Origin of the sequence: Desulfacinum hydrothermale DSM 13146 (assembly GCF_900176285.1) — a bacterium.
Lineage (GTDB): Bacteria > Desulfobacterota > Syntrophobacteria > Syntrophobacterales > DSM-9756 > Desulfacinum > Desulfacinum hydrothermale.
On sequence record NZ_FWXF01000001.1, the window covers coordinates 1 to 57,671 of the forward strand.

Annotated in this window: 48 protein-coding genes and 1 pseudogene (1 of these 49 running past the window's edge); 29 read left to right on the forward strand and 20 right to left on the reverse strand. The window is 62.6% G+C overall.

From position 1 onward, the window contains the following. Positions 1–366: 366 nt before the first annotated feature. From B9A12_RS17915 to B9A12_RS00040, 7 genes are all read right to left on the reverse strand, one after another. Positions 367–594: a helix-turn-helix domain-containing protein gene (locus B9A12_RS17915; protein WP_425430175.1), complete on the reverse strand. Its 228-nt coding sequence runs from the start codon at positions 592–594 to the stop codon at positions 367–369. A 34-nt stretch (positions 595–628) separates the two neighbouring features. Beyond that, positions 629–2,341: a urocanate hydratase gene (gene hutU / locus B9A12_RS00015; RefSeq protein WP_084055501.1), complete on the reverse strand. Its 1,713-nt coding sequence runs from the start codon at positions 2,339–2,341 to the stop codon at positions 629–631. An 87-nt stretch (positions 2,342–2,428) separates the two neighbouring features. Beyond that, a complete protein-coding gene (locus B9A12_RS00020; protein WP_084055502.1) occupies positions 2,429–3,580 on the reverse strand; it encodes an ABC transporter substrate-binding protein in 1,152 nt (383 codons plus the stop codon). A 98-nt stretch (positions 3,581–3,678) separates the two neighbouring features. Next, positions 3,679–4,416 (reverse strand): ABC transporter ATP-binding protein, encoded by a 738-nt coding sequence (locus B9A12_RS00025; RefSeq protein ID WP_139796407.1) that lies wholly within the window; start codon positions 4,414–4,416, stop codon positions 3,679–3,681. Next, complete coding sequence (locus B9A12_RS17180; protein ID WP_084055504.1) at positions 4,406–5,173, reverse strand: ABC transporter ATP-binding protein; 768 nt, start codon at positions 5,171–5,173, stop codon at positions 4,406–4,408. Before B9A12_RS17180 ends, B9A12_RS00025 begins: the two co-directional genes overlap by 11 nt. Then, positions 5,170–6,060 carry a branched-chain amino acid ABC transporter permease gene (locus B9A12_RS00035; protein ID WP_084055505.1) on the reverse strand — a complete coding sequence of 297 codons (891 nt, stop codon included), beginning with the start codon at positions 6,058–6,060 and terminating at the stop codon, positions 5,170–5,172. The genes B9A12_RS17180 and B9A12_RS00035 overlap by 4 nt, the downstream gene beginning before the upstream one ends. A 7-nt stretch (positions 6,061–6,067) precedes the next feature. Continuing rightward, complete coding sequence (locus B9A12_RS00040) at positions 6,068–6,931, reverse strand: branched-chain amino acid ABC transporter permease (RefSeq protein WP_084055506.1); 864 nt, start codon at positions 6,929–6,931, stop codon at positions 6,068–6,070. 159 nt (positions 6,932–7,090) lie between these two features. On the opposite strand from B9A12_RS00040, the gene mqnB reads away from it, so the two are divergent. From mqnB to B9A12_RS16820, 4 genes are all read left to right on the forward strand, one after another. Further along, a complete protein-coding gene (mqnB, locus tag B9A12_RS00045; RefSeq protein WP_084055507.1) occupies positions 7,091–7,897 on the forward strand; it encodes a futalosine hydrolase in 807 nt (268 codons plus the stop codon). Positions 7,898–8,154: 257 nt separating this feature from the next. Further along, positions 8,155–9,012, forward strand: a complete 858-nt coding sequence (locus tag B9A12_RS00050; RefSeq protein WP_084055508.1) for a 1,4-dihydroxy-6-naphtoate synthase — start codon at positions 8,155–8,157, stop codon at positions 9,010–9,012. A gap of 18 nt (positions 9,013–9,030) precedes the next feature. Next, positions 9,031–10,152 carry a hypothetical protein gene (locus B9A12_RS00055; protein ID WP_139796408.1) on the forward strand — a complete coding sequence of 374 codons (1,122 nt, stop codon included), beginning with the start codon at positions 9,031–9,033 and terminating at the stop codon, positions 10,150–10,152. Between the two features lie 352 nt (positions 10,153–10,504). Beyond that, complete coding sequence (locus B9A12_RS16820) at positions 10,505–10,648, forward strand: hypothetical protein (protein ID WP_170920226.1); 144 nt, start codon at positions 10,505–10,507, stop codon at positions 10,646–10,648. Here the strand turns inward: B9A12_RS16820 and B9A12_RS17835 are convergent. After that, positions 10,632–10,859: a type II toxin-antitoxin system HicA family toxin gene (locus B9A12_RS17835; RefSeq protein WP_084055511.1), complete on the reverse strand. Its 228-nt coding sequence runs from the start codon at positions 10,857–10,859 to the stop codon at positions 10,632–10,634. The genes B9A12_RS16820 and B9A12_RS17835 overlap by 17 nt on opposite strands. Then, entirely contained in the window at positions 10,852–11,064 is a 213-nt protein-coding gene (locus B9A12_RS00070) for a type II toxin-antitoxin system HicB family antitoxin (protein ID WP_170920227.1), read from the reverse strand. Before B9A12_RS00070 ends, B9A12_RS17835 begins: the two co-directional genes overlap by 8 nt. Before the next feature lie 884 nt (positions 11,065–11,948). On the opposite strand from B9A12_RS00070, the gene B9A12_RS00080 reads away from it, so the two are divergent. The 5 genes from B9A12_RS00080 to B9A12_RS00100 all read left to right on the forward strand — a co-directional run bounded on the left by B9A12_RS00080 (position 11,949) and on the right by B9A12_RS00100 (position 19,974). Beyond that, the gene (locus B9A12_RS00080; protein ID WP_084055513.1) at positions 11,949–13,652 is read left to right on the forward strand and encodes a hypothetical protein; all 1,704 of its coding nucleotides are present in this window, start codon (positions 11,949–11,951) and stop codon (positions 13,650–13,652) included. A gap of 871 nt (positions 13,653–14,523) precedes the next feature. Next, positions 14,524–16,104, forward strand: a complete 1,581-nt coding sequence (locus B9A12_RS00085; protein ID WP_084055514.1) for an ABC transporter substrate-binding protein — start codon at positions 14,524–14,526, stop codon at positions 16,102–16,104. Between the two features lie 359 nt (positions 16,105–16,463). Continuing rightward, positions 16,464–17,420 carry an ABC transporter permease gene (locus B9A12_RS00090; RefSeq protein ID WP_084055950.1) on the forward strand — a complete coding sequence of 319 codons (957 nt, stop codon included), beginning with the start codon at positions 16,464–16,466 and terminating at the stop codon, positions 17,418–17,420. Between the two features lie 19 nt (positions 17,421–17,439). Continuing rightward, on the forward strand, positions 17,440–18,264 hold the full coding sequence (locus tag B9A12_RS00095) for an ABC transporter permease (protein ID WP_084055515.1): 825 nt from the start codon (positions 17,440–17,442) through the stop codon (positions 18,262–18,264). A 21-nt stretch (positions 18,265–18,285) separates the two neighbouring features. Then, complete coding sequence (locus B9A12_RS00100; protein WP_084055516.1) at positions 18,286–19,974, forward strand: ABC transporter ATP-binding protein; 1,689 nt, start codon at positions 18,286–18,288, stop codon at positions 19,972–19,974. Between the two features lie 517 nt (positions 19,975–20,491). Here the strand turns inward: B9A12_RS00100 and purB are convergent. From purB to B9A12_RS00115, 3 genes are all read right to left on the reverse strand, one after another. After that, positions 20,492–21,787 carry an adenylosuccinate lyase gene (purB, locus tag B9A12_RS00105; protein WP_084055517.1) on the reverse strand — a complete coding sequence of 432 codons (1,296 nt, stop codon included), beginning with the start codon at positions 21,785–21,787 and terminating at the stop codon, positions 20,492–20,494. Between the two features lie 64 nt (positions 21,788–21,851). Further along, entirely contained in the window at positions 21,852–22,508 is a 657-nt protein-coding gene (locus B9A12_RS00110) for a potassium channel family protein (protein WP_084055518.1), read from the reverse strand. A gap of 11 nt (positions 22,509–22,519) precedes the next feature. Further along, complete coding sequence (locus B9A12_RS00115; protein WP_084055519.1) at positions 22,520–23,881, reverse strand: TrkH family potassium uptake protein; 1,362 nt, start codon at positions 23,879–23,881, stop codon at positions 22,520–22,522. Between the two features lie 190 nt (positions 23,882–24,071). Here B9A12_RS00115 and sfsA point away from each other — a divergent pair, with 190 nt between their 5' ends. The 7 genes and pseudogenes from sfsA to B9A12_RS00150 all read left to right on the forward strand — a co-directional run bounded on the left by sfsA (position 24,072) and on the right by B9A12_RS00150 (position 30,613). Next, positions 24,072–24,797, forward strand: a complete 726-nt coding sequence (gene sfsA, locus B9A12_RS00120; protein ID WP_084055520.1) for a DNA/RNA nuclease SfsA — start codon at positions 24,072–24,074, stop codon at positions 24,795–24,797. Between the two features lie 57 nt (positions 24,798–24,854). Next, positions 24,855–26,135: a phosphopyruvate hydratase gene (gene eno, locus B9A12_RS00125; protein ID WP_084055521.1), complete on the forward strand. Its 1,281-nt coding sequence runs from the start codon at positions 24,855–24,857 to the stop codon at positions 26,133–26,135. After that, entirely contained in the window at positions 26,107–26,820 is a 714-nt protein-coding gene (gene coaE / locus B9A12_RS00130) for a dephospho-CoA kinase (protein WP_084055522.1), read from the forward strand. The genes eno and coaE overlap by 29 nt, the downstream gene beginning before the upstream one ends. Continuing rightward, positions 26,798–28,529, forward strand: a pseudogene (sdhA, locus tag B9A12_RS00135) (succinate dehydrogenase flavoprotein subunit). The gene coaE and the pseudogene sdhA overlap by 23 nt, the downstream one beginning before the upstream one ends. Position 28,530: 1 nt before the next feature. Continuing rightward, positions 28,531–29,238: a succinate dehydrogenase/fumarate reductase iron-sulfur subunit gene (locus tag B9A12_RS00140; RefSeq protein ID WP_084055523.1), complete on the forward strand. Its 708-nt coding sequence runs from the start codon at positions 28,531–28,533 to the stop codon at positions 29,236–29,238. A 15-nt stretch (positions 29,239–29,253) separates the two neighbouring features. Next, positions 29,254–29,532, forward strand: coding sequence for a hypothetical protein (locus tag B9A12_RS00145; protein ID WP_084055524.1), 279 nt, complete (start codon positions 29,254–29,256; stop codon positions 29,530–29,532). A gap of 136 nt (positions 29,533–29,668) precedes the next feature. Next, complete coding sequence (locus B9A12_RS00150; RefSeq protein WP_084055525.1) at positions 29,669–30,613, forward strand: acyltransferase; 945 nt, start codon at positions 29,669–29,671, stop codon at positions 30,611–30,613. Positions 30,614–30,623: 10 nt separating this feature from the next. Here B9A12_RS00150 and B9A12_RS00155 read toward each other — a convergent pair whose 3' ends face one another. The 3 genes from B9A12_RS00155 to B9A12_RS00165 all read right to left on the reverse strand — a co-directional run bounded on the left by B9A12_RS00155 (position 30,624) and on the right by B9A12_RS00165 (position 35,428). Further along, on the reverse strand, positions 30,624–32,480 hold the full coding sequence (locus B9A12_RS00155) for an aldehyde ferredoxin oxidoreductase family protein (RefSeq protein ID WP_212636771.1): 1,857 nt from the start codon (positions 32,478–32,480) through the stop codon (positions 30,624–30,626). 42 nt (positions 32,481–32,522) lie between these two features. Beyond that, positions 32,523–33,299, reverse strand: a complete 777-nt coding sequence (locus tag B9A12_RS00160; RefSeq protein ID WP_170920228.1) for an ABC transporter substrate-binding protein — start codon at positions 33,297–33,299, stop codon at positions 32,523–32,525. Between the two features lie 350 nt (positions 33,300–33,649). Beyond that, a complete protein-coding gene (locus B9A12_RS00165) occupies positions 33,650–35,428 on the reverse strand; it encodes a cation:proton antiporter (RefSeq protein WP_084055528.1) in 1,779 nt (592 codons plus the stop codon). A gap of 138 nt (positions 35,429–35,566) precedes the next feature. Between B9A12_RS00165 and B9A12_RS00170 the strand changes: the two genes are divergently transcribed. From B9A12_RS00170 to B9A12_RS00190, 5 genes are all read left to right on the forward strand, one after another. Then, complete coding sequence (locus B9A12_RS00170) at positions 35,567–36,673, forward strand: hypothetical protein (protein ID WP_084055529.1); 1,107 nt, start codon at positions 35,567–35,569, stop codon at positions 36,671–36,673. 94 nt (positions 36,674–36,767) lie between these two features. Further along, positions 36,768–37,187 carry a GNAT family N-acetyltransferase gene (locus B9A12_RS00175; RefSeq protein WP_084055530.1) on the forward strand — a complete coding sequence of 140 codons (420 nt, stop codon included), beginning with the start codon at positions 36,768–36,770 and terminating at the stop codon, positions 37,185–37,187. 162 nt (positions 37,188–37,349) lie between these two features. Then, complete coding sequence (locus B9A12_RS00180; RefSeq protein WP_084055531.1) at positions 37,350–37,766, forward strand: gluconate 2-dehydrogenase subunit 3 family protein; 417 nt, start codon at positions 37,350–37,352, stop codon at positions 37,764–37,766. Then, complete coding sequence (locus B9A12_RS00185; RefSeq protein ID WP_084055532.1) at positions 37,747–39,249, forward strand: GMC family oxidoreductase N-terminal domain-containing protein; 1,503 nt, start codon at positions 37,747–37,749, stop codon at positions 39,247–39,249. The genes B9A12_RS00180 and B9A12_RS00185 overlap by 20 nt, the downstream gene beginning before the upstream one ends. After that, positions 39,246–40,973 carry a thiamine pyrophosphate-binding protein gene (locus tag B9A12_RS00190; protein ID WP_084055533.1) on the forward strand — a complete coding sequence of 576 codons (1,728 nt, stop codon included), beginning with the start codon at positions 39,246–39,248 and terminating at the stop codon, positions 40,971–40,973. Before B9A12_RS00185 ends, B9A12_RS00190 begins: the two co-directional genes overlap by 4 nt. A gap of 239 nt (positions 40,974–41,212) precedes the next feature. Here B9A12_RS00190 and B9A12_RS00195 read toward each other — a convergent pair whose 3' ends face one another. Both B9A12_RS00195 and B9A12_RS00200 read right to left on the reverse strand, forming a co-directional pair. Beyond that, entirely contained in the window at positions 41,213–41,917 is a 705-nt protein-coding gene (locus tag B9A12_RS00195) for a flavodoxin family protein (RefSeq protein WP_084055534.1), read from the reverse strand. A gap of 40 nt (positions 41,918–41,957) precedes the next feature. Then, on the reverse strand, positions 41,958–42,395 hold the full coding sequence (locus tag B9A12_RS00200; RefSeq protein WP_170920229.1) for a response regulator: 438 nt from the start codon (positions 42,393–42,395) through the stop codon (positions 41,958–41,960). Between the two features lie 358 nt (positions 42,396–42,753). Here B9A12_RS00200 and B9A12_RS00205 point away from each other — a divergent pair, with 358 nt between their 5' ends. After that, positions 42,754–43,155, forward strand: coding sequence for a hypothetical protein (locus B9A12_RS00205; RefSeq protein ID WP_084055536.1), 402 nt, complete (start codon positions 42,754–42,756; stop codon positions 43,153–43,155). A 435-nt stretch (positions 43,156–43,590) separates the two neighbouring features. On the opposite strand, the gene B9A12_RS00210 is transcribed toward B9A12_RS00205, so the two are convergent. Then, on the reverse strand, positions 43,591–44,964 hold the full coding sequence (locus tag B9A12_RS00210; RefSeq protein ID WP_084055537.1) for an HDOD domain-containing protein: 1,374 nt from the start codon (positions 44,962–44,964) through the stop codon (positions 43,591–43,593). Between the two features lie 226 nt (positions 44,965–45,190). Here B9A12_RS00210 and B9A12_RS17720 point away from each other — a divergent pair, with 226 nt between their 5' ends. From B9A12_RS17720 to B9A12_RS00225, 3 genes are read left to right on the forward strand one after another with little or no spacing between them, the layout of a single operon-like run. Continuing rightward, on the forward strand, positions 45,191–46,081 hold the full coding sequence (locus tag B9A12_RS17720) for a DnaJ domain-containing protein (protein ID WP_084055538.1): 891 nt from the start codon (positions 45,191–45,193) through the stop codon (positions 46,079–46,081). A gap of 40 nt (positions 46,082–46,121) precedes the next feature. After that, positions 46,122–46,451 carry a phasin family protein gene (locus B9A12_RS00220; protein ID WP_084055539.1) on the forward strand — a complete coding sequence of 110 codons (330 nt, stop codon included), beginning with the start codon at positions 46,122–46,124 and terminating at the stop codon, positions 46,449–46,451. Between the two features lie 16 nt (positions 46,452–46,467). Further along, a complete protein-coding gene (locus tag B9A12_RS00225) occupies positions 46,468–48,123 on the forward strand; it encodes an ABC1 kinase family protein (protein ID WP_084055540.1) in 1,656 nt (551 codons plus the stop codon). A gap of 231 nt (positions 48,124–48,354) precedes the next feature. Here the strand turns inward: B9A12_RS00225 and B9A12_RS17840 are convergent, their stop codons facing one another. Continuing rightward, positions 48,355–48,672 (reverse strand): IscA/HesB family protein, encoded by a 318-nt coding sequence (locus tag B9A12_RS17840; RefSeq protein ID WP_084055541.1) that lies wholly within the window; start codon positions 48,670–48,672, stop codon positions 48,355–48,357. Positions 48,673–48,917: 245 nt separating this feature from the next. On the opposite strand from B9A12_RS17840, the gene B9A12_RS00235 reads away from it, so the two are divergent. Next, the gene (locus B9A12_RS00235; protein ID WP_212636772.1) at positions 48,918–50,147 is read left to right on the forward strand and encodes an MFS transporter; all 1,230 of its coding nucleotides are present in this window, start codon (positions 48,918–48,920) and stop codon (positions 50,145–50,147) included. A 13-nt stretch (positions 50,148–50,160) separates the two neighbouring features. Here B9A12_RS00235 and selA read toward each other — a convergent pair whose 3' ends face one another. After that, a complete protein-coding gene (selA, locus tag B9A12_RS00240) occupies positions 50,161–51,594 on the reverse strand; it encodes an L-seryl-tRNA(Sec) selenium transferase (RefSeq protein ID WP_084055542.1) in 1,434 nt (477 codons plus the stop codon). A gap of 149 nt (positions 51,595–51,743) precedes the next feature. Between selA and mfd the strand changes: the two genes are divergently transcribed. From mfd to B9A12_RS00255, 3 genes are all read left to right on the forward strand, one after another. Continuing rightward, on the forward strand, positions 51,744–55,334 hold the full coding sequence (gene mfd / locus B9A12_RS00245; RefSeq protein WP_084055543.1) for a transcription-repair coupling factor: 3,591 nt from the start codon (positions 51,744–51,746) through the stop codon (positions 55,332–55,334). A 63-nt stretch (positions 55,335–55,397) separates the two neighbouring features. Next, on the forward strand, positions 55,398–56,384 hold the full coding sequence (locus tag B9A12_RS00250; protein ID WP_084055544.1) for a peptidylprolyl isomerase: 987 nt from the start codon (positions 55,398–55,400) through the stop codon (positions 56,382–56,384). A 187-nt stretch (positions 56,385–56,571) separates the two neighbouring features. Continuing rightward, positions 56,572–57,671, forward strand: the 5' portion of a protein-coding gene (locus tag B9A12_RS00255) for a helix-turn-helix domain-containing protein (RefSeq protein WP_139796411.1). It continues 13 nt past the right edge of the window; the window shows 1,100 of its 1,113 coding nt (coding positions 1–1,100); the start codon lies at positions 56,572–56,574; its stop codon lies beyond the right edge, outside the window.

The window sequence follows — 57,671 nt, forward strand, 5'->3', positions numbered from 1 at the left end:
CGTACTGGAACGAGAACTTAAGCGTGCCAAACGCCTCGTGGGCGACTTGATGATGGACAAGGAGCTGCTTGAGATGCGAGTAGCCCGGCAGGAGGGTAAGCTCCCTTTTGCACGGCAGAGGTCGAGGCGATGAGCCGGGCCTGCTCGATCTCTGTGCGGCGTCTTTATGGTAAGGCCCGGGTGTGTCGGATGTGGGGGATTCCACGTTCGACGCACTATGCGCGCCTGGAAGCTGTCCAACGCCCTACGGGCCCCTTCCGTTACCCCCATGCCTACCCGTGTTTGCCGATTCTGAACTGATGTCATCCGATCCTTTCTCCTACCCGCCCTACACAAATTAAACAAGGGGTAGGTGACTCACCTTCATTAGCACAGAGGGTCAGTGCGTAAATGCCCGGGGTGTGGCTTCGCCCCAGAAGCCTTGGGAATGGGGTGGACGGATTGGGACGTGTACTCCCGGCACAGGTAACCACATACATACATAGCTACTTGGCGAGCTTCCGAGATCTTCTTGTGGCTCGCTCTAAAACGGAGCTCTTCCATTCTCGCGCCAAAGTTGGCACAGACGGCTTCCGCAATGTGGGGAATGTCCAGCCCATCTCCGGAATGGGAGGCCCGCTTGGGCGAGCTATGGGAACATGTTGATCATGGGCAGTTTCACGCCGCGCTCCTGGGCCACCTGGATCGCCTTTTCGTAACTGGCGTCCGCATGGCGGATGACCCCCGTGGCCGGGTCGTTTCGCAGCACCGTGGTCACCCGCACCTCGCCATCGTCCGTGCCGTCGGCCACCGTCACCTGGCCGGCATGGAGGGCGTAGCCGATCCCCACGCCGCCTCCGTGATGGAAGCTCACCCAGCTGGCGCCGGAGGTGGTGTTCACCATGGCGTTCAAAAGGGGCCAGTCGGCGATGGCATCAGAGCCGTCCTTCATGGCTTCCGTTTCCCGGTTGGGTGAAGCCACCGAACCGCAGTCCAGATGATCGCGGCCGATGACGATGGGGGCCTTCACGGCGCCCTTCCGCACCAGGTCGTTGAAGATCTTTCCCGCCTTGTCCCGCTCTCCGTAGCCGAGCCAGCAGATGCGGGCGGGAAGGCCCATGTGAGCCACCCGTTCCTCGGCCATCTGAAGCCAGCGCACCATGCGGGTCTTGTGGGGAAAGGCCTCCATGAGGGCGTGATCGGTCACAATGATGTCCTGGGGATCTCCGGACAGGGCCGCCCAGCGGAAGGGACCTTCGCCTTCGCAGAAGAGGGGGCGGATGTAGGCGGGGACGAACCCGGGAAAGTCGAAGGCGTTCTTTACACCCTGTTTCAGGGCCTGGCCCCGCAGGTTGTTGCCGTAGTCGAAGGCCACGGCGCCCCGGGCCTGCATGTCCAGGATCGCCCGGCAGTGCGTGGCCATGGATTCCATGGACATCTGGATGTAGCGCTTGGGATCCGAGGTGCGCAGGGCCAGGGCTTCTTCATAGGGGAGGCCCGCCGGCACGTAGCCGTTCAGTTCGTCGTGGGCGCTCGTCTGATCGGTCACCACGTCCGGAATGAAATTCATGGCCACCATCTTGGGAAGCACTTGGGCACAATTGCCCAGAAGGCCGACGGACAGGGGCTTCTTGGCTTCGGCCGCTTCCCGGGCCATGGCCACGGCCTGGTCCAGGTCCTCCACCATGACGTCCAAATAGCGTGTGTCCAGGCGCCGTTGGATCCGATGCCGGTCCACCTCCACACAGATGACCACGCCTTCGTTCATGGTCACCGCCAGCGGCTGGGCGCCGCCCATGCCCCCCAGGCCGCCGGTCACGGTGATCTTTCCGGCCAGGGATCCCCCGAAGTGCTTTTCGGCCAGGGCGGCGAAGGTTTCGTAGGTTCCCTGCAGGATGCCCTGGGTGCCGATGTAGATCCACGACCCGGCGGTCATCTGCCCGAACATGATGAGCCCCTTGGCCTCCAGTTCATGGAAGTAGTCCCACGTGGCCCAGGCGGGAACCAGATTGGCGTTGGCGATGAGAACCCGCGGGGAAGTGGGATAGGTCTTGACGATGCCCACCGGTTTGCCCGACTGAACCAGCAGGGTCTCATCGTTTTCCAGCTCCAGGAGCGAGCGGACGAGGGCGTCGAAACATGGCCAATTGCGGGCGGCCTTGCCCGTCCCGCCATAGACGATGAGCTCGTCCGGCTTTTCGCCCGTCTCCGGGTCCAGGTTGTTGCACAGCATCCGAAGGGCCGCTTCCTGGTGCCAGCCCTTGCAATGGAGTTGGGTGCCGCGGGGTGCCTTGACCGGCCGCGGCTTGCCGCAGCCGATCTGGAGCTCTTTGAGGAGCTTTTCTTTCGCCGTGGTGCTCATGAAGTGTGTCCTCCTTTTGGGAAAGATTCACATGCCCAGCCGTCCGTCACCCGTCCTCCGGTCCTATGGCGGATGACGATCGGCGGGTTAGGGCGTAATGATGGTGGGGTCCTTCACCACTCCGTAGTAGTGGAAGGCGCCGTCCTGGACGATCTGCACTTGCACGTCTTTGACCACTTCGCCCGCCGGGGTGAAGCCCTGGACCACGCCCGTAAGGCCGTTGTAGTTCTGGGTGGCCGCCAGGGCGTCTCGAACGGCGGCGCCGTCCGTGCTTCCGGCCCGGCGGATGGCGTCACACAGGAGCATGAAGGCGTCATAGGCGGAGGCGCCCACCATGTCCGGTTCGATCTGGTAACGTTCCCGGTAGAGCTTCAGGAACTCCTGAACCTCCGGACGGGGATCGTCCCGGTTCAGGTTGGTCACGATGAGGAATCCCTCGGCGGCCTTGCCCGCGATCTCCAAAAACTTGGGCGAGTCCGCTCCTTCTTCGCCGAAGAGGGTGGCCGAGATGCCCATCTCACGGGCCTGGCTTACGATGGGACCGGTCTGAAAGTAGTAGCCGCTGGCAAAGATGAGATCCGGATCCTTTTCCTTGATGGCGGCCAGGTAGGGCTTGAAGTCCTTTTCCTTGAAGGGATAGGCCTGTTCATAGACCAGCTCCACGCCCGGTGCCTTCTTGGAAAGATATTCCTTGAAACCGGCGGCCAGGGTGCGGCCGAAGTCGTTGTCGCTGGTGATCAGGGCGATCTTCTTGGCCTTCAGTTGGTGCACGGCCACATGGGCCGCCGCCCGGCCTTCCACCATGCCCAGGAAGCCGTTTCGAAAACAGTAATCCCCCGCCTTGGTGATGTCCGGATGGACGGCATAGGCGGCGATGAAAGGAATCTCTTCTTCCTGAAAGAGGGGTGCCACCGCGCGGCTGGGGGTGCTGTAGGATCCGCCCACGACGCCCACCACCCGGTCGCGTTGGATGAGCTTCTGGGCCAGCCCCACGGCCTCCTTGCCGTCGGCCCGGTCGTCATAGGCCACCAGCTCCACCTGTTTTCCCAGGATGCCGCCCTCCTTGTTGACCTTCTCCACGGCCAGCTTCACCGAATTGAGAACGCTGGCGCCGTCGGCCGCGGCGAATCCGGTGAGCGGGGCCAGCAGGCCGATCTTGACCGTATCGGCCGCCTGAGCGGCGCCCAATGGGAAAAGCACCAAAGACAAGGCCAGGGTCCAAAGCGCGAATCTCTTCATGACAGCCACCTCCTTTGCGGAATGTGGGAAAGCTATGATGCGGACTCCAGGGGCGGTCCGCCCTGCCAAAGCGACCGTTCGGGGCCCTGCTGCCCCGTTCATTGTCGCTTTGCTTCCTCTTCCCGGGCAAGTCCCAGATAGGCCTTCCGGATGTCGGGGTTGTTCAGCAGATCCTTGGCCGGACCTTCCATCACCACCGATCCGGTTTCCAGCACATAGGCGCGGTGGGAGATTTCCAGAGACGCCCGGGCGTTTTGCTCCACCAGCAAGATGGTGAGGCCCAGGTCCCGGTTCAGGGATTGCAACAGGTCGAAGACCTGGTCCACCAGTTTGGGCATGAGCCCCATGGAGATTTCGTCCACCAGAAGGAGCCTGGGATCGGAGATGAGGGCCCGAGCGATGGCCAGCTGCTGTTGTTCGCCGCCGGAAAGGGTCTGGGCCGGCTGGTCACGGCGTTCTTCCAGGATGGGAAAAAGCTCGTAAAGCCATCGGAGGCGCCCGTCCAGGTCGATCTTTTTCCGCAGGCCGTAGGCCCCTGTCAGGAGGTTTTCAAACACGGACAGCCGGGGGAAGACCCGGGCCCGCTCGGGAACCAGGCGAATGCCTCCATGGGCCCGCTTGTGGGCGGGAACCGCTGTGATCTCCTGGCCGTGGAAGCGGATGGATCCCCTGCGAGCGGGCACCAGGCCCATGAGGCCGTTCAGGATGGAGGTCTTGCCGGCTCCGTTGGCCCCGATGATGGACACCAGTTCCCCCTCTTCCACCACAAAGTCCACCCCGTGCACGGCCCGCACATCCCCGTAGGAGATTTCCAGTCGGTTCACCTCAAGCAACACGGGAGCTCCCTCCCCGTCCCAGATAGGCTTCGATGACCCGTGGATCGCGGGCGATCTCCGCCGGAAGGCCTTCGGCGATCTTGCGGCCGTGATCCAAAACCACGATGCGGTCCGAAAGCTCCATGGCCACGCGCATGTTGTGTTCGATGAGCAGGACGGAAATGCCGTCCCGACGGATGGAGGCCACCAGATCCATGAGCGGGGCAATCTCTTCTTCGCGCAGGCCGGAAAAGGATTCATCCAGCAGAATGAGCCGGTAGCCGACCGCCAGCGCCCGGGCGATCTCCAGGCGCCGCAAGTGGCCCAGCGGCAAAAGCCCCGCCTTGCGATCCGCTTCCTTGCCCAGGCCCACCCTTTCCAGCAGCTCCATGGCCTTTTCCCTCACGGCCGTTCCCGTCCAGCTGCCGAAGGATCGGGTCAAGCTCTGGTAGCGATGGACTCCGCTGGCCACCATCACGTTGTCCAGAACACTCAGATCGGAAAAAGGCTTCACGATCTGAAAGGTTCTACCCAGCCCCAGGGAGGCCATTCGGTGGGGGGGCAGGCCGTCGGATCGGATGCCCGCAAAGTGAATCTCCCCCGCCGTGGGGGCGTACACGCCGGAGATGAGATGAAAACAGACCGTCTTACCGGCCCCGTTGGGCCCCAGCAGGCCGAGGATTTCCCGCTCGTGCAGGTCGAAGCTCACCCCGTCCACAGCCCGCAGTCCGCCGAAATGCTTGACCAAATCACGGACGCGTAAGAGCACCCCACTCATCGCGGCGCCTCCTTTCCGGGGACCAGCCTGGACAGAATGCGTCTGACCAGGCTCGCTTCACCCAACAGACCGCCGGGCTGAAAGCGGATCATGACCAGCAGAAGCAGCGTGTAGAGAAGAAAACGGATCTCCAAAAGCGGCCGGAACAGCTCCGGCAGGCTCACCAGGATCAGCGCCCCCAGCACCGGCCCCCACAACGTGCCCATCCCGCCCAAAACGATCATGGAAAGCAGCATGACCGAGACGGGAAAGCTGAAGTCGCCGGCGCTGATAAAGCGCATGAAGTGGGCATAGAGGGCGCCGCCCAGGCCGGCCATGGCCGTTCCCAGAACAAAGGCCAGCAGCTTGAACCGCACGGGAGAGATCCCCATGCTGGCCGCCGCGGTTTCATCTTCGCGGAGTGCGAAACAGGCCAGGCCCGCCCAGCTTCGAGTGAACCACCGGCAGACGAGCAGGACCAAAAGCAGGAAGACCAGGCACAGGATCAGGTAGGGCAGGCCCTTCATCTTCACATGAAAAAAGGTCACCCGAGGAATGCCGCCGATACCCAGGGCGCCGCCGAAGAAGGGGATGTAGAGGAAGACGGCTTCCACGATGAAGTTGATACCGATGGTGGTGATGGCCAGGAAATCGTCGCGCACCCGCAGGCTGGGAATGCCCAGCAAGAGGCCCACCAGGCCCGTTGTGGCGATCACCAGAGGCAAGGCGGTCCAAAAGGTGAGCCCCGCCTTGGTGGTCAGCAGTGCCGAGGCATAGGCGCCGATGCCGAAGAAGGCGGCGTGGCCCAGGGAAATTTGGCCCGCGTAGCCCACCACCACGTTGAGGCCGCAGGCGACGATGGATTGGATGGCCACCAGGGTGGCGACCGTGATGACGTACGCGTTCATGGCACCCTCACCGCGAACCGAACAGACCTTCGGAGCGCCACATGAGCACCGCGATCATGGCCAGGAAGGCCAGGGCGTCCCGGGGAAGCGGAATGTGGGCGTAGCCGATCAGGAGCGTTTCCGCAATGCCGAGGAGCAGTGAGGCCGCCACGGCGCCTGGCACGGAACCCAGACCTCCCACCACGATGATGGCCAGGGTCTTGTAAGCCGGGACGGACCCCATGGTGGAATAGACCTGGTTGTAGTAGATACCCACCAGGACGCCGGCCACAGCGGCGATGGCGGAACCGACGGCGAAGGTGAAACTGATCACCGCATGGCTGTTGATGCCCATGGCATCTGCAATGGCCAGGTCCTGGGAGACGGCCCGCATGGCCAGGCCGGTCTCCGTGCGCGTGGTGAGAAACCACAGAAAGGCCAGGATGGCCGCCGTGATGCACAGGATTCCCGTCACCGAGGAAGGCACGTCCACGCCCAGTACGTGCAGGGCCGGGAAGCGGAGTTGAGCCGGGAAGGTGAGAATGTAGGGGCCGGCCACCAGGCGGCACACTTCCTCCAAGGCCAGTAAGATGGCGATGCTGGCGATGAGCGGCACATAGGGTGGGTACTTCAGCAGAGGAAAATAGATCAGCCGTTCGATGGCCACTCCCAGGACGGCGCACCCCGCTATGGCACCTGCGCAGCCCACCAGCAGGCTTCCGGACATTTTGAAAAAGAGCAGCCCCAGGTAGGCGCCCACGGTGTAGACGGCGGCGTGCGCCACATGGAGAATGCGCAGGATGCCGTAAACCAGGGCCAAACCCAGGGTGACCAGGGCGTAGATGGATCCGATGGCCACGCCGTTTAGCAGCTGCTCCAAAAACAGATGCATGGGCGGTTTGTCCTCATTAATTATTTTTCACAAGAGTGCGTGCACCATACAGAAGGGGGCTTTCAGACGTCAAGGTTTGTGAGCAAACGTTCAAGGTGGACGAATTGACACTTATTGAACCGTCTTGATAGGTTGCGCCAACCAAGGGGGGCAACATCCATGGAAGCGAACAAGCACCGCACAGGTTCCGTGCTCGTGCTGGGGGCGGTGGCATCGGAAATCCTGCCCCTGGTCCGTCGTCTGGTCCACCCCCACCGGGAAACCACACCTTTCGGAACGGTGTGGAAAGGAACCCTGGAGGGAGTCCGGGTGGCGGCGGCGGTCACCGGGATCGGCAAGGTGAATGCCGCGGGGGCCGCCGTATGGCTCCTGGAACGGTGTCGTCCCCGGATGGTTTGCGTGGTGGGAAGTGCCGGGGCGTACCCAGGGGCTCCACTGCGAATCGGGGACGTGCTGGTGGCCTCCGAGGTGCAGGCCGGGGATGAGGGGGTATGGACCTCGGAGGGAATCCGGTCCATGCGCGCCATCGGACTTGCCCTGGCCCACCAGGAAGGCCTCCCCGTCTTCGGCCGTTTTTCCTTGCACCAAAGCCCCTGGTACCGTTGGGTTCGGGCGGTCACGCCCGAAGGGGACCTGGACACGTTTCGCCTTCGATACGGGCCACTCGTCACCGTGGGAATGGTAAGCGGTGACGAAAGAATCGCCTTGCAGCGTTTTTCCCGCTATGATGCCTGGGCGGAAGACATGGAAGGGAGCGGGGTGGTGCAGGTCTGCCTCCACTACGGGGTGCCGGTTTTGCAATGCCGGGGGATCAGTAACTGGGCCGGAACGCGGGACAAGGCTCGGTGGCGTCTGGAAGAAGCCCTGGCCCATTGCCATGAAGTCATCCAAAAGTGGTTCCAGGCCGGCTTGCCTTTGGAAAGCCCAGAAAACTCCATCGCGGTGGCCGGTGACGATCAGGCATGACGACCGGGATGGAGGCCGGGCACCGGCGCCCGAGCGCCAAGTTGAGGCGGCTGCGGCGTTGCCTCCGGCGGGGAATCGTCTTGCACGGGTCGGGGCGACGGCACGGTGCTGTTTCTCAGGGCTGGACGCCCCGTTGCCCTTTACGAGCGGTGTCCGGGGTGGTCTCTTGTTGAGCGGCCTTTTGGGGACCGCCACCCGCGAACGAATCATGGATTGAAACACACAAACCCACTTCTCAGGTGAAACGGACGGTAGCAATGGACCGACCCCTTTCTCTCGGCTATTCCCCCTGTCCCAACGACACCTTCATCTTCAGCGGCATCGCCTTGGGCCGGGTTCCGGGTTCACAACGGGTTTCCGAGCCCTTTCTGGCCGACGTGGAAGTGCTCAATCAGAAGGCACGACAGGGCGAGCTGGACGTCACCAAGATCTCCTTCAACGCCCTGGTCCACTGCCTGGACCACTACTGGTTGCTCCGTTCCGGAGGTGCCCTGGGGCGTGGCTGCGGCCCGCTCCTGGTGACCGGGAAACCCTGCACCCTGGAAGATCTTCGCCGGGCCACGGTGGCCATTCCCGGGCGCCTGACCACGGCCAACCTCTTGCTGGAGCTCCTGGGCGCCTGCCAGGGGCCGCGGGTGGAGATGTCCTTCGAACAGGTCATGCCGGCCGTGGCGTCGGGGGCGGTGGAAGCGGGCGTGGTGATTCACGAAGGGCGCTTCACCTACGAAGGCTTGGGCCTGCACCTGGCGTTGGACCTGGGGGCCTGGTGGGAAGAGACCACGGGCTTGCCCTTGCCGCTGGGGTGCATCGTCATCCGTCGCGATCTGGGCCGTGAGGCGGCTCGCCGGATGGACGAGGCCATCGTCAGCAGCCTGGACTGGGCTCGACGGCATGAAGACGAAGCGTGGCCCTACATCCGCCGGCATGCCCAGGAGATGGATCCCCAGGTGATCCATCGGCACATTGAAACCTTCGTGAACGATTTCAGCCGGAATGTGGGGCCGGAAGGAGAACAGGCCATCCGGAGGCTGCTGGAGCAAGCGGCCCGCGCGGCCGACGTGAAGATTCCGGACCGGCCCCTCTTTTGGGATTCCCAAGAACCCCGATCGCAATGAGGTTGTGTGGAGAAGATCATGACTCAGACAAAGACGAGATACTTTCTCTTTCCCCACAGTGTCTTATCGGAGCCGGCGGCCCGCTGTTGGGCCACCGTGGGTGCGGCGTTGGATTGCCTGCGCATGGTGGAGCCCGCCACCTTGCCCCCGTGGGCCGAACCTCTGTGCAACCAGCATGGGTTGGAAAAGGACGAGGGGTTTTGGGAGCGCGTGGGGGTGGTTCTGCAGGGATACCGCAGGGTGGGAACGGACTTCGGCCAAGACGGACTCATGGCCGCCCTCAGCCGCGAATGGTCGCTGGGCGAAAGCCCCGAAAGCCGCAGTCATATTCAGGCCCTGCTCAAGGGCATGGCGGCGCCGCCCGCCGATCCTGCGGAGTGGCTCCTTACGGAAGCCTGTGTCTTCCTCGAGTTGGGGCGGGAATTGGACCAGCGGGAACTGGAGCTGGTCGGAAGCCTCCAGAACGTGAGTCGCCTGGAGGGCCAGCTCTTGGAAACGCTGGGAGCGGACGAGGAAGAGGAGGACGAACTCCAACGGGCTCTGGAAACGGCCAATCCGCCCTTGAGCCCCGAATGGGGGCACTTCACTTATCTGTTGCGGCTTCGGATCGGCTTCTGGTTTCGCCTCTTCAGCCGACTGGCCCTCCAAGACGATCGGGTGGTGTTGACCGCGCTCAACCGGGACGTGGTGGACGAAGTGCTGGATCCCTTCCAGACGGAACGGGAGCGGCGAGGTGAAGCGTGGCGGCGCGACGAAAGGGTTCTCCTGGATCTGCCTCGCCTGGATCTATTGGGTCCGGAGCCTTTCCAGGATTTCCGTCTGGCGTTTCAGGAAACGGGGGCCGGGGAGCATCTGGCTCGGGCTCTGGATGCCTACGTGCAAGACGAAACGGAGGAAAACCGGAAAGCTCTGGATATGGCGGCGGATGCTCTGGAAGAGGCCGTGGGCGCGGTCCTGGAACGGGTCGGGCCCGTGGCGGGCCCAGGCGGGTACCGTCTGGTGCTGACCCGGCCCCTGGACGTGAGGCTTTCCGATGTTTGGCGCCGCTTCGACCGTCAGGGGGGGGAGGAACTGGGTGGTGACGATCGGCTCCAGGCTCCGGCCGTCTTCCTTCATGTGGAGCCGCATGGGGCTTCCTGAGGGGCCGGTCTCCTCCCTGGGCGAAGGGACCTCTGGGTCGCTTTTCGGCATCCTCGCGAGATGGAAATCCACGGTTTCCTGCCGGCTGCGGACGGCCGCTCCGGCAAAAGAGGCGATCCAGGAGTTTGTGTGAGGAAGGCTCTTTGGCTCAGGATGCCGGGAAAGACCAGATCTTTCGGATCTGCGGGGCTTCCGCCCTGGGAAGGGGGGCACCCCATGAAGTGGCAGGCAGTTTCTTCATGGCCCCTGGGACGTCCAGGGGCTTTTCCGAAGCCCTGAGGGGCTCTGCTGGTATCAGCCCGGGAGCGTCCGGGAAGGTGCATGCCGAAAAAGGCAGACGGGGGAAGAATCGATGACCGGTGAAACGGCACTGGAGCTTTTTCTGGGAACGCTGGTATGCGAGGTCAAGGCCTCCGTCGAGGCCATGGGCTTCGCCCAGGCCACCAATGCCGTTTTATCGCTCGTTGGGAAGTGGTTCGCTAAAGGTTCTCCATGAACTCGTCAGGCGTGACCCCGGCTTGCCGTAGAATGCCCCTCAACGTGCCTACAGCCAGCTCACGATGCAGAGGAACCACGCATCCGACAACGGCCTCTGGCGTGTGCTTTTTGAGCACCATGTGGCTGCCGCGTTGTCGCACTCTCTCAAAGCCCAGGCGTTCCAGTGCACGGACAACTTCTTCTCCCGATGCCCTGCGCAACTTAGGCATAGACTGCTGCCTCAAAGGTGGTCATCAATGGCCTGGAAGCGTCAGGTATGGGAAACTCTTCCAAATAGAGTTCTGTCGCTTCTTTCAGATTGGCGACGGCTTCTTCGATGGTGTATCCCTGGCTAACCGTTCCAACTTCAGGACATTCTGCCACGTATAAATCTCCTTCCTTATGGAGAACTGCTGTAAAAGTTCGTATTTCCATTTCAAACACCTCCCTGTATTGCTCTTGAAGATGTTGTCTGGGTGAGGTCATAACAGGTTGATAATAAAATGTTTTCTCACGATTTTTGTGTAGCAGCTGTGGTACGGTTGGTCAAGGTCGTTCTTACCTCGTTTTTCGGACCCGGTTGGCGTACGAATGGCGCAAATGGTTCACCAGGATGGCTTCTTTGAGTGGAGGGGCCGGATGGACATGCGGGCAAACTGCCCCTGTGACGGCTTGCCGCGGCTGTGTCCACTGCCGAAGCTTCGTGGTAAACGATGGAGGGTTCTTCCCATCGGTACTAGCCACCGTCCAACTCCTCGATGACAACCGGCCTTGAAATCCTGGTGGTGATTGTGCAATGTCTTCCACCATGGAGCATGGGGGGCTCTCTTGGATGGTGAATCGACAGAATGGGAGGTACGGGAAGCTGCGTGTCTCCGAGGGAAGAGCCCACTGCTTCCAGCACCGATACCTGATGGGTCGAACAAATGCTTGAGTTTCGGATGTGGCGGGGCCTGGCAGATGGGTTGGAAGGGATGGAAGAGGAATAAGTGTAAGTAAGGTGAGTGTCCAGCAAGGATGGGGAGGCAAGCACCAGGCTTACGGAAAGATGAACACTGTGCCTTCGTCAGCATGGTCCGGCCGTCGCAAAGCATCTTGGTGAGCAGACGGTTCACCAGGAAGGTGGGTGCGTCCTTGATCGGAAGGCTGGTCTTTTTGAGTCTTTTCGCCAGGTCGAAGGCGGCGGCAAATGTTGGGTCATTGGGCTGGGGTATCTTGAAAACCTCTTGGAACGTGAGCCGCTTGGAGGACCAATTCTTGAAAACGCCGGGAGCGTCCGGGAAGGTGCATGCCGAAAAAGGCAGACGGGGGAAGAATCGATGACCGGTGAAACGGCACTGGAGCTTTTTCTGGGAACGCTGGCAAGCGAGGTCAAGGCCTCCGTCGAGGCCATGACCCGCGACCGGATCGTGGAACGGATCTGGCGGAAGGACCACACGGTCTGGAAACCGGAACCCGAAGAAATCACCAATCGCCTGGGGTGGCTCCACGTGGCCGAGGCCATGATACCGCGCCTTCCCGAAGTGGACTCCTTTGTGGAGGAGGTGCGTTCCGCGGGCCTGACTCAGGCGGTCTTGCTGGGCATGGGCGGTTCCAGCCTGGCCCCGGAAGTCCTTGCTCGAATCTTTCCCCGGCGGCCTGGGTTTTTGGACCTCACGGTGCTGGATACCACGCATCCGGATGCCATCGCCCGGGTCCGCGATCGGCTGGACTTGAAAAGGTCCCTTTTCATCGTCGCCACCAAATCGGGCGGTACGGTGGAAACGATCTCGCTCTTCAAATACTTTTACAACCTGATGCTGGACGTCCGCCCGCCCCACCAGGTGGGAGGCCATTTCTGTGCCATCACGGATCCGGGAAGCGGGCTGGAAGAGCGGGCCCGGTCCTTGGCCTTTCGGAAGATCTTTCTCAACGACCCGGAGATCGGCGGCCGCTATTCGGCCCTGTCCTATTTCGGTCTGGTGCCCGCCGCCCTCATGGGGACGGACATTCGAACAATCCTGGAGCGGGGCCGCCGGGCCGCCCAAGCCTGCGGGGTCGCCTCTCCCGGGGGCGCCGAACCCAACCCCGGATTGCTCCTGGGTTCCGTGCTGGGCACGGCGGCCCGGGCCGGGCGCGACAAGATGACCTTGATGGTAGATCCACTGCTCGCCAACTTGGCCGATTGGGTGGAACAGTTGGTGGCTGAAAGTACGGGAAAGGAGGGGCGGGGGATCCTGCCCGTGGCGGGTGAGCCCCTGGGCCCGCCGGATGTGTACGGAGATGACCGGGTTTTTGTCTGGGTGGGAGCCGGAAAGGGTGGCTCTTGGCAAGGGCTCGAGGCGCTCCGTGAAGCGGGGTTTCCGTGCGTTGGCATCACCGTCGGCGACCCCCACGACGTGGGGGCTCTTTTCTTCGTGTGGGAATTTGCCACCGCCGTGGCCGCTCACCTTCTGGGTGTGAATCCCTTCGATCAGCCCAACGTGGAATCGGCCAAAATACAGGCCAAAAAGATGCTGGGGGCTTATCGGGAATCGGGAACGCTTCCTCGGCTTCCCGCGACCGCCGAACAGGAAGGCCTTCAGGTGCTGGGCCACAGCCCCGCCGCCACGCCCGCCGACGCGCTGAGGCGGTTTGTGGATCACGTATCCCAGGGAGGGTACGTGGCCATTCAGGCCTACGTGCCCCCAGACCAAGAAACGGATAGAAGCCTGGGGCGCCTTCAAAAGACGTTGCGCAATCGCACGCGAAAGGCCGTCACCGTGGGCTACGGCCCTCGGTTTCTCCACTCCACGGGCCAGCTCCACAAAGGAGATGCCGGCAAGGGAAGTTTTATCCAGATAAGCAGTGACATTTCCCGGGACGTTCCCATTCCCGATGCTCCCGGTGAGCCCGCCTCCAGCGTCACCTTCGGGGCGCTCATTGCCGCCCAGGCCCACGGCGACCGGGAAGCTCTTCTGCAAGCGGGCCGCCCCGTGCTCCGCCTCCATGTGACGCGCAAGGTGGCGGAAGCCCTGGACCGGTTGTGCGAACATCTCGATTAGGCGGGCGTACCCGTCCGCCATGCCCGCCTCGAAGCGCGTCCGAGAGCGGTTCTCCGGCTCAAGACGCCGCGAAATTTCCATCCCCTTCGTCGGAGGCTGTCTGCCAATGGCCTCTTGGCCTTTTGGGCCTTTCGCACAAATGCAATTCAACTGTGCTATGCGATGTTTTTTTGAGCCTTGTGGGGGCGGGTTCGGAACCCGCCCCTGGCTCCCGCAAAGTTGGGCCGGCCGCACGGGCGCGCAGGGAGGAATTTAGGCGTTCTCGGACTGACTCCCAGCCGCGGGGCCAAAGCTCCGCGGTCAGGGGCCATGGTCATCCCTTGAAGTGGCAGGCCAGACCCGATGGCCCCGGAAACGACCGGGAGCTCTCCCGCGGCCCCGGCGCGCTGGGCCGCGACAAAGGGGCGTGCTCTCAGCGTCTTTGGACTCCGGGCTGGGGACGGCTCATGGGCGGCAGTCTGTGGGGCCTGCGGGGAAGGCGGAAGTGAGGTTGGGGAGGGCTTGATGACCTTGTTGGCCGCTGGGCCTTTTCGGCGGCCGTGACGGAAAGTTTCGCTCTTCAGAAACCTGCGGAACACCAATGGCTTTGATTCAAGTGGTGCCTGTTGAGATGTTTCCTTTCTTGACTGTTTCACCAGAAAATGATACCCCAATCAAGATTTCTCGTACGGGAGTTTGAATTCGGTATCCATAACTCCGTACGGGATCCCGCCTCCAATGGAACAAAAGCCCAGCGAAAGGCCCGGCAGGCTGTTCAAGTTTGGAAGGTGCTCATTGCCTCCCAGGTCGGCGCGAAAGGGGATCCGGCCGGGGACTGTGGGGGCTGGGACCCGGATGAGCGACCACAAGCACATACAACAGGGAGGGTAGCATGGAAAGGCTGAGAAAACTGGAGAGGCTGTTGGCCCAGGGCAAGGTGAGCCGTCGGGATTTCATCAAGCAGGTGTCGGCATTGGGTTTGACAACCGCCGTGTCTCCCCTGTTGTTCCAGGGGGTGGCCCGTGCGGAAACGCCCAAAAAGGGCGGCCGTCTGCGTGTGGGGATTTCGGGCGGTTCCACAACGGACTCTCTGGATCCGGCCACCATCACGGATATGATGATGCAGGTCTTCAACACGTCCCTGCGCAACAACCTGGTGGAAATCGATGCGGACAATCGGGCCATCCCCGAGCTGGCTGAAAGCTGGGAGGCCTCTCCGGATGCCAAGAAATGGGTGTTCAAGCTCCGCAAAGGGGTGGAATTTCACAACGGCAAAACCATGGACGCCCAGGATGTGATCTACTCCATCAACCATCACCGCGGGGAAGGAACCAAATCGGCGGCCAAGGCCCTGCTGGAGCCCATCCAGGAAATCAAGGCCGACGGCAAGGATACCGTCGTCTTCATCCTCAAAAGCGGAAATGCGGACTTTCCCTATGTTTTGAGCGATTACCACCTGAGCATCGGCCCGGCGGGAACCGATTTTCTGGATGGTGTGGGCACAGGCGGCTACATCTTGAAGGATTACGAGCCGGGCGTGCGGGGATTTGCGGTGCGAAATCCCAACTTCTTCAAGGAAAACCGGGCCCACTTCGATGAGGTGGAAGTCATTTGCATCAACGATGTCAATGCCCGGACCAATGCGCTCAAAACGGGCCAGGTGGATGTGATCAACCGGTGCGAGCTCAAGACGGTGCATCTGCTCAAGCGCATGCCGGGCATCCAGGTCATGGAGCAGCACGGGTTCAAGCATTACACCTTTGCCATGTTGTGTGACGTGGCACCTTACAACGACAACAACGTGCGTATGGCCCTGAAGCACGCCATCGACCGGGAGCAGATGGTCAAGACCATCCTGCGCGGCTACGGCGAAGTGGGCAACGATCACCCCATCGCCAAGGCCAATCGGTACCACGCCTCCGAATTGCCCCAGCGCCGATACGATCCGGACAAGGCCAAGTTCTACCTGAAGAAGGCGGGCCTGAGTTCGGCGGTGTTCAAACTGCACGTGTCCGATGCGGCGTTCCAGGGGAGCGCGGATGCCGGGGTCCTCTACCGGGAAAGCGCCTCCAAGGCGGGGATCCAGATTGACGTGGTCCGGGAGCCCAGCGACGGTTACTGGAGCAACGTGTGGATGAAGAAACCATGGTGCGCCGTTTTCTGGGGCGGACGGCCCACGGAAGACATGATGTTCACCACGGCCTACGCCGCGGACGCGCCTTGGAACGACACGCACTGGAAGAACAAGCGCTTCAACGAGCTGCTGGTGGCGGCTCGGGCCGAGCTGGACGAAAAGAAGCGGCGCGAGATGTATGTGGAGATGCAACAGCTGGTGCGCGACGATGGCGGTGTGGTGGTGCCCATGTTCCCGGCGGACCTTTCGGCCGCCACCGACAAGATCCGCCACGGCAAGCTGGCCGTCAACTGGGAGCTGGACGGCTTCCGGCTGACCGAGCGCTGGTGGTTCGCCTAACGGGCGGTGGCAAAGCGTGGGCGCGGAACGTCCCGTAACAGCGGGACGTTCCGCGGCGTGAAAGGACCGCACCGAAGGGTTGCGATAAAGGCGGCCTTCCCCAACGACCGTGGATGACGGCTGGAAGGGAGGCAAGGGTTGGGGGCAACTGCCTCCCCCAGGACTGCGAGGAATCGGTTCGAGGCGCCCGGGTGGGGAGGTCGCCCTGCCCGGGTTGTTGCGCCAGAAGGGCCGTTTGAAAAAGGGCCGTTCTGGGAAAACGGTTGTGTTGCGAGGGAAGGTGAAGGAGGCCGAGAGGCGGCGGGGCATGGAACAGGCGGGTGTGTGGCCCCGTCGCGGAAGGCGGATATGGGAGAACCATGAGTCCACTGAAGGAACTACTTCTAAAACGCATTGCTTTTGGAGCCTTGACCCTGATCGTCATCTCCGTGCTCATCTTCGTGGGCGTGGAGCTGCTGCCGGGGGACCTGGCGCAAGCGGTCTTGGGCCAGAGCGCCACGCCCGAGACCGTGGCGGCTTTTCGCAAGGAGCTCAAGCTGGACTTGCCTCCCCACGTGCGCTACTTCGCCTGGCTGTCGGACTTTGTGCAGGGCGACTTCGGCAATTCGCTGGCCAACGGCCGGCCCATCGCCGGGCTGATCGGGTGGCGTTTTGCCAATACGATCTTTCTGGCGGCCACGGCGGCGGCCATCGCCGTTCCTCTTTCCATCTTGCTGGGGATCCTGGCGGCCTTATACCGCAACAGCCTTTTCGACCGGATAATTTCCATCGTCACCCTCAGCATGATCTCCTTTCCGGAATTTTTCATCGCCTACATCCTCATCGCCTTCTTGTCGGTCAAGCTGGGGCTTTTCCCCAGCATGGCGAGCATCAACGACCGGATGTCCTTGTGGGATAAGTTGTACATGATCATCCTACCCTGCGCGACCCTCACCATGGTGGTGACTGCCCACATGATGCGCCAGACCCGGGCCTCCATCATTAACATCCTGGGTACCTCCTTCATCGAGATGGCCCGGCTCAAGGGGTTGAAGCGCCTGCGGGTGGTGGTCTTGCACGCCTTTCCCAACGCTCTTTCGCCTGTCATCAACGTGGTGGCCATCAATCTGGCCTATCTGGTGGTGGGCGTGGTGATCGTGGAAGTGGTTTTCGTCTATCCCGGTCTGGGACAGCTCCTGGTGGATTCCGTATCCAAGCGGGACATCCCCGTGGTACAGGCGGCGGGGCTCATCTTCGCCACCACCTACGTGATCCTCAATCTCCTGGCGGATATCCTGGCGATCCTCAGTAACCCGCGACTGCGAAGTCCGAAGTAGAAATAGGGATAGGCACCGAATGGCTTTCTGGAACTTGATACGACAATCACCGTGGAGTGCCCGCGTCGGGCTGGCGATCATCGCCTTGAACATCTTTGCGGCGGTTTTTGCCCCGGTCATCGCTCCTTACGGGGAGACGGAAGTGGTGGGGGACGTGTGGGCCCCCAAAAGTCCGGAGCACCTGCTGGGGACGGACCAGATCGGCAGAGATCTGCTGACCCGGTTGCTCTACGGAGCGCGAAACACCATTGCTCTGGCGTTTGTCACCACCGCCCTCTCCTTTCTGTTGGGATCGTTGTGCGGCTTTTTTGCCGCCACACTGGGCGGTTGGGTGGACATGTTGTTGAGCCGCATCATGGATATCATCATGGCCTTTCCCACCTTGATCTTTGCCCTCATGGTGTTGTCCGTGGTGGGAACTTCCATCCCGGCCATGATCGTGGTCATCGCCCTGCTGGATTCCACCCGGGTCTTTCGGCTTTCCCGGGCGGTGGCCATGGATATTGAGGTGATGGAATTTGTGGAGGCCGCACGGCTGAGGGGCGAGGGGATCTGGTGGGTGATGCGCCACGAGATCCTTCCCAACGCCATGCCGCCGCTGGTAGCGGAATTTGGCCTGCGATTCTGTTTCGTCTTCCTTTTCGTGGCGTCTCTTAGCTTTCTGGGACTGGGAATTCAGCCGCCCACGGCCGACTGGGGAAGCATGGTCCGGGAAAACGCCGGCGCCATCACCTTCGGCATCTTCATCCCCCTGTGGCCTGCTGGGGCCATCGCGCTGCTCACCGTGGGGGTGAACCTGGTCGTGGATTGGTTTCTGCACATCGCCAGCGGCCTGAAAGAGTAAAACCTGATCGACGGAGGACCTATGGGTCATTTGCTGAAAATGACAAACGTTGTAATCGAAGGCCTTTCCGGAACGGAATGGACGCCCATCGTCAAGGGCGTGGATCTGCATCTCAATCGCGGCGAGGTGCTGGGCCTCATCGGCGAGTCCGGCGCGGGAAAATCCACCCTGGGACTGGCCTCCATGGCCTACACCCGCCAGGGATGCCGCATCGCGTCGGGCTCCATCGTCTTCGATGGAATGGAACTGACCACGGCCCCCCGACACGTGCTCCGCAACATCCGGGGAGTCCGCATCGCTTACGTGGCGCAGAGCGCCGCCGCCGCGTTCAACCCAGCGCACACGCTCTTGAAGCAATGCGTGGAGGCGCCGGTCCAGCACGGCCTCATGAGCTATCAGGAGGCGGCGGAAAAGACGGTGGAAACCTACAAGCGTCTTTTGCTGCCGGATCCTGAACAGATTGGATACCGCTACCCGCACCAGGTTTCCGGCGGGCAGCTCCAGCGGGCCATGGTGGCCATGGCCATGGCCTGTCAGCCGGACATCATCATCTTCGACGAGCCCACCACGGCGCTGGACGTGACCACTCAGATCGAGGTGCTCACGGCCATCAAGGAAATCACGCGCCAGTTCCGAACGGCCGCCATCTACATCACCCACGACCTGGCGGTGGTGGCCCAGCTGGCGGACCGGATCATGGTGTTGCGCTACGGCGAGCTGGTGGAGGAGGGGGAAACCCGGCAGATGCTGGCCCATCCCAAAGAGGAATACACCCGGGCGCTTCTGTCCGTTCGCAAGCAGCAAAAGCCATCCAGCCCCGCCGCCCTCAAGGAAAAGCCCCTGTTGGAGGTGGAAGGGGTGCGGGCCAGCTACACCAAGGGCGTGGAGGTACTCCACGACGTTCAAGTGAGGGTGAAGCCGCGCACCACGGTGGCCGTGGTGGGAGAATCGGGGAGTGGCAAGAGCACGTTGGCCAGGGTCATCACGGGGCTTTTGCCGCCGACCAAGGGCCGGATCGTCTTCGACGGTCAGGAGCTGTCGGCGGATCTGAAGAGCCGGAGCCGGGATGTGCTGCGGCGACTCCAGATGATCTACCAGATGCCCGATACGGCCCTGAATCCCCGGCAAAAACTTCGCACGGTGCTCGGCCGTCCGCTGGAGTTCTACTTCGGGATGCAGGGAAAAGAGAAGACGGATCGCATCGTGGAACTCCTGGAGATGGTGGAATTGCCCCCCGAGTACATCGACCGTTATCCCACGGAGCTCTCCGGAGGAGAAAAGCAGCGGGTATGCATCGCCCGGGCCCTGGCCGCCGAGCCGGATCTCATCATCTGCGATGAAGTGACCTCGGCGCTGGACCAACTGGTGGCCGAAGGGGTTCTCAAGCTGCTCCAAAGACTTCAGGACAAACTGGGCATCTCCTATCTGTTCATCACCCACGACCTGGCCACGGTGAAGGCCATCGCGGACGAGATCGTGGTCATGTGTCAAGGACGTGTGGTGGAACAGGGGATCAAGGAAGAGATCCTCACCCCGCCCCATCATGAATACACGGAGCTTCTTTTGTCCTCGGTGCCCGAAATGGATCCGGACTGGCTGGACAATCTCTTGGCCAGGAGGGCCAGAAGACGGGCCCGGAAACCCTCGGATCAGGGACCCAGAAAGCCCATGCGACAGCCGGCTCCCGCGGCGGCCTCTTTCAACCGATAGGCGGCCCCTTCCGGAACGCCCCAGTCGGCTCTCATGAGAAAGGTTTCTGCCCCAAACCGGTGAAGGGATCTTCCCTCGTTACCAAACCGCGGGGCTTCCGCCCCGCGGGAAAGATTCATCAAAACCTGGGCAAAGGACAGTCATTGCTCCATGTCTCCGGCAACGTCCGGGGGCACTTCCCAGCCCGAAAGGCCGCGCCGGGGCGAAGCCCTCATCCCCAGCGCTTGCTGGCAAGCCCTTGGGGGAGCGCTTCCAGGAGCGGCCCCGGGAGCTTGTCCGAGAACGCCCAGGCTGCTTCCTTCTTGTGCCGGACGGAAGGCTGGGGCTACCAGCCGGGCCCGTGCTGCTGGCCTGGTCAGGCCGCCGTCGGAGCGGGTTTCGAACCCGTACCGACAAAGCTCAAAAAAACATCACCCGGCACCGTTGAATTGCATTTGTCAGAAAGGCCCAAAAGGCCAAAAGATCCTTGTCAGACAGCCTCCTGGGCCGCACTTTCCATGGCCCAAGACGTACGGGCTCACTCCCCAAAGACCTGCCGGAAGATGGTATCCACATGCTTCAGGTAATAGCCCAGGTCGAAGAGTTTTTCCAGTTCGCCCTCGCTCAGGTGCGCGGCGACTTCCGGGTCCGCCTTGAGCCGGTCTTTCAGGTTCCCGCCTTCGTTCCAGACGGACATGGCGTTTCGCTGCACCAGCCGGTAGGCGTCTTCGCGCGTGAGACCTTTGTTCACCAGGGCCAGAAGCACGCGTTGGGAATAGAGCAAGCCGCCGGTGATTTCCATGTTGCGCCGCATGTTTTCAGGATAAGCCACCAGCTTGTCCAGGACCCGCGTGAGGCGGTTGAGCATGTAGTCCAGGAGGATGGTGGAATCCGGCCCGATGACTCTTTCCACGGAGGAATGGCTGATGTCCCTTTCGTGCCACAGGGCCACGTTTTCCATGGCCGCCAGCGCGTTGCCCCGCAGGACCCGGGCGAGACCGGAAAGATTTTCCGATGCGATGGGGTTGCGCTTGTGGGGCATGGCCGATGAGCCCTTCTGGCCCGGAGCGAAGTATTCCTCCGCCTCGCGCACTTCCGTCCTTTGAAGGTGCCGGATTTCCACGGCGATCTTTTCGATGCTCGCCCCGATGATGGCCAGAGTCGTGAAGAATTCCGCGTAACGATCCCTTTGAATCACCTGCGTGCTGACGGGCGCCGGTTCAAGGCCCAGGCGGCGGCACACCCGTTTTTCGATGTCCGGATCGATGTTGGCGTAGGTCCCCACTGCCCCGGAGATCTTCCCCACCCGCATGGTTTCCGCGGCCCTTTCCAGACGGGCGCGGTTGCGCTGCATCTCCGCATACCACAGGGCCCATTTGAGGCCGAAGGTGACGGGTTCGGCATGGATGCCATGGGAACGGCCCATCATGACCGTGTCCTTGAACTGGAAGGCGCGGCGCTTGAGGACCTCCAGCAAACGGTCCATGTCGTCCAGAAGCCGTTCGGAGGCCTCCTTGAAAAGGAGTGCGTTGGCCGTGTCCAGCACGTCCGAAGAGGTGAGGCCTTGGTGGATGAACCGGCTGGCCGGACCCACGTGTTCCGCCACACAGGTGAGAAAGGCGATGACGTCGTGCTGGGTTTCCTGTTCGATCTCGTCGATCCTTTCCACCGAGAAGGCCGCCTTCCTGCGGATCTGGTCCATGGCTTCGGGCGGGATCTCCCCCCTTTCGGCCCGGGCTTCGCAAACGGCCAGTTCCACGTCCAACCACTTGCGGTACTTGTTTTCCTGGGTCCAGATGCGGCCCATTTCCGGGCGCGTGTAGCGTTGGATCATCGGTTTTTGTTCCTTTCTTTCCGGTTGTTCCTTACCCGACCGATGCCGCCTCGGCGGGATCCGGTTACTCCAACTTGCCCAGCCGCTGGATCGCCTGGTTGGAGCCCAACAGGATGAGAATGTCGCCTTGGCGAATGGTGAAATCCGCTTTGGGAATGAAGATCACTTTTTGACTGTGACCGTCCCGGACCGCCAGGACCTGGGTTTCGAATCGGTTGATCAGGTCCAAGTCCCGCAGGGTCTTGCCCAGGAAGCTCGCTGGCGGTTCCAGTTCGAATATGCTGTAATCTTCGATAAAAGGAAGGTATTCCAGCATGTTGGGTGTTGCAATGCGCTTCGCCAAGCTCAGGGCCAAGTCCTTTTCGGGAAAGAGAATCTGGTCGGCGCCCACCCGTCGAAGGATCCGTTCGTGTTCTTCGCTGAGGGCCTTGGCATGGACGTCGCGCACCCCGATTTCCTTGAGGAGAAAGGTGGCCAGGATGCTGGCCAGCATGTTGGTGCCGATGGTCACCACGGCCAGGTCCACCTGGTCCACCCCCAGATCCTGAAGGGTGTTCTTGTCGGTGGCGTCCGCCACCACAGCCACGGCGATGTCGTTTTTGGCCTTTTGGACCACGTCCTTTCGAACGTCCAGGCCGAGCACGTCGAAGCCGCGTTCCGTCAGTTCCTTGCCCAGGTAGTAGCCGAAATTGCCCAGCCCGATGATGGCCACCCTCTTCACAACACGCCCTTTCAACCGATCATGGCCGGTTCTTCCGCAAATTCATAGAAGCTTCGTTTCCCCCGGGGCTGGATGGCCATGGCGAGCACCAGCGGCCCCAGGCGCCCCGTAAACATCAGGCAGATAATGATCCATTTGCCCCAGAAGCTCAAGGTCGGGGTGGCCCCCATGCTGAGTCCCACGGTGCCGAAGGCCGAGGTGGCTTCAAAAAGGAGCTCCAGAAATCGTCCCCGGCTGGCCGCGTAGGCCACATCCCGCAGTTCCGACCAAAGCAGCAGGTAGGTTCCCAAAAGGATCACCACCACGGCCAGCACGAAGATGGAAAAGGCACGCCGGAGGGTTTCTTCCGGGATGGTCCTCTGGAAGGCATGGACGGTGGGGCTGCCGACCAGACGGGCGCGGCTCACGGCCGCCAGGACCCCCAGGGTGGTGGTCTTGATGCCTCCCCCCGTGGAGCCGGGCGAGGCGCCGATGAACATGAGCATCAAGGTGGCCAGAAGGGTTTGATTGTCCATGGCGGCGAAGTCCAGGGAATTGAAACCCGCCGTCCGGGTGGTCACGGACTGGAAGAAGGAGGCCAGCAGCTTGGTTCCCAGGGGAAGCCGGGCCAGGGTTTCGGACCATTCGCTGAGCAGGAAGAGGAGTGTTCCACCGGCCAGCAGGGCCGCCGTGGTGGAAAGGGCCAGTTTGGTGTGCAGGGAAAGCATCCGCCACCGCTTTCGATTGCGAAGGGCCAAGGCCGTCTCGTGGAGGACCAGAAAGCCGATGCCGCCGCCGATGATCAAAGCGGCCATGGTGAGGTTCACCAGGGGGTCTCCGCGGAAGCCCACCAGGGAGTCGGGAAAGAGGGAAAAGCCGGCGTTGCAAAAGGCGCTCACGCTGTGGAACACCGCCACGTACGCGGCTTGTAGACCCGGGTAATCGGCATGGAAGCGCAAGAAAAGCAGCAGGGCCCCTGCGGTTTCGAACACAAACGTGAAAAGGAGGATGTTGCGCATGAGATGGGTGAGATGGGCGGTGGGGCCATGGGTGTAGGTGTCTTGGAGCAGAAAGCGAGAACGAAAGGAGATGCGGTGTCCCAGCGCCATGAGGAAGGCCGTGGAGAGCAGCATGATCCCCAGGCCGCCCACCTGGATGAGCACCAGGATCACGCCTTGGCCCCACACGGTGAACTGAGTGCCGATGTCGTAAAGGCTCAGCCCGGTGACACACGTGGCCGACGTGGCCATGAAGAGCGCGTCGATCAGGGGAAGCCGCTGTCCGTGGACCATGGGCAAGAGGGCCAGCGCCAGCGTCCCCAAACCGATGATCCCAAGGAACCCGGCCACGGGAAGGAGCGGGGGCGGAATCTTCTGAAGCCATCGTGAATGCATGGGAGATCTTTATTCCCTCCTCAGCCGCACCTTATAGCACGTGAGTCTTTTCCCTGACAAATGAAGGCGGCCGCCCAGGGGAGTCTGGAAGCCCGGTTCTTCCACGCATTGACCCGGGGGGGGCGGGGGCCTATAATTCGTTCCATACACGGCGGATGATGGCATCGATCCGAAGAAAGCGGCGACAAAGATGGAATTGGAACCCCTCGGGGATGTGTGCGTTTCGTTTTCACCACCCTTGGAAAAGGGCTTTTTTATTCGGCGCTACAAGCGATTCCTGGCCGACGTCCAGCTGGAAGACGGCCGGGTGGCGGCGGTTCACTGCCCCAATTCCGGCTCCATGAAAGGCTGTTTGGAGAAGGGAGCGCCCGTTCGACTCACCCCGGCGCCGGCTGGAAGCAGGCGCAAGACCAGCTATACCTGGGAGATGATACAGATCAACGGTGGCTGGGTGGGGATCAATACCAACATGCCCAACCAGCTGGCGGCCTTGGCGGCCCAAAGACATGCGCTTCCTGTGTTCCGGGAGGCCGTGGATGTGCGCCGGGAGGTGGCCGCCGGCCGCCACAGCCGCATGGACCTGCTGGTGGAAACCACCCGCGGGCTTCTCTGGGTGGAGGCGAAGAACGTCACCTTGGTGGAGGACGGAACGGCGCTCTTTCCCGATGCCGTCACCACGCGGGGGGCGAAACACCTGGACGTTCTGGTGGAGAAGGTTCGCGAAGGGCATCGGGGCGCCATGTTCTACGTGGTGCAACGCCAAGATGCCCGGCGCTTCGCCCCGGCGGCCTCCATCGACCCGGTGTATGCGGAGCGCTTCCAGTGGGCCTTGAGCCAAGGCGTGGAGGTGGTGGTGGTTCAGGCACGGGTCACGCCGGAGCGCATCTGCCTGGCGGGGCTGTTGCCTATGGCATGATGCCGACGTTCAGGAACGAAATGCGAAACGGATTGGCAGGAAAGGAGACGAAGGGGCATGAGCGAAATCATTGCGGTACGGGCCCGGGAAATCCTGGATTCCCGGGGAAACCCAACGGTGGAAGCCGATGTCATTCTGGAGTCGGGGGTCATGGGGCGTGCGGCGGTCCCGTCGGGAGCCTCCACGGGAAGCCGGGAGGCGCTGGAGCTTCGCGATGGGGATGACAAGCGCTACTTGGGCAAGGGAGTCCTCAACGCCGTGCGGAACGTGAACGACGAGATCGGCCCCAAGGTCGTGGGGCTGGAAGCCCAGGACCAGGCGGAGATCGACCGGTTCCTGATCGCCTTGGACGGGACGGAAAACAAGAGCCGCCTGGGCGCCAACGCCATTCTGGCGGTCAGTATGGCAGTGGCCAAGGCCGCGGCGGAGGAAGCGGAACTGCCCCTCTACCGCTACCTGGGGGGCGTGGCGGCTTACACCTTGCCCGTTCCCATGATGAACGTGCTCAATGGCGGGGCCCATGCCGACAACAACCTGGACATTCAAGAATTCATGATCGTGCCGGCCGGTGCGCCCACCTTCAAGGGAGCCCTTCGCATGGGGGCGGAGATCTTTCACACCCTCAAGAAGGTGCTCAAGGCCCAAAACCTCAACACGGCCGTGGGCGACGAGGGCGGTTTCGCCCCCAGCCTGCAGTCCAATGAAGAGGCCCTGGGGCTTCTCATGGACGCCATCAAGGCGGCGGGATACGTGCCGGGAGAAGATGTGTTCATCGCCCTGGACCCCGCTGCCAGCGAGTTCTACGAAAACGGCCGTTACCTGTTGAAGGCGGAAAAGCAGTCGGAAAAATCCCCGGAAGACCTGGTGGGTCTGTACGAGGATTGGGTCAACCGCTACCCCATCCTTTCCATTGAAGACGGTATGGCGGAAGGCGACTGGGACGGGTGGAAGCTCATAACCCAGCGTCTGGGCGACAGGATCGAGATCGTGGGAGACGACGTCTTCGTCACCAACACCAAGATCCTGGCCCGGGGGATCGAAGAAGGGGTGGCCAATGCCATTCTGATCAAGCTCAACCAGATCGGCACGGTAACGGAGACCTTCGAGGCCATTTCCATGGCCGCCAAGGCGGGCTATCGGGCCGTCATCTCCCACCGATCCGGGGAAACGGAAGACACCACCATCTCGGACCTGGCGGTGGCGGCGGGCATGGGTCAGATCAAGACCGGGTCCCTTTGCCGAACGGACCGGGTGTCCAAATACAATCAGCTGCTGCGTATCGAAGAGGAACTGGGGGACGCGGCCCGGTATGCCGGAACGGAAGTCTTCAAGCGATAGTCCGGGTGGTAAGGATGGCGAAGGCGCCCGGCACCGCCGGGCGCTCCGGATCGCCTTGACCGGAGGGATCGCCAGCGGCAAGAGCACCGTGGCCCGCTTGTTGGAAGCCAAAGGGGCCCGGGTGCTGGATGCAGACCAGGCCGCTCGGAGGGCCGTGGAGCCCGGTCGGCCCGCGTGGAGGCGTCTGCGGGAGTTCCTGTCGGCGGACTATTTCCTGCCCGATTCCGGTGAGTTGAATCGCCGGAAACTCCGGCGGGCGATCCTGGACGACCCCCATCTGAGGCGGCGTGTGAACGAAGCGGTCCATCCCCACGTCTTGCAGGAAATGGAGGCGGAGTGGCGCCGGGCCGTGGAAGCCGATCCAAGGCGACCGGTCGTGTTCGACATCCCGCTGCTCTACGAGACGGGACTGGAAGGTTCCTTCGATTGCGTCATCCTGGTCTATGTTCCTGCGCAAGTGCAAATCCAGAGGCTTTGCGCCCGGGACGGCGTGAGCCGCCCGGAGGCGGAAAGGACTCTGGAGATGCAGCTTCCCATCGAGCAGAAAAGGGCGTGGGCGAACCTGGTCATCGACAATTCCCAGGATCTGGAAAACACCCGTCGCCAGGTGGACGCGGTGTGGCAAGAGATTGCGATGCGTTCCCAGGACAAGAGGACGATCCATGGCGGTCAAACACAAGCATGACGTGGTTATCGTGGGCTCGGGACTGGCGGGGCTTCGCGCGGCGGTGGAGGCCGCGGGCCGCTGCGATGTGGCCCTGGTGAGCAAGGTCTTTCCCACCCGGTCCCATTCGGGCGCCGCACAGGGAGGCATTGCGGCCTCGCTGGGCAACGAAGAGCCCGATTCCTGGGAATGGCACATGTTCGATACAGTCAAGGGGGGGGGATTACCTGACGGATCAGGACGCCGCCGAGGTTCTGGCCCGGGACGCCCCGCGGGCCATCTATGAACTGGAACACATGGGGGTTCCCTTCAACCGCAATCCGGACGGCACCATTGCCCAGCGGGCCTTCGGGGGCCACACCCGGAACTTTGGGGAGGCGCCGGTCAAAAGGGCCTGCTATGCGGCCGACCGAACGGGTCGCGTGATCCTGGACACCCTCTATGGACAGAGCGTGCAAAAGGGCATCCGGGTCTATCCGGAACTGTCCGTCATGGATCTGGTGGTCCGGGACGGGGCCGTGCACGGGGTGGTGGCCTACGAATGGGCCACGGGAGAACTGCACCTTTTCCACGCCAAGGCCGTGCTGGTGGCCACGGGGGGCTTCGGCAAGGTCTTCAAAACCACCTCCAACTGTTTCGCCAATACGGGCGACGGCGCCCACATGGTCTTGCGCCACGGTTTCCCGCTCCAGGACATGGAGTTCATCCAGTTCCATCCCACCGGCATCCACGGCCTGGGGGTGCTCATCAGCGAAGCGGCCCGGGGCGAGGGCGGCCTGCTCAGGAACCGGGACGGGGAGCGGTTCATGGAACGCTACGCTCCCACCATCAAGGACCTGGCGGCCCGGGACGTGGTCTCGCGGGCCATCATGAGCGAAATCCGAGACGGGCGGGGCATCGACGGGCGGGATTTCGTCCACCTGGACCTCACCCACCTGGGCAAGGAACGGCTGGAAGAAAGGCTTTCCGACATCTCGTCCTTCGTGCGCATCTACTTGGGAATCGACCCGGCCGCGCAGCCCATCCCGGTCCATCCCACCTGCCACTACATGATGGGGGGGATCCCCACGGATGTGGACGGGCGGGTCCTGGACGCCGCGGGCTATGCCGTCCCCGGCTTGTATGCCGCCGGGGAATGCGCCTGCGTGTCCGTGCACGGGGCCAACCGGTTGGGATGCAATTCCCTTCTGGACCTGGTGGTCTTCGGGCGGCGCACGGGACGACGCCTGCTGGCGGATGTTGCCCAGCTGCCCTTGCATGAGGCGGGCGGAGAGGCGCTGGATGCGTGCCGGGAGAGGATTCAAAGGCTCCGGGAGCGCCGTTCCGGGGAGCGTGCGGCCGGGATTCGCCAAAGGATGCAGCAGGAGATGATGGAGCGCTGTGGGGTGTATCGGACGGCCAAGGGGCTGGAGGAGGGGCTGGACACGATCCGGGGGTTGCAGGAAACGTGTCGAACCCAGCTGGTTCTGGACTACCGGGGCGACCGGTACAACACGGACCTCATGGAGGCGCTGGAATTGGAATCCCTTCTGGGCCTGGCGGAAGTGATGCTGCTGGCCGCACAAAAACGGACGGAAAGCCGGGGAGCCCACTATCGCGAGGATTTCCCGGAACGCGACGACGCCAATTGGCTGTGCCATTCCCTGGTCTACCGGGACGGAGCCCAGCTGCGCTACGCCACCAAGCCCGTGTCTATTACGCGTTTCCAACCCAAGCCGAGGGTGTACTGATATGGAACTGACCTTCAGGATCTACCGATACGACCCGGAACGGGATTCGGAGGCCTACTACCGGACCTATCGGGTGGAGGCGGAGCCCGGGGAGCGCATTCTGGATTGTCTGAACCGCATCAAGTGGGAGCAGGACGGGAGCTTGAGTTTTCGCATGTCGTGCGGCCACGGTGTGTGCGGGTCCGACGCCATGCGTCTCAACGGCCGTTGCGCACTGGCGTGTCAAAAGCTGGTGCAGGACTACCAAGGGGAACCGGAGATCCTCGTGGAGCCCCTGCCGTCCTTTCGGGTGCTCAAGGACCTGGTGGTGGACTTGGAGCCCTTTTTCGAGAAGGTCAATTGGGTGCGCCCCTACCTGCTGGCCGGGGACAGCGACCCGCAAAAGGAGCGATTGCAGGATCCCGCCGAAAGGAAGAAACTGGATCAAGTAATCCGGTGTATCTTGTGCGCCTGCTGCATGGGCGCGTGCCCCGTGGTGGGGGAGAACGAGCACTTTTTGGGACCGGCGCCGTTGGTGTGGGCCTTTCGCTACATCTTCGACAGCCGGGACCAGGAAAAGGAGGATCGGCTCCGCAAGGTGGATTCGGAAGATGGAGCTTGGGGATGCCGGAACCACTTTGAGTGCACCAGGGTGTGTCCCAAGGAGATTCCCGTCACCAAGAGCATCAACTTCATCAAGCGGGAAATTGAAAAGGTGTTTGGAAGCTGAACACAGGAGGAAACCATGTTCGAGCAACGGGAAGTGGAAGCCAAGATCCGGGAGCTCTATCCGGACATCGACAAGTTCGGGATCTTTCTCACCGTCAAGAAGGAAAGACTGTTGGGAGCGGACAACTACGACGTGGTTCTGGAAAAGGATGCCCGAACGGCCACCTTCAAACTGGGAATCGACGATGTGAAGCAGTGCATGGCGGGCAACCGCTGTTCTCTCATCAATGCGGAGTTGGAACGGTTCGTACGCCGGTTCATCGACGAAAGCTACACCATCGCCGAAGCGGGGTAGCCGGCCCTGCGGGTGGCGGGGGAGGCTCGCGTCGCGCCGCCGGATGCCGTGATAAGGGTGGTGGTCGCGACAAGGGCTGCAGTCGTCCTTAAATTTTGATCCAATCTGCTTTTCTCGTAAGGAAGGAAGTCGATTCATGTTGCACTGGTTGCCGGGGCCGATCAACGGCCTCTTTTCCCTGGGTTGGCTGGCGGCCAACACGCTCTTGTGTACCACGCCGCTTTTCCTCTTGGCCTTCTTCAAATGGGTGATTCCTCACAAAAGGTGGCGGGCTTTCTGCGACCATATCCTCAACGGGATCGCCCAGACGTGGGTCGCCATCAACAACGCGGGCCTGGCCCTGACCAAACGGATCCGCTGGAACGTGACCGGTCTGGAGAATCTGCAGCGCCGAGGCTGGTACATGGTTCTGGCCAATCACCAGAGCTGGACGGACATCGTGGTGCTCCAGAAGGTCTTCCATCGTCGGATCCCGTTTCTCAAGTTCTTCATCAAGAAAGAATTGATCTATGTGCCCGTGTTGGGATTGGCCTGGTGGGCCATGGACTTTCCGTTCATGAAGCGCACGCCCAAGTCCGTCCTGAAGAAAAAACCACACCTCAAGGGACGCGATCTTCAGGAAACGATCAAGGCCTGTGAGAAATTCAAGGCCATTCCCATTTCGGTCATGAACTTTGCCGAAGGCACCCGGGCCACCCTGGCCAAGATCAAGGCGCAGAAATCCCCCTACCGGCACCTGCTGCGGCCGAAAGCGGCGGGAACGGCAATTGTGCTGGCGGCCCTCGGCCAAAAGCTCAACAGCATCCTGGACGTGACCATCGTCTATCCCGAGGGCACGCCCAGCTTCTGGGCCTTCATCTCCGGCAAGATGCAGGAGATCCGGGTTCACGTGGAGTCCATCCCCGTTCGGGCCGACCTGGTGGGCGACTATTTCAACGACCCCCAGTTCCGAATCCGCTTCCAGCGTTGGCTCAACAAGGTCTGGGAGGAAAAGGATCGACGGATCCAAGAGATCCTGGAAGAGTATGGCGCGGTCCTGGACGCGCCCCCAAACGACGCGATGGATCTCAGCGCCGCTTGAGACGGCCCCCTCAGATGCTCTCCAGGCCCAGTCGCTTCAGAGCCTTGGGGGTCGGCCTTCCTTGTGCGTCGTAGCCCCGGAGCCGGTAGTAATCCTCAAGCATCGTCGATAGGGGAACGGTGCGCCCCTGGGGATCGCCGGACCGGGCCTGTGTGAGGAGCCGTTTCGGCAAGGTGTCGTCTTTTCGTGTCAGGCCTTGCCGAACGTTGAGTAGGCGTTCCAGCGTGATGATGCGATCCCCCGCCTTGAGCAGCTCCCTTTGGGTGATCCCAGTGCCCGTCACGGTCTGGAAAAGACGGCAATAGATTCCCACGTCCATGAGCCGAAGGGCCAGGGCGGGAAGGTTGCCCATGGTCCAGGCCAGCAGGGGCTTGGGGGTCCAGCGGGCCACCGGGGCCTCCAGCAGGTAGGCGTAGGTGGTAAAAAGGCAGGTGGACAGGGAGTTGATGGCGGCGTAGAGGCTTTCGAAAAAGCGGACGTAACGGGCCTTGCCCCGAGTGGTGTAAGGGTCCAAAAGTCCCAAAAAGACCTCCAGGGCGAAGAGGGTGGCCGAAAGATGGCAGCCGCCCCGGTTGGCCACCGCATAGGCCAGGCCCTGCCCCCAACTGCCTCGAGGGTCATAGGCGGGCAGATCCAGCCCCTTGACCTGCATGGAAAAGTCTTCGCCGCCCACCTGCTGGGACATGCGACGGGTTCCTTCGGCCATGAGGTTTCCCAACCCCCGGCGGTAAGCCAGGTCCTGAATGGCCTCTTCCACGTTTTCCCCATGCCCGAACCGCAGGGGGGTGTGGACCAGACCCCGCCGGCCCGCTTCCATGGTGAAGGCCAGGACCCCGCCGCAGCTGATGGTATCCAGTCCCAGCCGACCGCACAGCTCGTTCCAGCGGGCCACCGCTACCGGATCGAAGATCCCCAGGCCGGCTCCAAGCAGCCCCACGGTTTCGTATTCGGGCAGCTGTCGCTGCGCACCGTCCGGAAAGGTTCCCCTATGTCCGCACAGAATGGTGCAGGGCGTGCATGTGCTGGGCCGGCCTCCGAACCGGTGCCGCATGGCCTGACCCGAGAGACGATGGGATTCGGGGTGGCTGCCGTCCGAAAAGTTGTGAACCGGCAGGATCCCGCTCCGGGCGCACAGATCCAGGTGGCCCGCCGTTCCATACCGGCGGTAGAGCTCCCCCGTGAAAGGATTCCGGTTGATGTGGACGGTGGCCTTCTTCTTGACCGCTTGAAAGGTTTCGGGGTGAGCGGGGACGTTCCGGTAGGACCCCCCCCGGGCCACCACGGCCTTGATCTTTTTGGAACCCAGAACGGCTCCGAAGCCGGCTCTTCCCAGGAATCTGTGGCCCGAGGCCACATTGGCGAAGAGGACTCCGTTTTCTCCGGCCGGACCGATCACGAGCGCCCCATCTTTCTTTCCCAGATGCAGCGCCGCCTGGGTCTCCCAGGTGTCCAGGCCCCACAGGCCATGGGCCGGCTCCAGCCGGACCGTGCCCGCCTCGATGCAAAGCAGGCTCGGATCCCGGCAGGCACCCCGCAGGATGAGGCCTTCGTAACCGGCGGACTTGAGAGCGGTCCCGAAGGGACCTCCGCACGACGACGAAGCCACCAGGCCCGTCAGGGGGGACTTGGTGACGGCGCAAAACCGGGCGCTGCAGGGGGCGCCCGATCCCACGAGAGGGCCGTTCATGACAATGAAAAGGTTGTCTCCACTCAGGGGGTCCGTGCCGGCAGGGAGTCCTTGGGCCAGGTATCGCAAGGCCAGTCCTTTGCCGCCCAGAAAGAGACGGCGGGCCTCTGGGGTGACCTCGAACGTGCGGATCCGCCCCGAGCCGAGATCCACTTCCACTACACGGTTTCCGTCGCTCACCACAGGGGTTTCTCCCTTGAGATCGCTGCTGCCACGACCCGGCTAGGACGTGCGGTCCTCTTTCCAGTTGAGAACCACGCGGGCCAACCCTTCCACCATGTCCACGATGCGCGGGCCGGATCGGCAGGTGAGGCCGCAATCGAAGAGGTGGACATGTCCATGGCGGACGGCGTTGCAGGCGGCCCAAAGCGGGTCCCCTTGCAGTCGCTCCTCAATGAACGGTTCGCAGAAAAAGATCACATCGGGATTCCAGGAAACCACCCGTTCCGGACTCACCCGCACGTAAGGGGCGATCTCCTGGTCATGGAAGAGATTGGCGCCTCCCGCCATGTCAATCACATCGTGTTGGAAGGAGCCGGGGCCCACCGTGATCAGAGGATCCCAGTGCATGATGCGAAGGATGCGGGGGCGTTTTCCATCGGCCGTGGCGGATGCCACGGCCTTGCGCACCCGCTCCAATCGGTCCCTCAAGGATCGGATGGCCCGTTCCCCCCTCGGGCCGCGGCCGATGCGTCGCGCCAGGGACGCCATGTCCTCCAATGCGTCGGCCACGGTCGGCGGGTCGCTGTGAAAAACAGCCAGGTTCTTTGCTTCCAACCAGGACGCCACCTCTTCCTGGTGTTTTCCAAAGGTGCAGACCAGATCAGGTTCGGCGTCCAGAACGGCTCGCACATCAGGCGAGGCCCATGTGCCGAAGGTGGGAACAGTAAGGATTTCTCTCGGATAGTCGCAGTCTTGCGTGCGGCCGATCAGATTCTCGGCGGCTTCCAGAAAAGCGAGAATCTCCGTCTGTGTGGGGGCCAGGGACAAGATCCGCATCTTGGTTGTCCTCCATTCCGGTGGGGCGCGATAGCGGCTTATGTGTGGCTCTTCACCGCTTGGTATGGAAGCGGTCATGGGCTTTCTGAACCGCCGTCGTCATCGGGTCCCCCGCAGGGGCGCGGATTGAAATCGGGCGCGCGCTGGTGTGGCGAACCCGAGGGCGGCTGCTCCCTGGCGCCGTGGCCGGCCGAAGATGCCTGCGTGCTCGGCGCCGAAGTCGGGGCAGGTTCGCAACCCGCCCCGACGGGCGCGGCGCGGCTTTCGGTGGAAAGTGGCGCACGGGCGCCCGTGAAGGTTGGGACGGCCAATGGGCCGTCAGTTTTCCGGTTTCGCATCGGGCCCCATGGTCAGAACGCTTGTCGGTCGTCGGGCCTGGGGGGCTTTCGCACAAGACAGAGGGCACTACCCCGGATGCCTTCACGGTTTTCAACGATCTCCACTCCCTTGCCGTCCTCGGTGAAAATGAGCAGCGGCGTCACGTGATCGGCCACCTTCCCATCCACGGACAGGACCTCCAGGGTGGCCCGGCCTTGCTTCAGTTCGTCCAGCGCTTCACGAACACTGAAGCCGGATCCGAAGGCCTGGCGGGGCGGGTGCGGCGTCTCCATGAGAAGGGGGTCTCCCGCCGCATCGGCCTTGGCACGAAAAACCCGGTGGGGCCCCAGCTGAACGGCGGCCGCCTGGGCCACCAGTTGGTTCAAGGCGTCGTCGTTGCTGATGGCCAGCAGCCTTCCGTAGCCCTGCTCCAGCGCCTCTTCGTATACGTGGATGTTCAGCACGTCGGCGCACACCGTTTGGTGGCCCCAGCCTTGGGCCAGGGAACAGGTGGAGGGGTTCGTGTCCAGGAAGGCCACAGGGATCCGCTGGGAGGCAAACTGGGCGATCTGGGAGCTAAGGGGATGGATGCCCACGATAAGGATGCCCAACCCGCTGGAAGGAAGCTCCACGTCCAGAAGCGCCGCCAGCGGCCGGCTGACCAGGGTGGCGAAGGCCCCGGACAGAAAGATGATTACAAAGGTGAGGTTGGTGATGATGGGCATCACCGGGTCGCCCTTGAGGAGAATATCTGCGTAGGCCACCGTGGCCAGAGCCACGATCCCTCGGGGGCCCACGATTCCCGCATAGAGCCTTTCTCTCCACGGAAGAGGAGTTCCCGCCAGAGCAACCAGGACGGAGGCAGGCCGAACCAAGGCGCCCAAAATGAGAGCCACGACCAGCATTCCGGGCCAGTGGGCCGCAACGGCAAAGGGATCGATGGTCGAGGAGAGCAACACAAAGATGCTTCCTATAAGGACGATGGAGATCTGTTCCTTGAAATGGCGCACGTCTTCGATGGCCGAGGTTTTTCCGATGGACAAGACCAGACCGGCCGCCGCCGCGGCCAATGGGCCCGAGTGCTCAGACAGCAGATTCGACACATGGAAGATACCCAAGGCGGCGGCAAAAGCTGTCACGCCGGGCAGGGCCGGCTCCTGCAGGCGCATGACGAAGGGGAATACCCAGCGGCGCAGGATTTCGCCGGCCAGAACCCCCACAAAGAGCCCCAGAAGAAGGCGTTCCAAAAAGAGAAATCCAATCCTTTCCGGTCCGTGACCCGACCCGGACAGGATGAACTTCAAGGCCACTCCGCTGAGAAGCACTCCCAGCACATCCCCCCAGATGGATTCCCAGTCGAGCAGGCTCCGCAGGGAAGGGCTGAGGGACACAGCCTTGAGAAGGGCGCCCACCACCGTGGGACCGGTGACCACGATGAGGGCCCCGAAAAAGAGGGCCTTGGGCCAGGCAAGGTCCAGGATGAGGCGGCCGAGGACAGCGGCACCCAGTCCGGTCAACGGAAGGCTGATGAGCAGTATCCGGCGGATGGCGGCTCCGGCCTTGCGGAAGCTATGGGTGGACAGACTGAGGCCGCCTTCGAAAAGGATCACGGCCACCATGATTTCCACCAGCACCACCAGGCCGTTCCCCAGCGATTCCGGCCGAACCCAGCCCAGTCCCAAGGGACCAAGAAAAACCCCGAGCAGCAGGAAAAAGAGGATGGGAGGAATGCGCAGTCGACGTCCCAGAAGGGTACTGGCAACGCCGGCCACGACGGCGATGGTGACGGTTTGAAGGGCCGTGTGGAGCATGGGATTTTTCCGCTGTCGCCTTTTCTGGAGTCTTTTGGGTTTTCCCTCCCGCCTTTCCGTCGGGACTGGGCTTTTGCGTCCCTCGTGTTATACTGTTTTTCACAAAATCTGTCGATCCACACGGAAAGGATATACCCCATGGACCATCGGGTGGCATGCTACGCGGGACCGGGAATCTTGCCGGTGATTCGCGAAGAAGGCTTTTCTTTCCATCGGGTGCGATGGATGTGGGGCGCGGCGGGAGGGCCCAAGTGGCTGGTGCTCTACGGCATGGATCGGGCCTTGTGCCAGGAGTGGCTGCCCCAGCGCAGGACCCCCCTGAACGTGGTGGGCTCTTCCATCGGCTCCTGGCGTTTTGCCGCCTATTGCCGCCGAAATCCTTTGGATGCCCTGGAGTCCTTCCTGGAGGCCTATCTGGCCCAGAGCTACAGCTCCCGGCCCACAGCGGCGGAGGTCAGCCGGGTGCTGGGCCAAGTGCTGGACCGCCTGGTGCCCCAAGCGGCGGTTCGCGAGATCGTGGATCATCCCCTTGTCCGTCTGCATGTGGCCACCACCCGGGGCCGCGGCCTGGTGGCCTCCCGCAGGCGCCCCCTGCTTTCCCTGGGTTTGGGCCTGGCCTATGGGATCAATGCCCTTTCCAGAAAAGGACTCTTGAAGTTCTTTGAACGGGTCTACTTTTGCCATTCCCAAAGCGAGCTTCCCCAGTGCCTGGACAACGGAGCCTTTCCCTTGAAAACGGTCTCCCTGACGGGTTCCAACGCGCGGGCGGCCCTGCTCGCCTCCGGTTCCATCCCCCTTCTCATGGAAGGGGTGGACGCCATTCCCGGGGCTCCCCCCGGACCCTACTGGGACGGCGGTCTGCTGGATTATCATCTCACGGTTCCCGTTCCCGTCGGTCCGGAAGAAGTGGTCTTTTATCCCCACTACACGGACCGGCTGGTCCCTGGTTGGTTCGACAAGCGCTTTGCCCACCGGCGACCGGATCTCCGGGCCATGAAGAACCTGTTCCTGGTGGTTCCCTCCCGGAGCTTCGTGGAAAGCCTCCCCTACGGCCGGATCCCGGATCGTCAGGACTTTTGGACTTTCGCCGGAAACGACGCAGAGCGGCTGGCCTTCTGGAAGACGGTTCTGCAGCGGTCCCGGGACATGGGAAAGGCCTTCATGGATCTGGCCGGATCCAGCGTTCTGAGGCACCAGGTGCGTCCTCTGGAGGAGTTTTTCCAAGGGGCCCGGCAGGCGCTCTGAAAGAAGACACTTCTTTTCCGGGGGCGGTTCTTGGCCATGCGCCCAAGACCCCCCCAAACGCCGCCGGCAGCAAGTACCGCGGGAGGATGCAGCCATGATTCGCCACGCCATGGAGGCCGATATCGACAGAATGGAGGAGATTGAGACGCTGTCCTTTCCCAACCCCTGGACCCGCTACTACCTGGAACACGCCCTCCGGGATTTCTGTCTGGTTTACGAAGAAGACCGGGTTCAGGGATACCTGGCGGCTACGTGTAAGGAAGAAGACGGGAAGGCGACCATCCTCAAGGTGGCCGTACACCCCCAAGCCAGGGGCCGGGGCGTGGCTTCCGCCCTGGTCCAGGGCGCTCTGGATCGGTTCCGGGAAAGGGGTATCCGAAACGTGGACCTGGATGTGAAGATCATTTCCTCCGGGGCCGTGAGGCTGTACGAAAAGTTCGGGTTCCGCGTCCAGCGCATGGTGACCATCGATTCCGGGGACACCAGCTTCTACATCATGAAAAAGGATCTGTAACCCCAAGGCGCCTCCGCGTTTCCAACCATATAGGGGAGAGCGGATCCTGGTCCTTTATCGACCCTTGACAAACCGGGCGCTCGGTCCTTACGATGCGAAAGTGTTCTCATCTTGCAATCTCTTCTTGCCACATGAACTGGACCCGCAGGTGCCTGAACGATCATGGAGCCCCTTGGATCCCAGTCCTGGAAACGTCTCGCCGCGCTGGCCCACACCCTGGTGCCAGAAACCGCGTCCCTGAGCGCCCAACAAAGCGATCGATTCCGCCACATCATCCGCCAGGCCCTGATGGAACGGCCTGCGGCCGTGGCCCTGCAGCTGCGCCTCTTTCTGGCCTTGGTGGATCTGGCAGCGGCGTGGCGCTACGGTACCCGCTTCGCCCGCCTTTCGGATCCCAAACGGCAAAGACTTCTTGCCTGGTTCCAAGACGGACCGGTCCCGCTCTTTCGAAAAGGCTTCTGGGGCCTCAAGACCCTGGTGTTCATGGGCTATTACGGTCAGGATGAGCTGTGGCCCCGCTTCAACTACCAGCCCGTCATGAACGGAAACGACGTGCTCCATGAAAGAAAAGGTCTATGACATCGTCATCATCGGATCCGGTGCGGGCGGAGGAACGGTGGCCAAGGAACTGGGCGCCTTGGCCGCTTCCGGGGCCCGGGTGGCGCTGCTGGAATGGGGCCCGGAACTGACCGCCGGAGACTACACCGGCCGGGAACTGGACATGGCCCGCAAACTCTATGTGGACAGCGGCGGGCTCCTGACTCGGGACGGCACCCTGACTCTGGCCATGGGGCGGGCCCTGGGCGGCTCCACCGTGGTCTATACGGGCACTTCGCTCGTCATGCCCGAGCGTGTGGTGAACCGTTGGGCCGTTCCGGGGCTCCATGCCGAAGACCTGCAGCGCAGGTCGCACAAGTATCTCGAGGAAAACAACGTCCATCTGCAGGACGAAAGGGATCTGAACGAAAACAATCTCCTCTTCGCCCAGGCGTGCCGCCGGCTGGGCTACGGAGTCCATCAGTTTCCCATCAACGTGAAGGACTGCAAGGGATCCAGCCTGTGCAACCTGGGCTGTCCCCACGGCGCCAAGCAGGGCACCCACCGGGTCCAAATCCCTGAGGCTCGCAGGCGGGGCGTGGAGGTGGTGACCCACTGCCGCGTGACGCACATCGGGGATCGATGGTGCGAGGCGCTGGTGCGCCCGTGGGGGTACGGATATCCATCGGCATGGGAACCGGGAATTTACAAGGTGCGGGCCAAGGTGATCGTGGTCTGTTGCGGAGCCGTCCATTCCCCGGCCCTGCTGCTCCGTTCCCGGCTGCCGGTGGACCTGCCGGCCCTGGGACGCTACCTTACCTTGCATCCCGCCTTGATCCTGGTGGGGGAACATCCGCGACCCATCACCAACTTCTACGGCCATCCCAAGAGCTTCTATTGCGACCATTTCATGGAATCGCACCGGTTCCTGCTGGAAACGTGCATGTACTTCCCCTTCACCACGGCCAAGAATCTCATCGGCTTCGGTCCCCAGCACAGCCGGATGATGCACCGCATGGATCGGATGCAAATGATCTTGGCTTTGGCCCTGGACCCGGCCCTGCCGGAGAACCGGGTCCGCGTGGACCGTCGCGGAACGCCCGTGGTGGACTACCGGTTGACGCCCCCGGTCCTGGACAGCCTCCATGAAGCCATGAAGGCCAGCGCCCGGATCTTCTTCGAAGCCGGCGCGGTGCGGGTGCACGCCCCGGCGGGCAGGATCTTCTCTCTGGGAGTGGAATGTGGGGACCGTCTCGACCACTGGATCCCGCGCCGAAAGGTCCAGCCCGGACGCATCTCCGTTTCCAGCGCCCATCTCATGGGGGGATGCCGCATGGGGACCTCTCCCAGCGATTCGGTGACCGACGGGTGGGGGCAGGTCCACGGAGTGCCGTGGCTGTTTGTGGCCGACAGTTCCCTCTTTCCCCGCTGTTCCGAGGTGAATCCCTACATCACGGTCATGGCCTTGGCCGATCGCGTGGCGGAAGGCATTCGACAACGATCACAGGAGCTTTGCGCATCATGAAGGTCCGCGGCGCCCAACTGGTGGTGAAGGCACTGGAAGACGAAGGCGTTCCTTGCACCTTCGGGATTCCCGGCACCCACAACATCGAACTCTACGACGCCCTGGAGGACGCACCGACCCTCCGGCCCATCCTGGTCACCGACGAACAGAGCGCTTCTTTTATGGCGGACGGGGTTTCCCGCTCATCCCCATCCCTGGGGGTGGTGAATCTGGTGCCGGGCGCGGGGGTGACCCACGCCCTTTCCGGGATCGCCGAAGCCTTCATGGACAATGTCCCCCTGCTGGTTCTGGCCTGCGGCATCCGCCAGGATATGGGCATGGCCTTCCAGCTCCACCACATCGATCAGAGCGCCCTGCTGCGGCCCATCACCAAGGAGGTGATCCGTCCGGAAAGCGCCGAGGACCTCTACGTGGCCGTGCGCCGGGCCTGTCGTTTGGCCCGGTCGGGCTGTCCAGGCCCGGTGGCCGTGGAGGTCCCCGCCGACTTCTACTTTGTGACCCAGGAGGTGCGGCAACCGTACCGGGAGCCTGAAGAAACGGTACCCAAGGCCCCGGATGAAAAGCTGGTGGCTGAGGTGGCCAAACGGCTCAACGCCGCGCACCGTCCCCTTCTGTACGTGGGAAACGGCGCTTCGGGCGCGGTGCAGGAACTGCAAAGGCTCGCCGAGCTGCTGGCCGCCCCCGTGGGAACCACCATCCAGGGTAAAGGCGTCTTCGACGAGCGGCACCCCCTCTGGCTCTGGAATGGCCTGGGCCGGGCCGCTCCACCCTTCGTGCAAAAGATCGTGGCCCAGGCCGATTGTATCCTGGCTCTGGGGTGTCGATTCGGGGAGGTGGCCACGGCAAGCTACGGCATGGATCTGCCCGTTGCCGTCATCCATGTGGATGTGGATCCCGGTGTCTTCCATCGCAACGTGCCCACGGATCTGGCGGTGGAAGGGGATGCGGGCCTCTTCCTGAAGGCGCTGCTGCCCAAGATCCGCCACCGCGCCCGGGACACCGCCCTGGAACAGACCATCGCTGAGGGCCACGCCGAGGTGCAAAGGCGCTGGGCGTCCTGGTCCAGCCCGGACCGGGTGACGCCTCACCGGTTCTTTGCAGCCCTCCAAGAACACGCTGGCTCCCAGGCCGTCTTTGTGACGGATTCGGGAAACGGCACCTTCCTCGCCATGGAACACTTGCGCCTGCAGGGGCCCGGTCGGTTCCTGGCACCCGTGGACTTTTCCTGCATGGGCTACAGTGTGCCGGCGGCCATCGGCTCGGCCCTGGTGCATCCCGACCGTCCGGTGGTGGCCCTGGCCGGAGACGGGGCGCTTCTCATGACGGGCTTGGAGCTGCTCACCGCCTCCCATTATGGAATCGGACTTGTGGTCTGCGTTCTGAGGGACCAGAAGCTGGGTCAGATCGCCCAGTTCCAGAAGGTGCCCATGAATCGGGAAACGTGTTCCCAACTGCCTCCTTACCGGGTGGAAGACCTGGCCCGCCTCACTGGCAGCGGCTTTTTGCATCTGGAAAAGGACGAATCCCTGAACCGGGTGTTGGAGGAGGCGTTCCGGCAGGCGCACCAAGGCCGGCCCGTGCTGGTGGATGTGGCCGTGGACACTAGCCAAAAGACGTACTTCACCAAGGGAGTGCTCACCACCAATTTCTGGCGCCTCAGTTGGCCGGATCGGCTGCGGATGCTCAAAAGGGCCCTTGCCCGGCGTCTCCCGAAGGCGGGATGAGGAAACGAAGGCAAGCCCCGTGAAGCGGCCCACTCCGGCGCGGTCCTTTGGACAGGCTGTGCGGAAACGCCGGGTGGGCGCCTTTCCGTGCGGGCCCAATGTGGGGAAACCGTGAAGACGGGGCCTGCCGGCTTGAGAGGATTCAGGCCCTGCCCTGGTAGGGACGACGCGACGGGTCCCCCTGGAAAGGGCGTTCGGAGCGGGACCTCATTTTCCGAAGAGCGTTTTCGGGCAAGCTCTCAGGCCGATTCGGAAAACTTGGCCATCATGGCCTGCTGCATGCGGGCGGTCACGGCGTTGCGGTCATGGCCTTGAGTGAGGCGCTTCGCCAAAAGCCTTCCCGCTTCCTCCGCCGCCTGGAGGCAGGCCGGATCCTTTTCCACATCGGGGATGGTCTCCTCGGTGAATTTCTGCCCCTCCTGTCCACCCAGCAGGTAGGGAATCCCCACCTTGCAGGTGTCCCCGTAGCCGCAGGTGTAGCAGGATGCGGCCCCCTGAGCGGACACCTTGGCCACCGTTTCGATGAAATTGTAGGCCAGAAACCTTTCCAAATCATCGGCGGGAAAATGCCCCTGGGTGCCGCCCACTCCCACGGCCACGGCCAGCTTGCCCCAAAGCAGGTTTCCTTCCTGGTGGCGGAATTGAAACCAGCGCTCCAGGAAAGCGTGGGTAAGAGCATTGAGGCCCGAATAGTAATTGGGGGCGCCGATGACGTAGGCGTCGGCGGTCACAATCTTTTCGCGCAAGGCGGCCAAGTCGTCTTCCACCTTGCACACGTTGTCCTTGGCGCACCCCAGGCATGCGATGCACCCTCCAATATGCTTCTTGCGCAGGCTGACCAATTCGTAGTTCAGGCCGGTGGCTTCCAGTACCCTCCGGACCAGCCGGTAGGTCCCCGAAACCTTTTCTGGGCGAGGGCTTCCACTGATGCCCAGGATCAACATGACCACTCCTTTCCGTTCCGTGCCTCTGGATGTCCTTGGGTCAGGTCCCCGGCTTCCCCGGGAGCGCCCGCCGGAGAATGTTCACCATGGATTGCAACCGGTATGGCTTTTCCACCACATCGAAGGCACCCAGGTCCAGGAGCCGGGAACGCTCCTCCCCATCCAGATAACCTGTGGAAACGATCACGGGAAGATCGGGCCAGGTGGCGCGCATCTTTTGGAGGCACTGAATGCCTCCCATGCCCGGCATGTTGAGGTCCAGGATGACGCCGTGGGGAAGTGGCTCCATGCTATGCAGGATTTCCAGGGCCTCTTCCCCGTTGGCGGCCGTGAAGGTCTGGATGCCCTCCAGGCTCAACAATTGGCAGCCGATTTCCAGTAAGCTCGGCTCATCGTCCACCAGCAGCACCCGGCACCGGTCCAGTGGGGGCCGGGGATCCGGCGTTGCCGCCTTACGAGCCTCGTTCCCTGCATCCATCTGGGCTAGCCTCCACGAGCGATGAGTCTGGGATAGAGACGTCCTTTCACTATTCCAATCGGACGGCGAATCCCCTTTCTTGAATGGCGTGGGCATGGACCGGTGGGTCTTTCGGACCCAGGGGTGCGAAGACGACGGGCCCTGCTGGGTTCTTTTTATCCAGCCCTGTGCCCGCGGGGTGTGACGCGATTTGGAGTAAGGATATCCCTATCTGGTTGAAAGGAAAAGGAGAAACATCTTTTGCCTTCGAAGAAGTGCCGAGTGGCACATGGATTGCCCTTATAGCAGGTCAAACGGAGCGCTTCCGTAGAGGCAAAAAAAGAATCGCAGTGGATGGTGAAAAGAAAAGGAGTCGATGATGAAGAAAAGAGTGTTGGGTATCGCCCTGGTGGTCTTGGTGGGACTTGCGGTTTCTTCTGTTTGGGCCTGGAGGGGTCCGGGCGGCGGCTGGGGGCCCTGTTGGACGGCCTCCAATCCCCAAGTGCAGGCCTTCGCCCAAGAGGTTGCGCCGCTGCGCCAGGATCTTTACCAGAAGCAGCAGGCCTATCAGCAGCTTCTCAATACACCGGATGCGGACCCGGCGGAAGTGGGGCGGCTGGCCCAGGAGATCAACCAGCTTCGCCGGCAGATTTGGGAAAAGGCCCGTCAGAGTGGCATGGCCAACGGCTACGGACACGGCCGCCGGGGCGGACACGGTGCCGGCATGGGCTATGGTCCTTGCGCCTACGGTTGGAATGGACCTCCTTCCCAGGCCCAGTAAATTTCCGTCTCCAAGAAGGGGGCGCCTTGAGCGCCCCCTTCTTTTTTGTACACGCATTCATACCAAAGGTTCGTGAGGGGCCGGCAGGAAGCGGCTGGAAGAGCAGATGCCTTTTACGCAAGGCCGCTATCGTGACCCAACAGCCTGGGAACGGCAGGAAACTGGCGAAAAAGTTCCCCCGATCTGGAACTTGAGACGACGAGCGCTTCAGGTCCCACGCCCCGGTCAAAAGATGAGCTCATGGGTTCCCTTCTGTGGGAGCGTCGAAAGGCAGGACGGATCCCGGTTCTCTGTCCGGGGAAATTGAAACGGGTGGGGGGGAGAGAGCACCGGGGCTTTGGCCGGTGGGGAGGCCGGGCGGGGTTCGCCGCGTGCTCGGCGTGCTTCATGGGAGTGGTTTTCCGGGAGGGGCCAAGGGCGTGATCGGACCGCCGTCTAAAAGCCGGTCGCGTGGCGTCGGATGGACTCCAGCGGCAGGGAATCCACGATCCGTTCCAATCCGTCGCTGTTGAGGTCCAGCGTGTTGAGGCTGGAAGCCACCGGTTTCAGATTGGGACGCTCCAGCTGCAGTCCGCCCAGAAAGCGGTTGGCGATGAAGTCGGCCAGCACGAGCACCGCCCCGTCGGTTTCCTGGGATTGGGCAAAGGTCTCATCGTGATGGCGGCTCACCGCATGGAGGATTCCATCGGGCAGGTCCCAGCGGCGGACGAAGAGGCTTCCGGCCGTGGCGTGATCGATGCCGAAGGCTTCTCTTTCCACCTCCACAAGGGGACGGTCGTTTTGCAGGGTGTTCCGGTAGAAGAGGGGAGCGTGGGGCGCCACCGCCTGATCCAGCACCACCTTGCCGATGTCGTGCAACAGACCGTTGACATAGGCGCTTGCGGGGGAGCCTCCGGTCGTCTTGGCCAGGTGTTCGGCGATGAGGGCCGTCCCCACCGCATGCTGGAAGAGTCCTCCCTTGCACAGGGAATAGCCGCCCGGGGCCGAGGGAAAGACCGAAGAGAGAATGACCGTGAGGGCGATCTGCAGGACGCGGTTCTCTCCCAGAAGCACCACGGCGCGATCCAGGGATGTGACCTTGCTGGAGGGGCTGAAAAGCGGGGTATTGCACAGGGCCAGGAGCCGGGCCGCCAGCACCTGGTCCCGGCTGATCTCCCGGCTCACTTCACTCAGGTCCGCGCCCTCCTTGCGAAGCAGGTTGAGGATCTTGAAGGCGGTTTGAGGGATGGGGCGTAACTGCTCCATCAGGTTCAAGAGGTCCTCTTCGCCCAACTTGGAAGGGGGCTGGGATGCGGATGCGTCCGAACAGGGGGCGGCAATGGGCCGGATGTGCGGCTTCCAGGAACCGCAGTCGAGGCAGAGGGCGCAGGTGAAGGTCCCGCCGGTTTCCGCCAGGACCACCGGGATGTCAGTGGATTCGAGGAAGGAGGTGACCCGTTCCAGTGTCTTGGAACCGATCTGAAGGTCGAGCTGAACGTCAGCGCCCGGCTCCACGATGGCGCCGCCGGCCACCGCGGCCTTCAAGTTCGTCGCCTGGGCTCCTTGTGCCAGGAGGGCGTCCACGAAAACGGGCAGGCCGGAAACGGCGTAACGGCATGGATTGGCCGATTCCATGCCCGGAACCAGGGGCTCTCCCAGAAGCGCGTGGTATATACCTCCCACCCGAGCCTGTTCGTCCCAGACGGCCACGCCCACGCAGGTTCCCAGATAGGCTTCCAGAATGACTTCACCGGCCCCTCGGACGATGAACTCCCCGGACGGGACGATCTGGCGGCGCTCGTGGCGGTTCCTTCCCAAGCGAGGCATCATGATGGCGCCTTTGAGTCTCTCGTGAGGTTTTCCATGGGTGTCAAGAAGGCCTGGCAACCCCCTTGGCCTGTCCTATGGAAAATTATCCCGTCACGGGCCTTTCTGCAAGAAAAAACAGTCGGATCCCGATCTCAAGGCAGCCATGTTGGCATTGCCAACAGACACCGGAATGCCTAATGTACATAATTGAGATGACAAATTCTTTGACGGTTGGAAGGAAGGATTCATGGCTCCCAACGATTATTACGCCCTTTTAGGTGTTGCACCGGAAGCGAGCGACGAAGAAATCAAGAGGGCCTACCGCAAGCTGGCCCTGGAGACCCATCCGGACCACAATCCGGGGGACAAGGAGGCGGAGGAACGTTTCAAGAAGATCAACGAGGCCTACGCCGTCCTTTCCGATCCCCAGAAACGGGCTGAATACGATCAATACCGCCGCATGGGCTTCCGCGGCCAAGGAAGCCCCGGGATGCAGGGTGCGGGATTTTCCTACACCCAGGAAGACATCCTCCGGGAATTTTTCATGAGCCGGCAGGCCCAGGAAATCTTTCGGGAGATGCAACAGGAATTCGAACGCATGGGATTCCGCTTTGACGAGCGTTTCTTCAACAATTTCTTCTTCGGCGACCAGGCCTTTGTCTTCCGTGGCGGCACGTGGAACGGTCCGGGCGGCTTTCGGGTCTACCGGTATTCCAACAGCGGTGGGCCCGGGGTTGGCCCGGGAGTGGGACGCCAGGCGGGGGACATCCCCCAGGCACCTTCTTTGGTGAAGCCCCTGCTGAAAATGGGGGCCTCCCTGCTCTGGCAGGCGGGCAAAAGGGCGGGCAAGCGGCTTCTCAACAAGGCCCTCCAATTGGTGAGCGGCTCTTCACCGGGGGAGCACCGGGAAGGCGACGTGGTCTATCGGCTCACCTTGGACGCCGCGGACGCCCAGCGGGGGACGGTGGTGGAAGTGGCCTTCCCCCACCTGGATAACCGCCGGGTGTCGGTGCGAATCCCCGCCGGGGTGACCCATGGCGCACGCCTTCGGCTCAAGAACATGGGGCGGCCTCTGGCCCATAACGGCGGCGCCTCCCGGGGGGATGCCTACCTGGAGGTGCGGGTCCAAGGCCTATGAACCGTTTTGAGGGAAGCAGGGAAGGGGAGGAAGAACCGTCATGCTTGAACTGATCAAAAAGAGTCTCATGGCCAGCCTGGGGGCTGCCGTGGTGACCAAGGAGCGCGTGGAGAAGGCGACCCGGGAATTGGTGGAAGAGGGCAAGCTGTCGCGCGAAGAAGCGGAAAAACTGGCGGAAGAACTCATCGAAAGCGGTGAAAAGCACTGGGAAGAGGTACAAGGCTCTTTGTCCGAGTCCGTCAAGAAGGCGGTGGATCGTCTGGATCTGGCCCGCCGTCATGAGGTACAGGCCCTGAAGGACCGGTTGGACAATCTGGAAGCGCGGCTGGCCATGCTGGAAGCGCGGAAGACGACGGAAGAAACAACCTAACCCGGGGGAGAGACGGGTGGAATTCAGGGCCATCACCCATCTGGGCCGGTTCAAGGACATCGCCGTTATCCTGATCCGCTACGGCTTCGATGACGTCCTGGACCGACTGGGCTTTCCCGCCCAGCGCCTGTTGGGCCCACGGGATCCCGCCAAGGCGGCCATGACCACCTGGGAGCGGGTCCGCCACGCCCTGGAAGATCTGGGCCCCACCTTCATCAAGTTCGGCCAGATGATGAGCCTGCGGCCGGACCTCATTCCCTATCCTCTGATCCAGGAACTGCGAAAGCTGCGCGATGAAGTGGCTTCCGTGCCTTTTTCACAGGTGAAGACCGTCGTGGAACAGGGCCTGGGACGCCCCTTGAAGGAGGTGTTTGTCCAGTTTGAGGAAGAGCCCTTGGCCTCGGCTTCCATGGCGCAGGTGCATCGAGCCGTTCTGCGCCAAGAACGCATGCCCGTGGCCGTCAAGGTGCAGCGACCGGGCATCCGGCAGGTGATCAAGAAGGACCTCTACATTCTGGAGGCCATCGCCCACGAGGTCCACGAGAGGGTGGAGGATTATCGGGTTTACGAACTTCCCAAACTGGCCAAAGAGCTTCGCCGGTCCATGCTGCGCGAATTGGATTTCACCCTGGAGGCGCGAAACATCCGCATCTTCCGGTCCAACTTTCGGCAGCACCCCGATGTTTTCGCTCCCGCCGTGATGGAGGAGCACTGCACCCGGCAGATCCTCACCATGGAGCTGGTGCAGGGACGTCGCCTGGCCGAGGTGATGCTTCAAGATGGCCGCGATCTCAGGCGGCAGCTTGCCCGACGTGGGTTGAAGGCCATGATCAAGCAGATCCTGGAAGACGGATTCTTCCACGCCGATCCCCATCCCGGCAACATCCTGGTCACCGATGACGGCCGTCTGTGCTTTCTGGACTGGGGCATGGTGGGACGGCTGACGCGGCCCGCGCGCCATGATCTCATCGACCTGATCCATGCCATTGTGGCCAAAGACAGCGAACGGGTTCTGGAGATCCTGCTGGCCTTCGTTCGAGGGGGCCACGACGAGGTCCATGATCTCCTGCACCGGGAGCTGCTGGACTTGCTGGATGCCTACCACGGCGTCCCCCTTGGTCGGTTCGACCTGGGAGCGCTGCTCATGGACATGTCCAACCTGCTCCGGGACTATCGCCTCTATCTCCCGTCGGACCTGGCCATGATGGTTCGTTCCCTGATCACGGCGGAGGGCACCGCCCGGGAGTTGGCTCCCGATCTGAACGTGATCGCCGAGGCGGAAGGGAAGGTGAAGCACCTGGCCGCGCAGCGCTGGCATCCGTCGGAGCTGCTTCGCGGAGTGCGCCGGAGCCTCCGGCACATGGCGCAGATGCAGCGGGAGGTGCCGCCCCGCTTTGTGCAGATCCTGGACAAGATCGGCCGGGGGGATCTGGAAGTCCGGTTCCGCCACGAGAACCTGGGGGACATGCGCCGGACCCTGGACAACATGTCCAACCGGCTGACACTGGCGCTCATTATCGCCGCCATGATCATCGGCTCTTCCATGATCATCACCACGGGCGTCAAGCCCTTCCTCTTCGGCTACCCGGCCCTGGGCATCATTGGCTATCTGGTCTCCGGCGTCCTGGGGCTCTATCTGGTCATCACCATCTTGCGTTCCCGCCGCTACTGAGCACCTACCGGCGCGCTTCCCATGGGCCGTTGAGTGGGGCCAAGCAAACCGGCCGCTCCCGTAGGGCGCCAAAACACCATGGAAAAGGCGGGATCCTGTCCTTTCAGACAGCCGACCGGGCGGGGCCGTTCCGAGCGTCTTCTTCCGGGCGGGCAGGGGTGTGGAGACAAAAGAAAGGGCGGAATTCCCACTGGGAATTCCGCCCGCGCGTTCATCGTACCTTGGGCCGGATCAGCAGCTGCAGGAAGTTCCGCATCCACCGCCCCCGCCGATGGGTACTTCCGACAGGACCCTGAAACCGGACACAACGCCCTGGTCCACGAAGTCCACCGTGAGAGACTTGGTCAAGTCCAGCAGGGACTTGTTCACCACCATGGTGAAACCGTTGACCTTGAAAATCTCGTCCGCTTCCGTAGGTTCATCCAGAACCATTGCCAGCGACGGACCGCTTCATCCTCCCTGTTGCAGGAAGATTCGAATCGGGCTCACTTCCTTGTCCTGAAAATACTGGTTCAGGACCTCTTCTGCTTTCGGCGTGATTTGAACCATCGGGTGCTCCTCTCTTTGATTTTCTTGTTGCACTCTGCATGTAGTCATAAACGGAGGCGCTGTCAAGCAAAGGACAGGTGCAAAAGCGTGTCGGCTCCAACAATCTTGGCCAACCCTGGCACGGGGATCTTGCCTGCGGGCCCGAAGTGGGTAGACTGTTCGTGCCGGGAAAGTGATGCGGCGGGTATGCGGATGCAGGACGGCACTCCATCCGTTCCAAGAGGCAAGAAAGGGGCCGGGTTCGATTGAACGATTTCAACGGCGACATCCAGTGGCGGCGGACCCTGTGGATCATGTTTGTGGCCCAACTGCTTTCCGCGGTCGGCTTTTCCGTCATCTTCCCCTTCCTTCCGCTTTATGTACAGGAACTGGGTTCTGCCTGGCACATGGACCTGCAATGGATGGCCGGGATGGTCTTTTCCGCACAGGCCCTCACCATGATGGTGGCGGCGCCCGTCTGGGGGGGACTGGCGGACCGTTTCGGCCGCAAGCTCATGGTTCAGCGGTCTCTGTTCGGCGGGGCTTTGGTCCTCCTGGCCATGGCCTACGTGCGGTCCGCCGAGGAGCTGGTGGCCCTGAGAGCGGTGCAGGGGATGGTCACGGGCACCATCTCCGCCGCCAATGCCCTGGTGGCCGCATCGGCGCCGCGCCGCCGCATCGGCTATGCCATGGGGGTCCTGCAGGTGGGGCTCACGGCGGGAATTGCCGTCGGACCTCTGCTGGGTGGCATCTTGGCGGATCGGTGGGGATACCGGATGGCCTTCAAGGTGACCGCCGTCTTGTTGACGTTGGCAGGACTTCTGGTGGCGGTGGGAGTTCGTGAGGTCTTCCAGCGCTCCGAGGACGCGGGGGATCCGGGACTGACGCAGGGCCTGTGGAACGGCTGGCGCCAGGTGCTGGGGCGGCCGGGGGTCTCCATGGCCTATATCCTGCGCTTCATGACCTATCTGGGCCGGATGATGATCGTTCCCGTGGCGCCCTTTTTCATCCAAAGCCTTCTGGAGCAGGATGCCCAGGTGAACACTTTTACGGGGCTTGTCTTCGCCAGCGCTTCCCTCATGGGGGCTCTGACCGCCGTTTCCTGCGGACGCCTGGGGGATCGCATCGGGCATGGGCGGGTTTTGATTCTGTGTTCCCTGGCGACGGGTCTCTTCTACCTGCCCCAGAGCCTGGTGGAAAATGCGTGGCAGCTGCTGGGGTTGCAGGCCGTGTGCGGTGCGGCGCTGGGGGGGACCCTGCCGGCCTTGAGTTCCCTGCTTGCCGGTTACACCCTGCCGGGGGAGGAGGGGTCGGTCTACGGCCTGGACAGTTCCGTCATCTCCGGGTCCCGGGCGTTGGCGCCGCTGGTGGGATCCGGCGTGGCCTATGCCTTCGGCGTCCGGGCCACCTTTCTGGCGACGGGCCTTCTGTTCATCGCCATGGCCCTGCTGGCCCTGTGGGCCCTGCCCCGACGGGGCGGCCTGCGGGGGCCGTGACCTCCCCGGCCGGTCATTGTTCGGTCGTGCTCAAAAGGGCTTGGAATGCGTCCCGAAGGATTTCCGAATCGCCCGGCTGGAGGGTTCGCACGTCCATGAGAAAGCGATCCGCTTCGATGCGTCCGATCACCGGCGGCGTGTGGGAACGGAGGCGCTGCTCCATCCTGGCCGCACTCCAATGGGAGGACTGGACCGAGACCACGTAGGTGGGCAGGTTCCTTTCCGGCAGGGACCCGCCGCCCACTTGAGAAAAGTTCTCTTCCACCCGGATCGTAAGGCGTTGGTCCAGGTCGCAGGCGCTGATCGCCTGTGCCAGGTCTTGCGCACGCTGGTGGAGTTCTTCCAGGGGCGTGGCGATCATGCGCAGCGTGGGAATGGCCGAGAAGGCCCGCCGCTCGTCCCGGTAGAGACGCAGGGTGGCTTCCAGGGCGGCCAGAGTCATCTTGTCCACGCGCAGTGCCCGCGTGAGGGGATTTTTCTTGCAGCGTTCGATCGCGTCCCGGCGCCCGAGAATGATACCGGCCTGGGGCCCTCCCAGGAGCTTGTCGCCGCTGAAGGTCACCACGTCCGCCCCGGCCTTGAGCGCCTGCTGGGCGGTGGGTTCTTCCGGCAGTCCGAAGGGAGATACGTCCACCAGGGAGCCGCTTCCCAGGTCCTCCACGGCCAGCAGTCCCCGGCTGTGGGCTAGCCGGGCCATCTCCTCCATGGACACTTCCGCTGTGAAGCCGATCACCCGGTAGTTGCTGCAGTGGACCTTCATGAGCAGGGCCGTCTGTTCCGTGATCGCCTGTTCGTAGTCGCGCAGGTGGGTTCGGTTGGTGCATCCCACCTCGCGCAGGATGGCCCCGCTGGCGGCCATGACGTCCGGGATGCGGAACGATCCCCCGATCTCAACCAGTTGGCCCCTGGACACGATGACTTCCCGGTCCTTGGCCAGTGTGTTGAGCACCAGGAAGACGGCCGCCGCGTTGTTGTTCACCACCAGGGCGGCTTCGGCGCCCGTGATCTCCCGAAGCACCGCTTCGGCGTGGACGTAGCGGGATCCCCGGCGTCCGGCGGCCAGATCGTATTCCAGGTTGTTGTAGGTGCGGCACACCTCCTGCAATCTTGCCAGGGACTCGCCGGCCAACAGCGAACGGCCCAGATTGGTGTGCACCACGATGCCCGTGGCGTTCACAACCGGGCGCAGTGTGAATTGGTTCTTGGTTTCGGCCAAGGTGGCGGCTTCTTGGGCCAGCTGCCCGATGTCCACGGAGATGGATGGGGGGGGCTCTTCGGCCAATATGTGACGCCGCACGCCGTCCACCGTTTCGCGGATACTCTCCAGCACCAGCTTCCGCGGAATATGGGCCAGCGCCTCCATTACGGGGGGTTGCTTCAGGAGTTCATCCACGCCGGGAAGTTGTCTCAAGAGGTCCTGTCTGCTTGCCCTGCTGTTGGAGTCCATGGTCTGCCTTTCTTGTGCGGTGTTGGAGTCGCGCCATTATAGACGACGCTCCGGGGAAGTCCAACACCCGGTGCGGCAGGCGCCTTGCCCTGAGACCGATTCGGGATTAAGGTGCACGAGATATTTCAGGCAGGAGGTGGCAGAGCACATTGCAAATCAACCATCCAGGCAATCCCGTGCCGGCTTCGGGATTCGACGCGGAAAGCTCCCTTTCCATTCCCCGACTTGACCAAATCCTTCACGAGAGGCGTTCTCCCATTTCCCTGGCCGGACTGCCCTCGCAGGCCCTGGCCCTGTGGGTGGCCCGTCTTCCCGATTCGCACCATCGCCCTGTGGTGGTGGTGACCCCCACCGACAAGGAGGCGGAAGCCCTGGCCGAAGAGATCCGCTACTTTCGGGGGGACAAGATCCGCCCGGCGGACCCCTTCTCCCGGCGGGTGCGCCTCTTTTCTTCCCGGTCCGGGCACCGCGCCCAGGTGCTGGGAAAGATGGAAGGGGTGGCCCGCCGTTTGGAAACACTCTGGGCCCTGCGCCATGCCGGGGATCCCCCCATCGTGGTGGCTTCGGCCCTGGCGCTCCTGGAACGGCTCATACCGCCCCAGATCCTGGAACGGGAAAGCGAATACCGGGTGCTGCGCGAAGAGATCCAGGTGGATGACTTGTGCGCCCGCCTGGTCACCCGCGGCTATTATCCCGTTCCCCTGGTGGAAGAATACGGGGACTTCAGTCGGCGCGGCGGCGTGCTGGATATCTATGCCCCCCTGTACCCCTGGCCCCTGCGGCTGGAGTTTTTCGGCCCGGAACTGGACGCGGCCCGCATCTTCCATCCCGGCAGTCAGCGGTCCCTGGCGGCGCTGGAAGAGGTGCTGTTGCTGCCGGCCAGCGAGATCATCTTGGACGATGCGGCCAAGGCCCGGGCCCGGGAGGTTCTTTTGGGCGAGATCAGCTCCGGGCGCCTGAGTCCGTCGGTGGCCAACGTGTGGATGGACAAGTTGGAAGAGGGGCACCAGCTGGCGGCTTTTGAGCCCGTTTTGTCCGCCTTCTATGAGGAGCTGGTCTCCTTTTTCGATTACCTGCCTTCCGATGCCTTGGTGGTCTGGTCGGATCTGGGCCAGGTGCGAAAGAGCCTGCACGAGACCCACAGCCAAACGATCTGGGAATGGGATTCCCGGGAGGATCCCGACCAGTGGCGTCGGCCCGCCGAGGAGCTCTTCCTGGAACCGGAGTCGGTGGAGCGGGCGAGCGAACGGTTCCAGAATGTGTGGATCAACGCTGTCACGGAGCGGGATCAGGCGGCAATCCACCTGAACGTGGGCGTCCGGGACCAGGAGGAGCTGAAGCTGGCCGTCCAGAGCCATCCCAAGCGCGAGCGGCTGCTGGAACCCCTGGCGCGACGACTGCTCCAATGGCAAGAGGAGGGATTGGCGACGGTGGTGGTCTGCGACGCCAAGGAACGGGCGTTGCGCCTCAAGGACCTCCTGGCCAATTACGGGCTGGACGTGAAGGGGGCCGTGCGCGGTCCCCAGCTGGCCCTGGGGATGAATCCGGAAGGCCGGGAGCTCTACCTTTCCGTCGGTCCCTTGAGGGCCGGCTTCATCTGGCCGGCCCAACGGCTGGCGCTCGTGGCCGAGTCCGAGGTGTTCGGAAAACGTTTGTGGCGCCGCCGCGATTCCAAGCCCCTGGCCGGCGTTTTCATCAGCTCGTTCCAGGATCTCCACGTGGGGGATCTGGTGGTCCACGTGGATCACGGCATCGGGGTTTACCAGGGCCTGGTCCATCTCAAGGCGGGCGGCATGGAAAGCGACTTCCTGAACCTGGAATACCAGGATGGAGACCGCCTCTATGTGCCCGTGGACAAGCTCCACAAGGTGCAAAAGTACCTGGGGGTGGAAGGCCAGGAACCCCGTGTGGACAGACTGGGCGGCAAGTCCTGGGAAAACGTCAAGAGAAAGGCGCGCGAATCCGCCGAGAAGGTGGCCCGGGAACTGCTCAAGATCTACGCCCTTCGGCAGGTGCGGGAAGGCACTGCCTTCACACCGCCGGACAACTACTTCCGGGAATTCGAAGCCCGCTTCGCCTTCGACGAGACTCCCGACCAGATACGGGCGATCGAAGACGTGCTCCAGGACATGTGTTCGCCCCGGCCCATGGACCGGCTGATCTGCGGGGACGTGGGCTACGGCAAGACGGAGGTGGCCCTGCGGGCCGCCTTCAAGGCCGTTCTGGACGGCAAACAGGTGGCCATGCTGGTGCCCACCACGGTCCTGGCCGAACAGCACTACGCCACCTTCTCCGAGCGGCTCAAGGACTTTCCGGTCACGGTGGATGTGCTCAGTCGTTTCCGCTCGCCCGCCCAACAAAAGCAGATCCTGGAACGCTTGAGCTCCGGGGCGCTGGACATCGTGATCGGCACCCACCGCCTCCTCCAAAAGGACGTGCGCTTCAAGGACCTGGGACTGCTCATCGTGGACGAGGAACAACGGTTCGGCGTCCGCCACAAGGAGCGCTTGAAGGAACTGAGGGTGTCCGTGGATGTGCTCACCCTCACCGCCACTCCCATTCCCCGTACCCTGCACATGGCCCTTTCCGGAATCCGGGACTTGAGCACCATCGAAACGCCCCCCCAGGACCGCAAATCCGTGGAAACCTCCGTGTGCAAGTTCGACGAATTCACCATCCGGGAGGCCATCCACCGGGAGTTGAGACGGGGCGGGCAGGTCTTCTTCGTGCACAACCATGTGCAGTCCATCCTGCAGATGGCCGCCCGGATCCGGTCCCTGGTTCCGGAAGCGCGCGTGGGGGTGGCCCACGGCCAAATGCGGGAACGGGAACTGGAAAAGGTGATGATGGACTTCGTCAATCGCAAGGTGGACGTGCTGGTGTGTACCACCATCATCGAATCCGGCCTGGACATACCGGCGGCCAACACCATCATCATCAACCGGGCGGACAAGATGGGCCTGGCCCAGATCTACCAGCTCCGGGGCCGTGTGGGCCGGTCTTCCGAGCAGGCCTACGCCTATCTGCTCATCCCCGGAGAGCATCTGGTCACCCGGGACGCCCAAAAGCGGCTGCGGGCGCTCATGGATTTCAGCGAACTGGGCTCCGGGTTCAAGATCGCCTTGAACGATCTGCAGATCCGGGGCGGTGGGGCCATCCTGGGTTCCGCCCAGTCCGGCCACATCAGCGCCGTGGGCTATGAGCTCTATCTGGAACTGCTGGAAGAGACGGTGCGGCGGCTCAGGGGGGAGGAGCCCCAGGAGGCGCCCTTGGATCCGGAGATCCACATTCCGGTGGCGGCTTATCTGCCCACCGCCTACATCCCCGACGCCGACCAGCGCCTGGTGGCGTACAAACGGCTGTCCGGAGCCAAGACGCAAGACGATATCGACGACACCGCCCGGGAATGGCGGGATCGCTACGGGCCCCTGCCCGACGAAGCCAAGGCCTTGTTGCTCCTGGCCCGCATGCGCCTCATGATGCAGCAGCTTGGAGTGGCCCGTCTGGACGGAGGACAGGAGCTCTTTTCCTTCACCTTCCTGGATCCGGTGAACCTGGACGCCGTCCAGAACCTGCTGCGCGAGATGAAGTGCTTCGTCCGTCTGGAAGGGACGCGCAAACTGACGATCGAAATGGGCGGACGGGGCGGATTGACCACCGTGGCCAAGCTGAAAAGGATCTTGCAAGTGTTGGTGGAACATGGTAGTGACATCAGGTCTGATAGGCAGGTTAGTGAGTGATTTTAGAAACTTGCCCGGCCACGTCGGGGAATCCGGCGGGCGCCGAGAAAGGATCTTCTCACAATGAAAAGACCGTCGCTTCTGCAAGGATTGACCTGTGTCGCCGTGGCCCTTTTCTGCCTGGGTTGGTGGGGTCAGGTGAGCGCCAAACCGGTGGATTGGATTGTGGCGGTGGTCAACGACGACATCATCCTGGAAAGCGAACTGGAAGCGCGGGTGAAGGCCATCGCCCAGGCATCGGGCCAGAGCTTGGCTTCCGCCCCCCAGATGGGCCTTCTCAAAAAAGAGGTCCTTCGCCAGATGATCCGCGAACGGCTCACGGCCCAGGAAGTGGCACGGCTCAAGATCTCCGTGAGCGACCAGGAAGTGGAGGGGGCGCTGGAGCGGATCAAGGAGGTGAACCAGCTGGATGATCAGCAGCTGGCCGAGATGCTTCGCAGGGAGGGACGGACGCTGGAGCAGTTCAAAGACAAGATCCGGGAAGACATGGAGCGCGCCCGGCTCATCGAACGGGTCCTCAAGTCCAAGACCGTTATCACCGACGACCAGGTGGAAGCGTATCTGCGGGAACAACGCAACGACCCGGAGGAAAAGAGACGACTGGCGGTGATCTTTCTTTCGGCGGGACGCAATGCGACCGAGAGGGCGGCGGCCCGTCAGAAGGCGCAGGAGATTCTGGCCAAGCTTCGTGACGGAGCGGACTTTGCCGGTCTGGCCCGCGCCTATTCCCAGGGGCCGGGGGCGGAAAACGGTGGCGATATCGGTTATATCAAGGCCAAGGACCTGGCGGGCCCTCTGGAGCGCGTGACGCGGGACCTGAAGGTGGGCGGCGTGAGCGAGGTGGTGGAATCGGCCGCCGGATTCTATATCGTGAAGCTCTTGGACGTGCAGCGGGCTGCGCTGAAGAACGTGGATGCGCGGCTCCTGGAGAAGGCCCGGCAGGAGTTGTTTCAGCAAGAAGTGAACAAGAAGTACGAAAAGTGGATCCGGGAGCTGGAGGCCAAGTCCTTCATTCAGGTGCATTGGACGCCCCCGTCCACGGGGTCCTGATCGGATCGAGAGGTAAACGAGGGCGGACGGGCGGTTGGGGCCTTTTAGGTGGGGGGCGCCGAGAAGAGCAGGGGTGTGCACGGAGGGCTTTCAAGGGGGACTCCTGGCTCGGGCGAGGCGGCCCATCCTTGATGGATGACGCAACAGCGGCCGTGGCGGGGAGCCACAAAGGGGAAAGCGGGTGTCCATGGAGGCGATACGGGAGATCGGTGCCTTTCTGGAGGGTGAGCGCAAAAGGCAGCAACTGACGTTGGAGGCGGTGTCCCGGCATACGCGGATCAGCGTCAAGATGCTGCGCGCCATCGAAGAGGGAGAACTGGGGGTGATCGGAACGCCCCTGATCATCCGGGGCTTTCTCAAGACCTACTGCGAGGCCCTGGGCATCGATCCGACCCCCGTCTTGGAAGAATACGCTGCGGAGATCCTTCAATACGACGACGAGCGGGACCGGCTTCGGCGTTTTGAGGGGTGGATGAAGGCGGCTCCTTCCCGTGGAAGGCTTCTGTTGGGAGCCATCCTTTTCCTGATCTTGGCGGCGGTGCTGGCCGCCGGCTGGGCCCTGTGGTGGCCGGGGTACCAGCAGAAGAAAACGGCCACCGTCTTGGAAAACCCGGCGGTTCCCACAACCCAGGACCTGCCCACTGAACTGGCGGCGGGGGGATCCGAACCCAAACCGCAAGTGCCGCCCCAAACGGAGGAAAGCCCGGCGGTGGAGCAGACCGGGCCCCATGGGCCTGAGCAGGTGCCCGCCGGGGAGGAACGGTCCATCGAAGTGGCCGTTCCCAAGATCGAAGAGCAAGCCCCGGGGGAGGAGCCTCTGCCGTCCGGTCCTGTCCTGAAGGAAGAAGGGAAATCGGTGGGCGCCGCTCGGGAAGGAACGGCGGTCCTTTCGGGCGGGGCCGTGGAGACCTCGTTGGATTCCCAAGCCGATTCAACGCCATCACCGGTGGAGTCCGCGTTGGGGCCGGCACCGAGGATCCGGCCGGAACCCCCTGCGCAACAGGCCGAGACCACCGTGGCGGAGGGCCAGAAAGCTCCGATGCCAGGGCACACGGTGCGCATCGTGGCACACGAGAAGTCCTGGGTGCAGGTTCGAGTGGATGGGACCGATTCCGAGAGCCGGCTCATGAAGCCGGGCGATGAAAAGAGCTACTCCGTGGAGAAGAGTGTCCACCTGTGGGTGGGCAACGCAGGAGGCATCCGGGTCTACTGGGACGACAAGCCCTTGAGACCCTTGGGACGGGGGGGAGAGGTGGTTCGAGTGCAACTGCCGGACCCACGCTTCAT

Excerpts from the sequence above, each read along its gene's own strand:
- B9A12_RS00020 (WP_084055502.1), bottom strand. The coding sequence starts at position 3,580 with ATGAAGAGATTCGCGCTTTGGACCCTGGCCTTGTCTTTGGTGCTTTTC.
- B9A12_RS00185 (WP_084055532.1), top strand. The coding sequence starts at position 37,747 with ATGAAAGAAAAGGTCTATGACATCGTCATCATCGGATCCGGTGCGGGC.
- sfsA (WP_084055520.1), top strand. The coding sequence starts at position 24,072 with ATGGAATTGGAACCCCTCGGGGATGTGTGCGTTTCGTTTTCACCACCC.
- B9A12_RS17180 (WP_084055504.1), bottom strand. The coding sequence starts at position 5,173 with ATGAGTGGGGTGCTCTTACGCGTCCGTGATTTGGTCAAGCATTTCGGC.
- B9A12_RS17835 (WP_084055511.1), bottom strand. The coding sequence starts at position 10,859 with ATGCCTAAGTTGCGCAGGGCATCGGGAGAAGAAGTTGTCCGTGCACTG.
- B9A12_RS00040 (WP_084055506.1), bottom strand. The coding sequence starts at position 6,931 with ATGCATCTGTTTTTGGAGCAGCTGCTAAACGGCGTGGCCATCGGATCC.
- B9A12_RS00035 (WP_084055505.1), bottom strand. The coding sequence starts at position 6,060 with ATGAACGCGTACGTCATCACGGTCGCCACCCTGGTGGCCATCCAATCC.
- B9A12_RS00205 (WP_084055536.1), top strand. The coding sequence starts at position 42,754 with ATGAAGAAAAGAGTGTTGGGTATCGCCCTGGTGGTCTTGGTGGGACTT.
- B9A12_RS00080 (WP_084055513.1), top strand. The coding sequence starts at position 11,949 with ATGACCGGTGAAACGGCACTGGAGCTTTTTCTGGGAACGCTGGCAAGC.
- B9A12_RS00115 (WP_084055519.1), bottom strand. The coding sequence starts at position 23,881 with ATGCATTCACGATGGCTTCAGAAGATTCCGCCCCCGCTCCTTCCCGTG.
- eno (WP_084055521.1), top strand. The coding sequence starts at position 24,855 with ATGAGCGAAATCATTGCGGTACGGGCCCGGGAAATCCTGGATTCCCGG.
- B9A12_RS00070 (WP_170920227.1), bottom strand. The coding sequence starts at position 11,064 with ATGGAAATACGAACTTTTACAGCAGTTCTCCATAAGGAAGGAGATTTA.
- B9A12_RS00190 (WP_084055533.1), top strand. The coding sequence starts at position 39,246 with ATGAAGGTCCGCGGCGCCCAACTGGTGGTGAAGGCACTGGAAGACGAA.
- B9A12_RS00095 (WP_084055515.1), top strand. The coding sequence starts at position 17,440 with ATGGCTTTCTGGAACTTGATACGACAATCACCGTGGAGTGCCCGCGTC.
- B9A12_RS00200 (WP_170920229.1), bottom strand. The coding sequence starts at position 42,395 with ATGGATGCAGGGAACGAGGCTCGTAAGGCGGCAACGCCGGATCCCCGG.
- mqnB (WP_084055507.1), top strand. The coding sequence starts at position 7,091 with ATGGAAGCGAACAAGCACCGCACAGGTTCCGTGCTCGTGCTGGGGGCG.
- B9A12_RS00140 (WP_084055523.1), top strand. The coding sequence starts at position 28,531 with ATGGAACTGACCTTCAGGATCTACCGATACGACCCGGAACGGGATTCG.
- B9A12_RS00250 (WP_084055544.1), top strand. The coding sequence starts at position 55,398 with ATGAAAAGACCGTCGCTTCTGCAAGGATTGACCTGTGTCGCCGTGGCC.
- coaE (WP_084055522.1), top strand. The coding sequence starts at position 26,107 with ATGCCGGAACGGAAGTCTTCAAGCGATAGTCCGGGTGGTAAGGATGGC.
- B9A12_RS00050 (WP_084055508.1), top strand. The coding sequence starts at position 8,155 with ATGGACCGACCCCTTTCTCTCGGCTATTCCCCCTGTCCCAACGACACC.
- B9A12_RS00090 (WP_084055950.1), top strand. The coding sequence starts at position 16,464 with ATGAGTCCACTGAAGGAACTACTTCTAAAACGCATTGCTTTTGGAGCC.
- B9A12_RS00055 (WP_139796408.1), top strand. The coding sequence starts at position 9,031 with ATGACTCAGACAAAGACGAGATACTTTCTCTTTCCCCACAGTGTCTTA.
- B9A12_RS00100 (WP_084055516.1), top strand. The coding sequence starts at position 18,286 with ATGGGTCATTTGCTGAAAATGACAAACGTTGTAATCGAAGGCCTTTCC.
- B9A12_RS16820 (WP_170920226.1), top strand. The coding sequence starts at position 10,505 with ATGACCGGTGAAACGGCACTGGAGCTTTTTCTGGGAACGCTGGTATGC.
- B9A12_RS00170 (WP_084055529.1), top strand. The coding sequence starts at position 35,567 with ATGGACCATCGGGTGGCATGCTACGCGGGACCGGGAATCTTGCCGGTG.
- B9A12_RS00145 (WP_084055524.1), top strand. The coding sequence starts at position 29,254 with ATGTTCGAGCAACGGGAAGTGGAAGCCAAGATCCGGGAGCTCTATCCG.
- B9A12_RS00165 (WP_084055528.1), bottom strand. The coding sequence starts at position 35,428 with ATGCTCCACACGGCCCTTCAAACCGTCACCATCGCCGTCGTGGCCGGC.
- B9A12_RS00085 (WP_084055514.1), top strand. The coding sequence starts at position 14,524 with ATGGAAAGGCTGAGAAAACTGGAGAGGCTGTTGGCCCAGGGCAAGGTG.
- hutU (WP_084055501.1), bottom strand. The coding sequence starts at position 2,341 with ATGAGCACCACGGCGAAAGAAAAGCTCCTCAAAGAGCTCCAGATCGGC.
- B9A12_RS00180 (WP_084055531.1), top strand. The coding sequence starts at position 37,350 with ATGGAGCCCCTTGGATCCCAGTCCTGGAAACGTCTCGCCGCGCTGGCC.
- B9A12_RS00160 (WP_170920228.1), bottom strand. The coding sequence starts at position 33,299 with ATGCGGATCTTGTCCCTGGCCCCCACACAGACGGAGATTCTCGCTTTT.
- B9A12_RS00195 (WP_084055534.1), bottom strand. The coding sequence starts at position 41,917 with ATGTTGATCCTGGGCATCAGTGGAAGCCCTCGCCCAGAAAAGGTTTCG.
- B9A12_RS00220 (WP_084055539.1), top strand. The coding sequence starts at position 46,122 with ATGCTTGAACTGATCAAAAAGAGTCTCATGGCCAGCCTGGGGGCTGCC.
- selA (WP_084055542.1), bottom strand. The coding sequence starts at position 51,594 with ATGGACTCCAACAGCAGGGCAAGCAGACAGGACCTCTTGAGACAACTT.
- B9A12_RS00210 (WP_084055537.1), bottom strand. The coding sequence starts at position 44,964 with ATGATGCCTCGCTTGGGAAGGAACCGCCACGAGCGCCGCCAGATCGTC.
- B9A12_RS00175 (WP_084055530.1), top strand. The coding sequence starts at position 36,768 with ATGATTCGCCACGCCATGGAGGCCGATATCGACAGAATGGAGGAGATT.
- B9A12_RS00150 (WP_084055525.1), top strand. The coding sequence starts at position 29,669 with ATGTTGCACTGGTTGCCGGGGCCGATCAACGGCCTCTTTTCCCTGGGT.
- purB (WP_084055517.1), bottom strand. The coding sequence starts at position 21,787 with ATGATCCAACGCTACACGCGCCCGGAAATGGGCCGCATCTGGACCCAG.
- B9A12_RS17720 (WP_084055538.1), top strand. The coding sequence starts at position 45,191 with ATGGCTCCCAACGATTATTACGCCCTTTTAGGTGTTGCACCGGAAGCG.